The organism is Mycobacterium colombiense (assembly GCF_001672755.1).
GTDB classification, from domain to species: domain Bacteria; phylum Actinomycetota; class Actinomycetes; order Mycobacteriales; family Mycobacteriaceae; genus Mycobacterium; species Mycobacterium colombiense_C.
Genome location: NZ_LZKI01000032.1, coordinates 1 through 46,326, shown reverse-complemented (window position 1 = coordinate 46,326; position 46,326 = coordinate 1). Strand labels below are relative to the sequence as shown.

Annotated in this window: 47 protein-coding genes and 1 pseudogene; 25 read left to right on the top strand and 23 right to left on the bottom strand. The window is 68.6% G+C overall.

All coding sequences use genetic code 11. The annotated features are described in order from the left end of the window. Positions 1-1,103 (bottom strand): MMPL family transporter (locus A5708_RS03655; RefSeq protein WP_331250433.1); only part of this gene is annotated, 1,103 nt, incomplete at its 3' end. A 145-nt stretch (positions 1,104-1,248) separates the two neighbouring features. Between A5708_RS03655 and fni the strand changes: the two genes are divergently transcribed. Together fni and A5708_RS03645 are read left to right on the top strand one after the other, a co-directional pair. Then, a complete protein-coding gene (fni, locus tag A5708_RS03650; protein WP_065027319.1) occupies positions 1,249-2,295 on the top strand; it encodes a type 2 isopentenyl-diphosphate Delta-isomerase in 1,047 nt (348 codons plus the stop codon). Positions 2,296-2,306: 11 nt separating this feature from the next. Beyond that, on the top strand, positions 2,307-3,557 hold the full coding sequence (locus tag A5708_RS03645) for a glycosyltransferase (protein WP_065027318.1): 1,251 nt from the start codon (positions 2,307-2,309) through the stop codon (positions 3,555-3,557). Here the strand turns inward: A5708_RS03645 and A5708_RS03640 are convergent. The 13 genes from A5708_RS03640 to A5708_RS03580 all read right to left on the bottom strand — a co-directional run bounded on the left by A5708_RS03640 (position 3,554) and on the right by A5708_RS03580 (position 13,571). Further along, the gene (locus A5708_RS03640; protein WP_065027317.1) at positions 3,554-4,126 is read right to left on the bottom strand and encodes a MarR family winged helix-turn-helix transcriptional regulator; all 573 of its coding nucleotides are present in this window, start codon (positions 4,124-4,126) and stop codon (positions 3,554-3,556) included. The two genes, A5708_RS03645 and A5708_RS03640, sit on opposite strands and share 4 nt — an antisense overlap. Before the next feature lie 201 nt (positions 4,127-4,327). Beyond that, entirely contained in the window at positions 4,328-4,663 is a 336-nt protein-coding gene (locus tag A5708_RS03635; RefSeq protein WP_065027316.1) for a DUF3140 domain-containing protein, read from the bottom strand. Positions 4,664-4,694: 31 nt separating this feature from the next. Beyond that, positions 4,695-4,910 (bottom strand): DUF2945 domain-containing protein, encoded by a 216-nt coding sequence (locus tag A5708_RS03630; protein WP_064954532.1) that lies wholly within the window; start codon positions 4,908-4,910, stop codon positions 4,695-4,697. Further along, a complete protein-coding gene (locus A5708_RS03625) occupies positions 4,907-5,344 on the bottom strand; it encodes a hypothetical protein (protein ID WP_065027315.1) in 438 nt (145 codons plus the stop codon). Before A5708_RS03625 ends, A5708_RS03630 begins: the two co-directional genes overlap by 4 nt. Positions 5,345-5,657: 313 nt before the next feature. Further along, a complete protein-coding gene (locus A5708_RS03620) occupies positions 5,658-6,047 on the bottom strand; it encodes a DUF2784 domain-containing protein (RefSeq protein ID WP_065027314.1) in 390 nt (129 codons plus the stop codon). 36 nt (positions 6,048-6,083) lie between these two features. Then, entirely contained in the window at positions 6,084-7,094 is a 1,011-nt protein-coding gene (locus A5708_RS03615) for a DUF5914 domain-containing protein (protein WP_065027313.1), read from the bottom strand. Further along, positions 7,091-8,617: a hydroxysqualene dehydroxylase gene (locus tag A5708_RS03610; protein WP_065027312.1), complete on the bottom strand. Its 1,527-nt coding sequence runs from the start codon at positions 8,615-8,617 to the stop codon at positions 7,091-7,093. The genes A5708_RS03615 and A5708_RS03610 overlap by 4 nt, the downstream gene beginning before the upstream one ends. Next, positions 8,614-9,333: a class I SAM-dependent methyltransferase gene (locus tag A5708_RS03605; protein ID WP_065027311.1), complete on the bottom strand. Its 720-nt coding sequence runs from the start codon at positions 9,331-9,333 to the stop codon at positions 8,614-8,616. The genes A5708_RS03610 and A5708_RS03605 overlap by 4 nt, the downstream gene beginning before the upstream one ends. Further along, the gene (locus A5708_RS03600; protein WP_065027310.1) at positions 9,320-9,631 is read right to left on the bottom strand and encodes a lycopene cyclase domain-containing protein; all 312 of its coding nucleotides are present in this window, start codon (positions 9,629-9,631) and stop codon (positions 9,320-9,322) included. Before A5708_RS03600 ends, A5708_RS03605 begins: the two co-directional genes overlap by 14 nt. Next, a complete protein-coding gene (locus A5708_RS03595) occupies positions 9,628-9,951 on the bottom strand; it encodes a lycopene cyclase domain-containing protein (RefSeq protein ID WP_065027309.1) in 324 nt (107 codons plus the stop codon). Before A5708_RS03595 ends, A5708_RS03600 begins: the two co-directional genes overlap by 4 nt. Next, the gene (locus tag A5708_RS03590) at positions 9,948-10,901 is read right to left on the bottom strand and encodes a phytoene/squalene synthase family protein (RefSeq protein WP_065027308.1); all 954 of its coding nucleotides are present in this window, start codon (positions 10,899-10,901) and stop codon (positions 9,948-9,950) included. The genes A5708_RS03595 and A5708_RS03590 overlap by 4 nt, the downstream gene beginning before the upstream one ends. Further along, complete coding sequence (gene crtI, locus A5708_RS03585) at positions 10,898-12,418, bottom strand: phytoene desaturase family protein (protein WP_065027307.1); 1,521 nt, start codon at positions 12,416-12,418, stop codon at positions 10,898-10,900. The genes A5708_RS03590 and crtI overlap by 4 nt, the downstream gene beginning before the upstream one ends. A gap of 28 nt (positions 12,419-12,446) precedes the next feature. Beyond that, a complete protein-coding gene (locus A5708_RS03580; RefSeq protein WP_065027306.1) occupies positions 12,447-13,571 on the bottom strand; it encodes a polyprenyl synthetase family protein in 1,125 nt (374 codons plus the stop codon). Between the two features lie 312 nt (positions 13,572-13,883). On the opposite strand from A5708_RS03580, the gene A5708_RS03575 reads away from it, so the two are divergent. Further along, positions 13,884-14,381, top strand: a complete 498-nt coding sequence (locus A5708_RS03575; RefSeq protein WP_065027305.1) for a MarR family winged helix-turn-helix transcriptional regulator — start codon at positions 13,884-13,886, stop codon at positions 14,379-14,381. Between the two features lie 24 nt (positions 14,382-14,405). Here the strand turns inward: A5708_RS03575 and A5708_RS03570 are convergent, their stop codons facing one another. Then, on the bottom strand, positions 14,406-14,897 hold the full coding sequence (locus tag A5708_RS03570) for an STAS domain-containing protein (protein WP_081292802.1): 492 nt from the start codon (positions 14,895-14,897) through the stop codon (positions 14,406-14,408). Between the two features lie 363 nt (positions 14,898-15,260). Here A5708_RS03570 and A5708_RS03565 point away from each other — a divergent pair, with 363 nt between their 5' ends. After that, on the top strand, positions 15,261-15,995 hold the full coding sequence (locus tag A5708_RS03565) for a hypothetical protein (protein WP_065027304.1): 735 nt from the start codon (positions 15,261-15,263) through the stop codon (positions 15,993-15,995). 75 nt (positions 15,996-16,070) lie between these two features. Then, positions 16,071-16,754, top strand: coding sequence for a phosphodiesterase (locus A5708_RS03560; protein ID WP_065027303.1), 684 nt, complete (start codon positions 16,071-16,073; stop codon positions 16,752-16,754). Positions 16,755-16,766: 12 nt separating this feature from the next. Here A5708_RS03560 and A5708_RS03555 read toward each other — a convergent pair whose 3' ends face one another. Genes A5708_RS03555 through A5708_RS03540 form a run of 4 tightly spaced genes read right to left on the bottom strand, consistent with a single transcriptional unit; the run spans position 16,767 to position 21,816 of the window. Continuing rightward, positions 16,767-18,122 (bottom strand): TIGR01777 family oxidoreductase, encoded by a 1,356-nt coding sequence (locus A5708_RS03555; protein ID WP_065027302.1) that lies wholly within the window; start codon positions 18,120-18,122, stop codon positions 16,767-16,769. A gap of 22 nt (positions 18,123-18,144) precedes the next feature. Further along, positions 18,145-19,389 (bottom strand): glycosyltransferase family 4 protein, encoded by a 1,245-nt coding sequence (locus A5708_RS03550; protein WP_065027301.1) that lies wholly within the window; start codon positions 19,387-19,389, stop codon positions 18,145-18,147. 13 nt (positions 19,390-19,402) lie between these two features. Further along, complete coding sequence (locus A5708_RS03545; protein WP_065027300.1) at positions 19,403-20,995, bottom strand: glycoside hydrolase family 57 protein; 1,593 nt, start codon at positions 20,993-20,995, stop codon at positions 19,403-19,405. Next, positions 20,992-21,816 (bottom strand): class I SAM-dependent methyltransferase, encoded by an 825-nt coding sequence (locus A5708_RS03540; RefSeq protein WP_065027299.1) that lies wholly within the window; start codon positions 21,814-21,816, stop codon positions 20,992-20,994. Before A5708_RS03540 ends, A5708_RS03545 begins: the two co-directional genes overlap by 4 nt. Positions 21,817-22,043: 227 nt before the next feature. Here A5708_RS03540 and A5708_RS03535 point away from each other — a divergent pair, with 227 nt between their 5' ends. Beyond that, positions 22,044-22,835 (top strand): electron transfer flavoprotein subunit beta/FixA family protein, encoded by a 792-nt coding sequence (locus A5708_RS03535; RefSeq protein ID WP_065027298.1) that lies wholly within the window; start codon positions 22,044-22,046, stop codon positions 22,833-22,835. Positions 22,836-22,869: 34 nt separating this feature from the next. Beyond that, positions 22,870-23,826: an electron transfer flavoprotein subunit alpha/FixB family protein gene (locus A5708_RS03530; protein WP_065027297.1), complete on the top strand. Its 957-nt coding sequence runs from the start codon at positions 22,870-22,872 to the stop codon at positions 23,824-23,826. Between the two features lie 167 nt (positions 23,827-23,993). Here the strand turns inward: A5708_RS03530 and A5708_RS03525 are convergent, their stop codons facing one another. Further along, complete coding sequence (locus A5708_RS03525) at positions 23,994-24,425, bottom strand: SRPBCC family protein (protein ID WP_065027296.1); 432 nt, start codon at positions 24,423-24,425, stop codon at positions 23,994-23,996. Between the two features lie 86 nt (positions 24,426-24,511). On the opposite strand from A5708_RS03525, the gene A5708_RS03520 reads away from it, so the two are divergent. The 4 genes from A5708_RS03520 to mnmA are packed head-to-tail and all read left to right on the top strand — an operon-like array spanning position 24,512 to position 28,488. Continuing rightward, the gene (locus A5708_RS03520) at positions 24,512-25,357 is read left to right on the top strand and encodes a GNAT family N-acetyltransferase (protein WP_065027295.1); all 846 of its coding nucleotides are present in this window, start codon (positions 24,512-24,514) and stop codon (positions 25,355-25,357) included. Further along, entirely contained in the window at positions 25,354-26,199 is an 846-nt protein-coding gene (locus A5708_RS03515; protein WP_065027294.1) for a lysophospholipid acyltransferase family protein, read from the top strand. The genes A5708_RS03520 and A5708_RS03515 overlap by 4 nt, the downstream gene beginning before the upstream one ends. A 33-nt stretch (positions 26,200-26,232) precedes the next feature. After that, the gene (locus A5708_RS03510) at positions 26,233-27,411 is read left to right on the top strand and encodes a cysteine desulfurase family protein (protein ID WP_065027293.1); all 1,179 of its coding nucleotides are present in this window, start codon (positions 26,233-26,235) and stop codon (positions 27,409-27,411) included. Further along, a complete protein-coding gene (mnmA, locus tag A5708_RS03505; protein WP_065027292.1) occupies positions 27,412-28,488 on the top strand; it encodes a tRNA 2-thiouridine(34) synthase MnmA in 1,077 nt (358 codons plus the stop codon). 7 nt (positions 28,489-28,495) lie between these two features. Here the strand turns inward: mnmA and A5708_RS03500 are convergent, their stop codons facing one another. Next, positions 28,496-29,140: a sensor domain-containing protein gene (locus tag A5708_RS03500; RefSeq protein ID WP_196772523.1), complete on the bottom strand. Its 645-nt coding sequence runs from the start codon at positions 29,138-29,140 to the stop codon at positions 28,496-28,498. 99 nt (positions 29,141-29,239) lie between these two features. Here A5708_RS03500 and A5708_RS03495 point away from each other — a divergent pair, with 99 nt between their 5' ends. From A5708_RS03495 to A5708_RS03455, 9 genes are all read left to right on the top strand, one after another. Next, positions 29,240-30,268, top strand: coding sequence for a methionine synthase (locus tag A5708_RS03495; RefSeq protein ID WP_065027291.1), 1,029 nt, complete (start codon positions 29,240-29,242; stop codon positions 30,266-30,268). A gap of 64 nt (positions 30,269-30,332) precedes the next feature. Then, positions 30,333-30,815 carry an SRPBCC family protein gene (locus tag A5708_RS03490; protein WP_065027290.1) on the top strand — a complete coding sequence of 161 codons (483 nt, stop codon included), beginning with the start codon at positions 30,333-30,335 and terminating at the stop codon, positions 30,813-30,815. Beyond that, positions 30,812-31,141 carry an ArsR/SmtB family transcription factor gene (locus tag A5708_RS03485; RefSeq protein ID WP_065027289.1) on the top strand — a complete coding sequence of 110 codons (330 nt, stop codon included), beginning with the start codon at positions 30,812-30,814 and terminating at the stop codon, positions 31,139-31,141. Before A5708_RS03490 ends, A5708_RS03485 begins: the two co-directional genes overlap by 4 nt. 43 nt (positions 31,142-31,184) lie before the next feature. Next, positions 31,185-33,266 (top strand): NAD-dependent DNA ligase LigA, encoded by a 2,082-nt coding sequence (gene ligA, locus A5708_RS03480; RefSeq protein WP_065027288.1) that lies wholly within the window; start codon positions 31,185-31,187, stop codon positions 33,264-33,266. A 4-nt stretch (positions 33,267-33,270) separates the two neighbouring features. After that, positions 33,271-34,383: a cystathionine gamma-lyase gene (locus A5708_RS03475; protein ID WP_065027287.1), complete on the top strand. Its 1,113-nt coding sequence runs from the start codon at positions 33,271-33,273 to the stop codon at positions 34,381-34,383. 61 nt (positions 34,384-34,444) lie between these two features. Next, positions 34,445-35,053, top strand: coding sequence for a TetR/AcrR family transcriptional regulator (locus A5708_RS03470; RefSeq protein WP_155765873.1), 609 nt, complete (start codon positions 34,445-34,447; stop codon positions 35,051-35,053). Between the two features lie 211 nt (positions 35,054-35,264). After that, positions 35,265-35,669: an MmpS family transport accessory protein gene (locus tag A5708_RS03465; protein ID WP_065027285.1), complete on the top strand. Its 405-nt coding sequence runs from the start codon at positions 35,265-35,267 to the stop codon at positions 35,667-35,669. Next, positions 35,666-38,584 (top strand): RND family transporter, encoded by a 2,919-nt coding sequence (locus A5708_RS03460; protein ID WP_065027284.1) that lies wholly within the window; start codon positions 35,666-35,668, stop codon positions 38,582-38,584. The genes A5708_RS03465 and A5708_RS03460 overlap by 4 nt, the downstream gene beginning before the upstream one ends. A 74-nt stretch (positions 38,585-38,658) precedes the next feature. Then, positions 38,659-39,093 (top strand): hypothetical protein, encoded by a 435-nt coding sequence (locus A5708_RS03455; RefSeq protein ID WP_081292804.1) that lies wholly within the window; start codon positions 38,659-38,661, stop codon positions 39,091-39,093. Between the two features lie 52 nt (positions 39,094-39,145). Here A5708_RS03455 and A5708_RS03450 read toward each other — a convergent pair whose 3' ends face one another. Further along, positions 39,146-39,802 (bottom strand): amino acid-binding protein, encoded by a 657-nt coding sequence (locus tag A5708_RS03450; protein ID WP_155765871.1) that lies wholly within the window; start codon positions 39,800-39,802, stop codon positions 39,146-39,148. A 108-nt stretch (positions 39,803-39,910) separates the two neighbouring features. On the opposite strand from A5708_RS03450, the gene gatC reads away from it, so the two are divergent. From gatC to gatB, 5 genes are all read left to right on the top strand, one after another. Further along, complete coding sequence (gatC, locus tag A5708_RS03445) at positions 39,911-40,210, top strand: Asp-tRNA(Asn)/Glu-tRNA(Gln) amidotransferase subunit GatC (RefSeq protein ID WP_064950317.1); 300 nt, start codon at positions 39,911-39,913, stop codon at positions 40,208-40,210. Then, on the top strand, positions 40,207-41,688 hold the full coding sequence (gene gatA, locus A5708_RS03440; RefSeq protein WP_065027281.1) for an Asp-tRNA(Asn)/Glu-tRNA(Gln) amidotransferase subunit GatA: 1,482 nt from the start codon (positions 40,207-40,209) through the stop codon (positions 41,686-41,688). Before gatC ends, gatA begins: the two co-directional genes overlap by 4 nt. 78 nt (positions 41,689-41,766) lie before the next feature. Beyond that, positions 41,767-42,798 (top strand): ATP-dependent 6-phosphofructokinase, encoded by a 1,032-nt coding sequence (locus tag A5708_RS03435; protein ID WP_065027280.1) that lies wholly within the window; start codon positions 41,767-41,769, stop codon positions 42,796-42,798. 293 nt (positions 42,799-43,091) lie between these two features. Next, positions 43,092-44,111 (top strand): MinD/ParA family ATP-binding protein, encoded by a 1,020-nt coding sequence (locus A5708_RS03430; RefSeq protein ID WP_231117804.1) that lies wholly within the window; start codon positions 43,092-43,094, stop codon positions 44,109-44,111. A 127-nt stretch (positions 44,112-44,238) separates the two neighbouring features. Beyond that, positions 44,239-45,753 carry an Asp-tRNA(Asn)/Glu-tRNA(Gln) amidotransferase subunit GatB gene (gene gatB / locus A5708_RS03425; protein WP_065027278.1) on the top strand — a complete coding sequence of 505 codons (1,515 nt, stop codon included), beginning with the start codon at positions 44,239-44,241 and terminating at the stop codon, positions 45,751-45,753. A 37-nt stretch (positions 45,754-45,790) separates the two neighbouring features. Here gatB and A5708_RS03420 read toward each other — a convergent pair. Further along, a pseudogene (locus tag A5708_RS03420) lies at positions 45,791-46,326 on the bottom strand (sorbosone dehydrogenase family protein); the annotation flags it as partial.

Genomic DNA, 46,326 nt, shown 5'->3' with positions numbered 1-46,326 from the left:
GTGGTGCTGGCGCTGCTCACCCTGCTGTTCGCGTCCACCCCGAGTACCCGCAGCCTGGGCGCGCTGGCGGCGTGCGGCCTTGTGGTTGCCGCGATTTCGGTGCTGGTGATCCTGCCCCCGCTGCTGGCCGTCTGCGGCCGGAGATTGTTCTGGCCGTTCATCCCGCACGCCGCCAGCGCGCCCAGGCTGCGGGTACTCGGGGTGGACGCGAACAGCAGGGTGAGCAGCGCCAGCACCACGGTGGCGTTGCTGGCGACGATCGCCGGCCCCGCCCTGCGCACGGCATGGTGCAGCGCGGCGCGGTGCGCGGACTGGCGCCGCAGCTCCTGGCGATACCGGGAGATCAGCAACAGCGCGTAGTTGGTGCCGGCGCCGAAGACCAGCACGCTGGTGATCCCGGAGGTGGCACCGTCAAAGCTCAGCCCGGTCAGCGATGCCACCGACGTGCCCACCGCGGCGGCCACCCGATCGGCGAACCCGACCACGAGCAGCGGGACCAGCCACAGCACCGGGGAGCGGTAGGTGGCGATCAGCAGCAGCGCCACCACCGCCGTCGTCACCGCGAGCAGGGTGATGTTCGCGCCCGTGAAGGCGCTGGCGATGTCGGCGCCGAATGCCGGGCCGCCCGTCACGTGCACCTGCAGGTCTGAGGGCAGACCGCTGGCCGCGGCCGTGCGCAGGGTGGCGACGGCGTCGCCCAGGGCGAGGCCGGAGAGGCTGGCGCTGATCGGCACGACGCCGAGGACGGCCTTGGAATCCTTCGAGGGCAGCAGAGGGGCCGCCGCGATGGACCCGGGCTGTGCTGCCGCCTGCACCCGATCGCGTGCCGACTGGGCGGCGCCGACATCGGACGGGTTGAGGACCCGGCCGTCGCTGCGGCTGACCACCACGATCAGCGGGGATTTATCACCGCCGGGAAATTGCTTTGCCAGCGCGTCGACCTGCGCGGATTGCGCTGCAACCGGTACCGACTGCGGTGATTGGCCCGCCGCAGCGTTGCCTCCGACGAGAACCATGAATGCGACACCCAGCAGAGCCGCGACCAGCGCGAGCAGCCACGAACGCCGGCCCGTCACAGCGGCGGCCAGGGAATCCCACACCACGGTTACAACCCTTTCAGTTTGTTAAACATTAATCAACTGAAATGACGCATCGCCACGCGGCAGCGCCGGCGGTACGAAAGAGGGGGCACTATGGACATTATGAACGCCGGGCGGGGGCAGTGTCGGACGCGAGGGGGTAGCTGCGATGGCCGCTGACCGGGGGGAGATGACCGCCCGCAAGCGGCGCCACATCGACGTCTGCCTGAACGAGCCGGTCGGCTACGACGGCGTCACCACCGGGCTTGACCGCTACGCATTGCCGTACAACGCGCTGACTCAGACCAACCTGGGCGACATCGACCTGTCCACCGGCTTTTTCGGCGCCAACCTGCGGTCGCCGATACTCATCGGCGCGATGACCGGGGGCGCCGAGCTGTCCAGGACGATCAATCGCAATCTGGCGGCGGCCGCCCAGCAGCTGGGTCTGGGCATGATGCTCGGCTCGCAGCGCATCATGCTCGACAGTGCGCTGGGGGAGCGCGCCGCGGACAGCTTCACCGTGCGCGACGTCGCCCCGGATGTGTTGCTGTTCGGCAACATCGGCCTGGCGCAACTGACGAAGACCGCCGTGCCGGATCTGACCAAGGCCCTCGACCGGGTGGGCGCCGACGCGCTTGCCGTGCATACCAACCCACTTCAGGAAGCCATGCAGCACAACGGTGACACCGATTTCTCCGGGTCGCTGAGCAGGTTGCGCGAGGCGGCCGACAGCATCGGCTATCCGGTGTTGCTCAAGGAGGTGGGGCACGGGATCGGTGGCGCGGCGGCCGCGGAACTCGTTGGGGGACAGGGCGAATTGCCGGTTGCCGGCATCGACGTCGCGGGCGCCGGTGGCACATCATGGTCGCGGGTCGAGCAGTTCGTGCGGTACGGCGAACTGCGCTATCCGCACCTGGCCGATTGGGGCGTCCCCACCGCCCGCGCCATCGTGGAAGTGCGTGAGGTGCTGCCGGCGATCCCGTTGGTGGCATCCGGCGGAATCCGCACCGGCATGGATGCGGCCAAGGCGATCGCACTGGGCGCCGATGTGGTGGCGGTGGCGCGCCCGCTGCTGCCCGCCGCGATCGAATCGACTGCGGCCGTGGTTGATTGGTTGCAGCCGTTCATCGACGAGCTCAGGGTCTGCCTGCACGGCTGTGGCGCCGCCAAGCTGGCGGACCTGCGTGATGTCGACCTCATCGGCGTGACCTAGGCCCGCGCGACGTGGCTGTCATCTTGGCGTACGGTTCGCCGGCCCTGGGGCATCTGCTGCCGACCGGAGCCCTGCTTGCCGAGCTGGTCCAGCGCGGCCATGACGTTCACCTGCGCACCATGTCGGCCGGCGTCTCGGCGATGCGATCGGTGGGCGTGCACGCCGAGCCGGTCGACCCGGACATCGAGGCGATCGCCGGCAACGACTGGCAGGCGCGAAACGCTTTGGGAGTGCTCAGGTTATCGATCGACGTGCTGTGCCGCCGGGCGGTGCTGGAGGTCGGCGATTTTCGGCGGTCGGTGGACGCGATCCGACCGGATGCGGTCATCGTGGACGCGAATTGCTGGGGCGCATTGTCGGCCGCGGACGCCGGCGACATTCCGTGGCTGCTCTTCTCGCCGTTCACCCCGTACCTGCGCTCCCGCGGCGTGCCGCCGTTCGGTCCCGGGATGCGTCCGCTGCCGGGCATCGCCGGCGACATCCGGGACGCCGGGGTGCGGCCCGTCGTCAGACACGTGTTCGACCGACCAATGTTGCCCCGCATCAACGTGATTCGTGCCGAGCTGGGCGCTCCTCCGGTGACATCGGTGGACGGCTTCATGCGGCGCGCGCCCCTGGTGCTGGCCGTGGGTGGCGAGCCGTTCGAGTACCCGCATCCCGGATGGGCCGGTCTGGTGCACCACATCGGCGCGTGCGTGTTCGAGCCCACACCGACTCCCACACCGGAGTGGATCGACGCCATCGATCGCCCAATGGTGCTGGTGAACACGTCCTCGCTGCGGCAGGCCGACGAGGCCCTGGGGCGAATCGCCTTGCACGCGCTGGCCGACGAGGATGTCCATGTGGTGGCGACGTTCCCGGCCGGTGTGCCCGCCGATCTGCCGCGGCCGGCGAACGCGACCGTATGCCGGTTCGTGCCGCACGCGGCCATCCTCGCCAAGGCCAGCTGCGCCATCACGCACGGCGGCATGGGCACGACGCTGAAGGCCCTCGATCGCGGCGTGCCGGTCTGCGTCGTGCCGTTCGCCCGCGACCAGGCCGAGGTGGCGCGGCGGGTCGAGGTTGCGCGCTGCGGCACCCGCCTGGCCGCGAAGAAGCTCACCGCGGCGCGGCTGCGGACCAAGGTGCGCGAGGCGATGACGATGGCCGCCGGTGCGCACCGGGTGGCGGCGGGATTCGCGGCGACGGGGGGTGTGGCACGCGGTGCCGACCTGATCGAGCAGCGGCTACTGGGCTGCGCCGCCGAGTGGCCGGTTCACTAGACGCCGCGTTTTGCCGGGCTGCGGCGGCCTTTGGCCGTCGCACGTTTCGGTTCGGGCGCGGGCGCTGTGGGACTTGGTGCGACAAGTCGGGATTCGAAGCTCGCCATCGCCTCGATCATTGACGTGAACACCCGGTGCGCGGCCGCCAGGTCGCGATCGGGTAGGTCGGCCAGCGCGGTATGTAGTTCGGCGCCAAGGGGAGTGAAAAACGACCTGGCCAGGGCCATCCCCGGCTTCTCGTAGCGGAGCAGGGTCTTGCGGCGGTCCTGAGGATCGGGCTCGCGCCGGAGGTGGCCGGCGTCGATCATGCGATCGACGAGATAGGTGATAGCGGCCGGTGACACGTCCATGCGCCGTCGCAGCTGTGCCGCGGTCAACGGTTCTCCGGCGGTTTCGGCGACCATGATGTGCAGCAACGCATGGAAGTCGGTGCCGCTGACGTCGTTCTGGCGGGCGAAGTGACGGCCGATGCGGTCGGACTGCGCAGTGATCGCGCGCATGTCGGCCGACATCAATTTCTCGAGTTCGGCCCGGTCTAGTCGCCGGTCAGCGGCGGCGCGCTTGGTCACTTACCCGCATCCTTCTTGCAAGATACGCCGGCCAGCGTATCGGCGACCGCTGATCGTGGCCGGCGAAACGTTCGGGCGTTTCTCCTTTGTAGCCCATTGCGGGGCCAACATTGAGAGCAAACACGCCCCGCAGCGTTCCCGGTGCGATCGGTGGCCATCAGCCTACGGCACCCGCGGCGGCTGAGCCGCGGCCGGCGGGCGCTATCGGGACTTAGCGGGGTCGTGGCCCCAGTTCATCAACGAGTATCGCCATGGGCTGGCGTCGATCTTGCCGTCCGGACGTTGCGCCAGGTGGCGTTTGGCGTAGCCGACCACCTTTCGCATGTGCGCGTAGTCGGCGTCGGTGAGGTCGGCACGTTTGGCCTTGAGTATCTCGACGATGTGCCGGCCACTGGCGTGGCCGGTGGACTCGTCACCGTCCTGCTTTTGGCCGACGCTCTTGGATTCCTCGGTGTCGAGCCACTTTTCCAGCTCGCGTGCGGTCATGTTGACGGTGTCCTGGAATCGATCCCAAATGGCTTGCTGGTCGTCGGTCATGGTCGGTCCTCGCGCATCGGCGTCACGCACATCACTTTGCGCGACGCAGAGCATCCGGCTTGTGCACGGCGTCCGCGCCAGTCTTGTCGCTGCGCACCTTGTACTGCGGCTCGTCCTTGGACGCCCGCACCGTGCGTCCGGCGGCTTCGGTATCGGAGGTGATTTTGCCTTCGACCGTGCCCCGGACCGTGGTGCCGTGGCTTTGCCACTCTACCTTGTCGCCCTTGTTGAATTCGTTGTCGCTCATCGGGAGTCACCTTTCGAGGATTGATCACTGGGAGACGCGGTGTGGGCGGGGTTGCCGGCGGTGCGGCGGCGCTGTTTCAGTGCCATCTCGTGTACGTGGCGGCGGCCGTTGGTGAGTCGGCTCCGCACCAGCTGCTCAATCTCGTTGAAGCAGCGGTAGTAGCCGTCGTCATACTCCTCGACGACCTGAAAGCTCCACCGGTCCGGCAGGACATTGCGTCCGATCAGCTCGCTACTGATGTGTCGCGCCAGGTCGGCCTGGCCGATGGCGTTCAACCGCGCCACCGCCTCGTCGAGCTGCAGGTCGGCGCGACCGGTGAGCTGATGAAAGGAATACAGATGCCCACGAGCGCGCTCGATGGTTTCCAGCGCCTCGGTCACTCGCCCCACCGCCTGCGCAACGGCGTCGACGTCGCTATCCACCCCATCGCTCATCGCATTCCTCCCCGCGTTGGCCTATGGCATTCCCGCCGCGAGGGTGACCGAATCGTCGGCTTCGGCTATTCATGAACTGAAAGGTTTTGGTGCGAGTCGTGTGCGGCGCTGCCAGGCGGTTTGAACGAGTGCGTCCCGGGTATCAGGATTGACGATGACTGTCATCGAGACTTCCCGGCGTCTGGGACGCGCGGAGCGCAAAGTGCTGCGCCTGCAACGACGTTTGTGGTTCGCGCAGCTGGCCATGTGGCCCACCGTGATCGCCCTGGCGGTGGTGCTCGTGGGTGGTGTCCTGTGGGTGTTGCGGCGGAGGTCAACCGGTGGTCGGCACGCCGCGGCTCCCGGGGCCAATGCCCCGGCGGGCGAACACACCCCATGACATCACGGCGGCGGTGAACGCGAGCGCCTGTGCGGCGCCGACGCGGCCGGGCGGCACGAGATATCCGGTGACGTAACGGTCGATGAAACCGGACGCGGGCAGCGGATCCATCTCCGCGCGACGGCGCGCCCACGATTCCACCGACGTCAGCGGGCAGCGCAGCCTGAGCGCCACGACCGCGACGCCCCAGGCCACCGCCGGCACGTGCAGCACGATGGTCCTGGGCCAGCGCAACGCGAGGAAACCGCCGCTCGGCACGTACAGCAGGTACGCCAGGTGAGCGCCGGCGGTCACCGCGACGACAGCGACGTAGGGCTTGCGCACGGTTGAATTCTTCCACGCGCGGCGCCCGGCGCCGGGCTACCCGAGTCCGGCGCGGACCTGGTAGCGGCGTTCGGCGTAGGCGAGGTCGTCGCGCCAGAGCTTGGCGGCCGCATAGCGCATGAATGGTGTGATCAGCGGCGCCACCCGGGAGGCGTGCGCGAAGCCGGGCCGGTCCGAATGCGCGATGGTGGCTTCCAGGACCGCGGTGCGGGGCCGGCCGTCGGGTCCGGAACCCATTGGTGTTGCGTGTGTTTCGACGATGCTGCCGGTTCCCTCGCCGTCCACGATGCGCATGACGATGGTGCGCGCCTCCGGGCAGCTGAATTCAGCGACGACGGGCACCCCCAGGCGTCCCATCCGGAATGTCACCGCCACCAGGAATCGGTCGACCTGTTCGGTGGGCGTCGTGAGTACGTCGAGCCGGGTGAACGAGTAGGGGTGGAACCACGCGCCGTGCCAGGGATCGAGCCGGTTGGCGATGATGTCGCTCGCCTCGCACACACCCTCCATCCGGGCGACCGCGCTCAGGGTGTCGCCGGTCGGGCGTTGCGGAAGCACGGGCCGGTCCAGCGGTTCCTCCTTGCCCACGACGTCGAGCCGCACCCACGCGAGCACCCCGTCGTCGTGACTGGGCAGCGGGCTCCAGCCGAATTCGCGAGCCTGTCCGTCGAGGGTCAGCCCGTGCCAGCGGCAAATCAGCGTGCCGCGGTGCACGGTGCCGGTCGCGAGGTCGGCGCCCAAGTGGGGACACGTGCGCGGCCCCACGCACAGCCGGCCCCGTTCGTCGCGCCAGGCGACGACCTCGACACCGGCGACGCGCGCGCCGACGGGCCGCCCGACGGGCACCCGGTCGCTGGCCGCGAACGCGTACCAGTTGCCGGTGGGCTTGCGCTGTGAGCGTCGCAGCGCTCCCTCGATGATGGCGGGCTGCGCGTCGCGATACGTCGGGCGCTGATCGGCCCATGACGCGCGCGGGATCACTTGCAGCGGCCAGCCTTTGGTCCGGGCAACGGACAGGCGCTGCTGAAGTTGTGCGCGAATCCTCATGATCGGGAAGCTCTTTCGCGGGCGGCAAGCCATCGCAGTAGTGGTGACCGGCCTTGGGTGGGTACCGTGGCCAACGGGTGTCCGGCTAGTCCCCATCGTTGCAGGAGTTGGTTGGCGGCGCACCAGCCGGTGGTGGCGGCTCGCTCCATGAGCGCCACCGGCAGGTCGATGCGGATGGCGTCGCCGGCCAACAGCAATCCCGGTGTGGGCGTGATGATCGGGGGGCGGTGGGGATAGGAGCCGGGCGAGAACAGCGGGCAGTCGTTGCGATGCAACATCTTCTCGTGGACGATCTGTGCCGCGGCGGTTTCGGGATACACCTTGTGCAGCTGTCGTAGCGCGGCGGCGCGCGACGGCACGGAATTTAATGCGTACGAGTGTAATTCGACGATCGAACCGTGATGCGCGGCGGCCCAGTTGCGCGCCTCGCATTCGTAGCGCTCCAGCACGCTGATGTTGTCGAGCGGTTCGTGGCCGGCGGTGCCCAGGAACGCCGGCCGGTGCGCCGCGACCGGGCGGTCGAGCCACAACCGGTGTACGGCGAACGGCGGCGCGGTGCGCAGCCGCGCTATCTGGGTGCGCCAGTCGTCGGTGCCCAGGTCACCGGACGCCGCAACGATCCGCTGCAAACCCGCGATGTCGGTGGCCAATACGACGGCGTCGACGTCGCAGTGGTCATCGGAATCGGTATGCACCCGGAAGGTCTTCGCCGGCCCCGTGTCGACGCGCAGGACCTTGGTGGCGAGCCGGAATCGCACGCCCCGCCCTTCGAGGTAGCCGCGCAACGGCTGCCACAGCGCGCTGTCGTAGTTCGCCGACGGCACGTCGAAGATCAGGCCTTCGGATGACCCCAGGAAGTAGATGTGAAACATGGTCGCCAACTCGGCCGCGGAAAGGTTGGTGGGGTCGGCGAAGAAGCTGCGGGAGAACACCTCGAAGGCGAGATGCCTTGCCGCCGCCGGGAATCGGATGTCCTCGAGGAACGTCGCGGCGTCGGTGCGGTCGAGCCGCTGGTAGGTGCCGGGCACGGATACGGCGGCCAGCGGTGCGGCCGCGCGGGCGTCGATGCGGGTGAAGTCACGAAGCCGGAACGTGGGACTGCGCGCCGCGAAGACCACGGCGTTCCACGGTGGGGTGCGCGGCAAGCCGCGGAAGCTGTCGCGCCGGCCCGCCCCGTCGATCAGCGGGTAATCCTCGACCGGGGTGAGCATCCGCAATTGCGGGTCGATCCGGCCCAGCAGGGCGCGCAGGTTGTAGTACTGCCGGAAGAAGGCGTGGAAGCCGCGGTTCATCGCGAGCTCGACATCGCCGTCCCGCTCGGTCCACCCGCCCACCCGGCCGCCGAGGTAGTGCTCGCTTTCGATGATCTGCACGGCGACGCCGCGCTCGGCCAGCCCGGTGGCGGCGCTCAGCCCGGCGATCCCGCCGCCGACGACGGCCACTCGCGGGCGGCAATGCAGGGCGGTCGCGTCCGGCAATCCCGTTGGCGCGGCGAAGGTTCGGCGACGTCGGTCGGCGCTCATCGCGGCGCATCCGCCAGGAAGGTGTGCACGATGTTGGCTTCCCAGCCGGGCATCGTCTCGCTGTGTACCGCGGTGAAGCCGGCGTCGGCGAGCCGAGCGCGAAATCGCGCGGCGCCGTCGAACGCCAGCACGCTGCGCCACAGGTAGCGGTACAGCCCGGTGTCGCGGGTGCGCCACCATCCGGCGGGGATGATGATGCCCCAGCAGACGGCGTGCCAGATGCGGGTGGCGGCGGGGGAGTCGCGCACCGAGTATTCGTGCACCGCCAGCGTTCCGCCCGGCCGCAACAGCTCGCGGAACCTGCGCAGCTGTGCGTCGCGGTCGACGACGTTGCGGATCAGATAGGCGGCCAGGATGCCGTCGAACGGTCCGGTGATCCCGTGCTCGGCGAGCTGCTCGACCGGGGTGTGGACGAAGCGCACCGAGGCGGGCCAGTCCTTCGCGCGCGCCGCGTCGAGCATGCCCCGTGACGCGTCGACGGCGATGATGTCGGCCTCGGGCGCGACGGCGAGCAGCGCGGCCGTCGACGCACCCGTGCCGCATCCTGCGTCGAGCAACCGTAACCCCTTGCCGCGGTTTGGAATCCGCATCCGTCGGGCCGACAGACAGAGCTGCGCGTGGTAGCCGGGGCTGGCGCCGACCAGGCGATCGTAGGCCGGCGCACCCGCGTCGAACGCGGCCGCCAACTCGCCGGGACCCGCATCATCGACGCGCACGTTGCCGCTCCCACAGCAGCAGCACCGCGGTGACCAACGCGAAGCCGAACAGAAAATCTTCGACCGGGATGTCGAACGGGAAACGCACGCCACTCAGCTGTTTGTCGTCATAGCTGACGATGGGGGAGCTGAGTTTGGTCAGCCAGCCGTCCACCGGGATCTGGAACCCGAGCACGATCAGCATCGACAGCCAGTACGCCGGCCGCCGGAAGAGCCCGGTCCGCAGCACCCCCAATTCCAGTGTGCAGACCAGCAATACCGCCAGCGCGGCCGGCAGGGTGTAGCCGAGGCCCGTCATCGGCGATGCACCTTCGCCAGGATGGTGGTCACGGCGTTGTAGGTCAGTAACGCGCACACCGGGATGACGAGGAAGAACAGCACTTCTTCGATCGGCACCCGGAACGGGATGCTCAGGCCGCACAGATAGGTGCGGTCGTAGGTCCACACGTGCGCGGCCACCGCGATCTCGTCCCAGACCAAAAAGACCGCGGCCACCGGCGCGACCGCCTTGATGACCCGCCGCCACTGCCGGTAGACGCCGGGGCCGAAGATTTCCAGCGGCGCGGTGATCACCAGGCATGCGGCGAGCACCGCCAGGTATTGCCACCGATCGCTCATGCGGCCCCCGATTGACGAACGCCCCGCGCGCTGTTCCGCGCTCGCCACGACCGTAGCAGGCCCGCGCCGGCGACCCGAAGCCGTCGCGCCGTGCCGACGGTGGCCCGGTGATCGAACACCGCGAAGTCGCTTCTTTCGATGCAGTCCAGGATTTCTGAATACAGTGCCGCCGCGGTCGCCACGCAGGGTCGCGATCGGGCGGCCAGTGTGGCGATCCCTTGGGAGGCGAATCGGTAGGTCTGCCGGGCGATTTCATGCTGGGCAATCAGCGCACGGCGTACCCGCGGATCGGTGCGGTGGTGCGCGTGGCACCAGAGCAACATCTCTCGGTCGACGCCCTCGGCGGCCAGTTCGTCTGCCGGCAGATACACCCGGCCGCGTTGCAGGTCCTCGTCGACATCACGCAGGAAATTGGTCAGCTGAAACGCCCGGCCCAGTGCCGCGGCGTACGGCGCGGCCTCCTGCACCGGCGTCACCGTGCCCAGTATCGGAAGCACTTGCAAACCAATGGCTTCCGCGGAACCCCGCATGTAGTGGTTGAGGGCGTTGCGGTCGGGATAGTCGGTGACGGTGAGGTCCATCCGCATCGAGGTCAGGAAGTCCTCGAACAGATCCGCGCTGATGCGGTAGCGCCGCACGGTGTCGGTGACCGCGGCGACCAGCGGATCGTCCAGGTGGGCTCCGTCGGAGAAGAAGCGCTCCGAGAGCTGCTGCAGCCGCCGGGCGCGGGCGTCGGCGCCGACCCGCGGGTCGAGGTCGTCGAGGATGTCGTCGGCGTAACGGGCGAAGCCGTACAGCGCGTGCACGGGCGGCCGCTGGTCGGGCGCGAGCAGCCGGGTGGCCAGAAAGAACGTGCGGCCATGCGCGGCATTGAGTTCGCGGCATCGCCGGTATCCGTCGCGCAACCGTGGATCGTCGATTCCGGCCGCGGTCAACTCGCCGCGCATCACGGCAGCCCCGCTTTCACGTCGATGTGCGCGGAAGATCGCGTGGCGATGCCGGTGATGCGGTCGGCGGCGAGCCGTCCGGAGATCAGCGTGGTCGGCACGCCGACGCCGGGCACCGTGGAGGATCCGGCGAGCACCGCGTTGTCGATGCCGCGCACCATGTTGCCCGGCCGGAAGGGGCCCGTCTGACCGAACGTGTGGGCGAGCGCGAACGGACTGCCCGCCGCCATGCCCTGCCGCGCCCAGTCGGCCGGTGTGACGACATCCAAAACCGTTGCGTCGTGCGGCAAACCGGGCAGCAATCGGTCGGCGACGTGAGCGATCATGTCCTCCACGTAGGCGTCGCCGGTAGCGGCCCAATCGATGGTGCGCCGCTCCAGGTTCGGCGCCGGCGCGAGCACGTAGAGCAGGTCGCGTCCTTCAGGGGCCAGGGTCGGGTCGCTGGCCGTCGGCCGGGTGACCAACAGGGATGGGTCCCGCATCAGCTGCCCGTTGTCGACGATGTCGGTGAAGGTCTGATCCCATGCCTCGCCGAACAGGATGGTGTGGTGGGCCGTCACGGATGCGACGGCGGGACAACCCAAGTGCGCGACGACGGCCGAGGGTGAGGGCCGCAGCCGCACCGCGCGACGCGGGGTGCGGCCCAGCAGGGCATAGGTCTGCGGCAGCTCGGTGGTCAGCACAACCGCGTCGCAGGCGATGCGCCCGGCCTGCTCGGTCACCACCGCGCTGATCCGGCCGCCGGTTCGTTCGAGCGCGGTAACGGTTGCGCCGTAACAGAATCGGACGCCGGCGCCGACGGCGGCCGCGGCCAGTGCGTCGGGCAGCGCGCGCACGCCCCCGCGCGGAAACACCACACCCGAGATGGTGTCCATGTAGGCGATCACCGCGTACACCGCCAGCGCGTCGCGCGGCGCCACGCCGGCGTACAGCGACTGGAAGGTGAAGATCCGCCGCAGCCGTGGGTCGCTGATGTACCGCTTGACCATCCGGTCCCACTTGCGGAAGCCGCCGATCGCCGTCAGCTGCGCCAACTGCGGGGTGAGCAGCGACAACGGGGAATCGAAGTTCGCGGCGATGAAGCCGTCGAATTCGGTGCGGTACAACCGCGTCAACCACTTCCGGAGCCGCCGGTAGCCCGCTGCCTGCCCGAAGCCAGCGAACTCTGCGACGGCGTCGGCCATCCGGTCCTCGTCACTGTGCACGTCCAGCGCACTGCCGTCGGCGAACACGGCGCGGTAGGCCGGGTCGACCGTCATCAGCTCCATGCGGTCGCGCAGTCGCTCGCCCACGGCCGCGAACGTCTCGTCGATGATGTCCGGCATGGTGAGCACCGTCGGCCCGGTGTCGATCCGGTAGCCGTCGATGTCGAGACGACCGGCCCGCCCGCCCGGCCACGGCTCGCGCTCCACCACCGTCACCGCGCGCCCACGGCCGGCAAGGTGCAGCGCCGCGGAAAGTCCGGCCAGCCCGGCGCCGACCACCACCACGTGATCTCCGCGCCCCTCGATGGTCCGCATGATCAACAGGCTCCCCGGTCGGTGCTACTCATTCGGCGCGATCCGTACAGACGGCCGCCATTTCGGCGAGCGCGGTGCGAACGGGCTCGTCGATCGGCAGGTCGCTGAGGTGGTCGCGCGCTGAAGCGACGCGGTCGCCGATCATCTCCTCGATCAGCTGCACCGCTCCCGTCTCGACGATCAGCGCTTTCCACCGGTCGAGCGCGTTGTCGTCGAGGGTTTCACGATCCGCGAGCTCTCTGAGTTCACGCCGGGTCGGCGCATCGGCCAGCTGGTGGGCGGCCACCACGACGCTGGTCGCCTTGCGCTCCAGCAGATCGCCGGCGCTTGGCTTGCCCGTCACCGCCGGCGAGCCGAAAACCCCGAGCACGTCGTCGCGTAGCTGGAATGCCTCACCGACGGCGGCGCCATAGCGACCCAGTTGGGACAGCGTCCGATCGTCGCACTCGCCCATGGCCGCGCCGATTTCCAGCGGACGGCGCACCGTGTAGTTCCCCGACTTGCGCCGCGCCACGTCGAGCACGGCTTCCAGCCCGGGCATCTGACGCGCATCATTGGTCAGGTCGGCGAATTGCCCGACGGCGAGCTCGGTGCGCATGGCGTCATAGCGTGGCCACGCGCGTTGCAGACGCCGGGGTTCGACGCCGCTGTCGCGCAGCATCTGTTCGGCCCAGATGAGGCAAAGGTCGCCCAGCAGAATGGCGGCGGATTCACCGAACCGTCGCGACGAGCCACACAACCCGTGCTCGCGATGCCATTGGCCGAATTGCCGATGCGCCGACGGGCGGCCGCGCCGCTGGTCGGAACCGTCCATGACGTCGTCCTGCAGCAATGCGAAGGCGTGCACCAACTCGAAACTCGCTGCGGCCCGCAGGGCCGCGTCATCGGGCGGCGCGCCGCACAGCCAGCCCAGGTACACGAACGTCGACCGCAGGCATTTGCCGCCGGAGACGAACTGAACCAAGATGTCGCCGGCGGCGTCGATGCGCGCGTCGTCCAGCTCGCCGATACGTCTCGCGACGATGAAATCGGCGACATCGCCCAGCACCATGCGCCGTACGTTTGATCGCCACGCTTCGAAATCGTCGGCGCTCAGCCAACCGATCGCCAGTCGCGGCGACGTCGTGGCCGGTGAAAACGACAAAGCTCCCATAGTGCCCAAGCGCTCCCTCCCGGACGGCTTGGCATGCTCAGCCTGTCCGGCCCGAACACCCGCGTCATACCCGCCGATGGGGCGGGCAAAACCACAGCGCTGACCGTCAGACGCACCCTTGCCTCGACCGGTACCACATACCACCTTGTTCAATAAATTAAACATTAATTTAATGAACTTCACCGGTCTGCGCCAGCCGAGGAGGACCTGTTGTCGTGGTAGCCGCCGGCGCCGGCGCGGCGCTTGCCACTAGCGCGATGAAACATTAAGTAACTGAAATGCCACCCCGATCGGGGATATGCTCGCAGCGTTATGAACGCCGATGCGCAGCGCTACGGCCGTGATGAGCTGGAGTCGCTGATCTCGGCCGATCTGCGGGAGCTGTCAACCGAGTCCGATCAGATCGGCCGGTTGTTCGCGCTGATACATAGCTTGCGGCCCAACGATTTTCGCGCTCTGCTCTACATCATGGTGGCTGAAATCGGCGGCCGCCCGATGACGTCCAGCGACCTCAGCCAGCGGATGGGCCTGTCGGGTTCGGCGATCACCTACCTGGTGGACCGGTTGATCGACGCCGGCCATATCCGCCGCGACAACCACCCGGCCGACCGCCGAAAAGTCGTGTTGCGCAACGATGAATCCGGGCTGGCCACAGCCCGGTCGTTCTTCAGTCCGCTGAATGCGCATACCCGCGTCGCGCTCGCCGGCCTACCCGACGCGGACCTGACCGCTGCGCACCGCGTTTTCGCCGCACTGATCGACGCGCTGCGGTGCTATCAGGACGAATTGGGGGAAGCGCCGAAATCCTGACCACCGCACCGGGTTAGCCGAATATCACGACGCAGCGCTGTGTGTGGTTGGGGCCTGGGCCGGTCGTGGCCGGGCCAAATTGGAGAGGAACTGACGTCGCGCTCGCAGGATGTCGTCCAGGTTCTGGAACGCCTCGGGCACCGAACCGGCAATCGGCAGGCCGTTGTGATGCACGATCCGCAACAGGGGGCGAACCGCCGCGCCGCCGACCACGCAGCAGCACACCCGCGCCTTGCGTAACTCGTCGTTGAGGGACAGCAGCGCACGGAATCCCTCCACGCTGACGAAGTGCAGATGACTGAGGTCAAGGACCAGGGGAGTCTTGAGGCGGGCGAAGTTTCGGATCGCGTGAGTGAGGTCCTTCGCGTTCGAGGCGTCGATCTCGCCGTCGACGCGCAGGACCGTGCCGAGATTGCGCGCATAGACGAACAGGTGTGCTCTGTCGAAGCGAGCCGTGTACCGGCACCGGGTGGGGTCATGTGGGTCCGCGGAATTTGCGGAGCGAATAGCAGCCATGAGAGCGCCTATCGGATGGTGGTGAGAAGGGAGTGAACGGTGTTCTGCACACCGCTCCCGTCAAAGACGCAGCTGTGAACTCAACCTGTCGGCAGCCTACCGCCGAGGTGAGCACCCAGATACCGAAATGCCGAAACGCCCCAGGTCGTGCCGAGATCACGGCGCGAGCGCGACCAGCGATTTCCGACACAGTTCGGTGGGTGTGGATCCGCGAGGTCTTCGTTTTCCGGCCTTCGGCAACCAATGCCTGTTCGCTTGTCGGCCGGTCCGAAGGTGGTTTGGCCCCAGCGGACACGGGTATACGCGTGTTCAACAACGAAACGCGGTGAACCCCCTGATGGACGTGAGGGGTGATGCGTCCCAATGGAAGAGCTCGGACGCCGGTGGTGCCGGCTGGCGATCGCATCCGCAGTCACGGCGATGGTCGTTACCGCACCGGGCCAGGCCGTCGCCGACCCGGGCGCCAAAGTATTTCCCGGAATGGAGATCCGCCAAGGCAATACCGTCTGCATGGTGGGCCTGGTCGAGCCGCGGCTGCGGGTCGCGCTGACCAGCGGCCAATGCGATGGCGGCCAGTCGGTGGTGACCGACCGTGACCGCCATCCGATCGGCAACGTGGTCCTCGGCCGCCGGCAGGTCGACGCGGACTCCACCGCGGACACCTCGATGCTGCCGGTGGAATACGAGGTCATTGCGATCGCGCCGGAGGTGACGCCCACCGATGTGCTGCCGACGGGGCGCCATCTGGGCTCCGCGCCCGGAACGCACGCCCAGACCGGGATGCCCGTGTGCCAGCTGCGCAGCGAAACCGGCCAACGATGCGGTTCGGTCAGCTCGGTGGGCAACGGCCGCTTCGCCATCACCGACATGGCCCCCGACAGCCGGGACTTCGGCGGTCCGGTGTACACGCTGGCCGACGCCAACAATGCCGTGATCGTCGGACTGGTCGAGGGCACGTGGCGATCCTCGCCCCAGATCGAGTCGTGGCAGGCCGTCATGGCACAGGTCTACATCGACAGCCACACCTACAGCCCGCAGCAGCCCCCTCCCACACTGCGAATGATCGGCTGGCGCACAAGCGGTTCTGCGTCGCCGTAATTTCCACGCAGCGCCGCGGCGCGACGATGTCGCACGCCCTGGTTTCCCCTCGCCCAGAATGGGAATCCGCCGCCGGTGAACGTTTTGGAACTTGTGGCATTGCCCTTTCAGTGGGGCTCCCCGATCCGGGGCAAACGGTTCTTCCATCCGACCGGGGTCCTGGCGGGGGGCTACATCGAACGCGTTGCCCCTGCGGCACGGGGCCTGCCGATCGCATCCTCGGAAATTGTTGCGCGCGTGTCGAAGGCCACCGGTACGCCGGGGGCGCTGCCCGACTTCGTCGGGCTGGCCTTCCGGCTGCCCACCCCCCAGCCGGCGGACAAGCCGTGGGACATCCTGCTTGTCTCGTCCGGGTCCGGGGTGCTGTCCCGCGCACTGGCACTACGGCCGGCCACCTCGTGGAACGGCCAGACCCTGACCACCCTGATGCCGTTGCACTACCAGGGCAACAATTGGTGGCTGCGGGCCCGGACCTCGAGCGAAATCGGCGGCCCGGGGTTGTCCGTGGACATTGTCCGGTCGAAGCTCGAGCGCAGCAACATCGAGGTAAAACTCGACCAAGCCTGCGGCAGCGGTGATTTCACACCCCTGGCCCGCATCACGCTGACCACCGTCCTGGATCCCGAACGGGACCACGACGTGTCGTTCGACCCGGTGCTCAACACGGCGCCCGGCCTGAGCTTGCACCCCCGGTGGCTGGCCGATCTGCGCGCCCGCGCCTATCAGCACAGCCGCGACGGCAGAGATGCCGAAGAGTAGCCCTGACATCCGTCAGCCGGTGCGCCCCAACAGGTGGCGCAGCGCCGCGTCGAGGCCCGGCTGACGGAATCGGTGTCCGGCGGCGGCGAGCGCAGCGGGGGCCACGCGCTGGCTCGCGCACGCGAGTTCGCGGGCGCCCTGTTCGCCCAGCAGTAGCCGCGGGCCCAGCGCCGGCACCGGCAGCACGGCCGGCCGGTGCAACACCCGCGCCAGGACGGCGGTGTATTCGCCGTTGCGAACCGGTTGCGGTGCAACGGCATTCACCGGCCCGGAGAGTGTGGCATCCCACAGCGCACGGTGATAGATGTCCACCAGATCATCGATCCCGATCCAGGACAGCCATTGTCGCCCGTCGCCGAGCCGACCGCCCAGTCCGGCGCTGAACAGTGGGCGCATCAACTTCAGCGTGCCGCCGGCCGGCGATTGCACGATGCCGGTGCGCACCTGCACCACGCGCACCCCGGCCTGCTGGGCGGGCGTAGTCGCCTGCTCCCAGTCGGTCACAACGTCGGCCAGGAATCCGTCGCCGCGGTCGCTGTCCTCGGTCAGGGTGTCGTCGCCGCGGTCGTATCCGTAGTAGCCGATCGCCGACGCCGAGATCAGCACCGCCGGCCGGGCGCCGCCGCGGCCCACCAGTTCGGCCAGCCGCCGAGTGGGTCCAATCCTGCTGTCCCGGACGGCCTGCCGGTGTTCATCGGTGAACCGGCCGGCGATCGATGCTCCCGCCAGATGGATCACCGCGTCGACCCCGTCGAACAGATCCGGGTCGGGATCGGCTGTGTTCCAGTGTCGCTCGTCGTCACCGCGTGGCGCGTGCCGGACCAGCTGGATCACCCGATGGCCACCGGTGCGCAGGAAGGCGGTCAGGGCCGAACCGACCAGACCCGAGGATCCGGTGACGGCGATCGTCAAGGGCCGCAACCCGTTCGCGGCGGCCAGCCGGTGTGCGGCCAGATCATCGGCCAGCTGCCGGTGCCGGTAGTCGAACATCGGCCGTAACAGCGCCCCGGGTACCGGGGTGTCGACCCGGTCGATCACCCTGGTGCGGCTGCCGCCGAGGTCCTCGAATTCGTGGGTATGCTTCCACCGCATGGCAATTCGGGTCGGCAGCGTGGCCAGGCCGTCGCCGCCGATGGCGTCGACGAAACGCCGTGGCGGGTCATAGCCGTCGGGCTGATGGACGGCGACCCAGCGCAGGCCCCCGGGCAGCGCCAGCGTGGCCCGCCCGTCCTTCAGCGAGGCGGCCTCCGTGACCAGCCGCATCGGCTGCCACGGCGGTGAGAGCCGGGTGAACGCGCCCGGCCGGGCATGCCAATCGAAAACGTCGGTGATGGGAGCGTCCACGACGCTCGAATAGTCCAGCCCCATCCCTGAAACGTTAGGGAGAGTGCTACCGATCCGGCAAGGCGTGTTCGACGATGGGCAGCCGGGCCTGCGGCTGCCGCACGCCACGCTTGGCCGACAGGTACACCTGCGCGGTCTTGTCGGCCACCGTGTGCCAATCGAAATCGGAGGTGAGTCGCTCGCGGGCGGCGTGGGCACGCTGCTGCGCGGCCTGCGGGTCGTCGAGCACGGTGCGCACCGCCGCGGCCAGCCGGGTCACGTCGCGCGGCGGGCACGATACCCCGGTCTGGCCGTTGATCACCGCCTCGCCCAGGCCGCCGATGTCCGAGGTCACCAGGGGGGTGCCGGCCGCGGCCGCCTCCAGCGCGACGATCCCGAACGGTTCGTAGTGGCTGGGCAGCACCGCGGCGTCGGCGCGATGCAGGACGGCCAGCAGCTCGGCGTGTTCGAGGTGTCCGACGAACCGGATTGCCTTGAGCACCCGGTGTTTACGGGCCTGCTCGATGAGCCAGCCCTGCTGGGTGCCCTCGCCGGCGATGGTCAGTGTGGTGCCGGGGTGGCTGCGCCTGATCCGCGGCAGCGCGGCGATGACGTCGTGCACACCCTTCTCGTATTCCAGCCGGCCCAGGTAGAGCAGCTCGGCCGGCCCGGTGCGCGGCCGGCGCGCCGCGAACGGCCACCGCGCCGTCTCGATACCGTTGCAGATCACCGTGATCTCGGCCAGGCCGGGACCGAACAGTTCGGTGATCTCGTCGGCCATCGACGCCGAACACGTGATCAGCGAGTCGGATTCGCGCACCAGCCAGGATTCGACCGCGTGCACCTGGCGGCTGATCGCGCCGCTGACCCAGCCGGAGTGCCGACCGGCCTCGGTGGCGTGGATCGTGGAAACCATTGGGGCATCGTAGAATTGGGCGAGGGCGATCGCCGGGTGGGCCACCAGCCAGTCGTGGGCGTGCACGACGTCGGGCCGCCACGCGCGATTGGTGCCCGGCTTGGTCAGGGGCAGCCCGGCGCGAATCATGGAGTGGCCCATGGCGAGCGTCCACGCCATCATGTCCGTGCCGAAGGTGAATTCGTGCGGATCCTGCGCGGCCGCGATCACCCGGACGCCCTCGCTGATGTGGTCGGACGACGGATGGCTGCGGGGATCGGTTCCGGTGGGTCGGCGCGACAGGACGACGACGTCGTGACCGGCGGCGGCCAGCGCGGTCGACAGATAATGCACGTGCCGGCCGAGCCCGCCGATCACCACCGGCGGGTATTCCCACGACACCATCAGGATTTTCACGCCGCGGCCCGCCTCATCGGGGCAACCTGCGGGCATCGAGGGCGCCGAAGAGTCCGTCGGCCCGGTTCCATCCCTCCGCCAGCCGCTGCGCGGTGTCGCGCCGGCCCGACGCCAGCGCGTCGGCGATCTCGCGGGTGGCGTGCGCATGCAGGTGGGCGCGGTAGCGGGCGTAGTCGGCGGCCGAATCCTTGCTCACCATGAACGGCCAGTCGCTGGACACGGTGAGCAGCGTTTCGCGCAGGATCTGATCGGCGACGTGGTCGCGGGGGATGGGCCCGTCCAGCGACGAGGTCTGGGACAGCGCCTTGTCGACGGTGCTCAGCGCCATGTCGACGACTTCGCTGTTCAGCGCGACCAGATCGGCGACCTGGTCGCCCGCCCACACCTGCCAGTCCTTGCCCGAACCCCACGAGCTGGGCGGCAGGGCCACCGGGTTGCCGACGAAGCCGTCGGCAATGGCGTCGTTCAGCGTGCCCGCCCGCACGCCGGCCTCGGGCAGGGCGCGCAGCACCCGCTCCAGCCACGTCGGTCCCTCGTACCACCAGTGACCGAAGAGCTCGGTGTCGAAGGCGGCGACCACGTGGGCGGGTCGCCCGATGCGCTCGGACTCCGCGAGCAGGCGGTTGCGGACCACGTCGACGAAGTCGGCGACGTGGGCGTCGACCGCGTGATCGGCGCGCTCGGGGTCATACGGCGCCTTGTCCTCCGAGGGCACGTTGCGGCCCGTCACCCGGGCCGGCTTGAGCCCGGTGAGGTGGTCATAGGTGTGGAAGTCGCGATACGCGGCATGCCCGGGGTAGCCGGACTTCGGCGACCACACCCGGTAGCTGACCTGCAGATCCCGCCCGAACGCCACCACATCGGTGTCGCCGACCGGCCGGCCCAGCGCGGTGTCGCCGTGCAGGGACGGGCCGTCGACCATGAAATGGGTGACGCCGGCGGCCGAATAGTCGTGTTCCATGCCGGGCGCGTAGGCGCATTCGGGCGCCCAGATCCCGCCTGGCCCTCGCCCCTTGCGCACCCCCAGGCGATGCGCGGCGTCGGCCAGGCCCTCGCGCAGCGCGAACTCGCGCAGCCGCGGCGCCAGCAGCGGTTGAAAGGGGTGGGCCAGCGGGCCGCCGAGCAGCTCCACCGTGCCGGCGTCCAGCAGGCTGCGCAGCAGCGGGCTGCCGCCGTGGCGCCACAGGGTGGCGAAGTCGTCCAGCGCCTGCTGCGCCTCGGCGGACTCACGAATCCCCAAGGCGCGCAATGCTTCCGGCGTGCATGACGGGTAGCCGGCCGACTTCGAGCGGGGCGCGGACCGCACGCTGGTGGCCTCCAGGCCGCGCAACCGCCAGTTGGCCAGCCAGTGATGCATGCCGTCCAGGCAGTAGGGGTCGTCGAGCTGGGCGTTCACCACCGGCGTGACGCCCAGCGTGAGCACGCCGCGGCGGTCCTCGCCGGCCAGCGTGTGCAGCACACGCATCAGCGGCAGGTACGCCGCCGCCCAGGATTGATACAGCCATTCCTCGCCGACCGGCCAGCGGCCGTGGTGGGCCAGCCAGGGCAGGTGGGTGTGCAAAACCAGGGTGAAGAGGCCGGGGACCCGGTTCTGCGGCGTGTTCACGGCGCTACCGCGATCGCGATCAGGTCGAGGCTGTCGTCGATGTGCCGGCCGGTGTCCGCACCCACGCTGGCTTCCACAAGGTCGAAGTCCCCGGTGGTGACCGCGGCCACGTCGGCCGTCAGCTCGGGCGGCCACGGAGCGTCGGCCACCGCCCGCGCGATCTGCGCATCGATGATCGAGCCGCCGTGCCGGGCATCCATTTCGCGAAGCCGCGGGCCGTGGAACAGGCCGCTGACCGAAACATCGGTAAAGCCGCCGTCGATGAGCAGCCGGGTCAGCTCGGCGGCGTTGAGTTCCCGGGTGTGGAAGGGGTTGATCGGGGTGTCGCGGCCCGGCGAGAAGGTGATCCGGTTGGGCGTCGACATCAGCAAAAGACCTGACGGACGCAGCACCCGGGCGCACTCGACCACGAACTGTGTTTGGTCCCACAGGTGTTCGATCACCTGGAAGTTCACCACAATGTCCACCGACGCATCAGGCAGCGGCAGCTGCGCGAGGTTGGCCTGCATGACGTCGACCCGCGGATAGCGGCTGCGGACATGGGCCACCGCGGCCTCGTCGTAATCCACCGCGATGACCCGGCGGGCGACACCGGCGATCAGGTCCGCGCCGTAGCCCTCGCCGCAGCCGGCCTCGAGCACGTCGGCGTCCACGCAGCGCTCGGCGAGCCGCTGGTAGACGACCTCGTGGCGGCGGAACCAGTAGTTCTCGATGTCCAGACCCGGGATGGTGCGCTCGCCCGTCAACGTCATCACCGCGTCACCCGCCGATGCGGTGTCGGCGGGGGTGTGCTGCGGGACGTCAGGGACCAGTGCGCTCATTGCATAGGCAGGCTAACGCGAAGTGTCGGATTCGCGAACCGGGGAAGCGAGGCCCCGCTTCTCAAGCGGCGGACGGGCTGCAAGAACGTGCACTACGACCAGCTATGGTGTGAAGGCATACCGCACAAAGTTACCGGGTAGTAACACGGCTGTGCGTTGCGAAAAACGCGTACCGAGGTCTTGCAGTCGATCGCTGCGGACCCCTTCGAGGAGGACGAACCACACTCATGACGAACATCGTGGTCCTGATAAAGCAGGTCCCAGACACCTGGTCGGAGCGCAAGCTGTCTGACGGCGACTGGACGCTCGACCGCGAGGCTGCCGACGCGGTGCTGGATGAGATCAACGAGCGCGCCGTCGAAGAGGCCTTGCAGATCCGCGAGCGGGAGGGCGGCGAAGGCTCGGTGACGGTACTGACCGCGGGCCCCGAGCGCGCCACCGAGGCCATCCGCAAGGCCCTGTCGATGGGCGCCGACAAGGCCGTCCACCTCAAGGACGACGGCCTGCACGGTTCCGACGTGGTCCAGACCGGCTGGGCGCTGGCGCGTGCGCTGGGCACCATCGAGGGCACCGAGCTGGTCATCGCCGGCAACGAGGCCACCGACGGGACCGGCGGCGCGGTGCCGGCCATCATCGCCGAGTACCTGGGCCTTCCGCAGCTCACCCACCTGCGCAAGCTCTCCATCGAGGGCGGCAAGGTCACCGGCGAGCGCGAGACCGACGACGGTGTCTTCAACCTGGAGGCGAGCCTGCCCGCGGTGGTCAGCGTCACCGAGAAGATCAACGAGCCGCGCTTCCCGTCCTTCAAGGGCATCATGGCCGCCAAGAAGAAAGAGGTCACGGTGCTGACCCTGGCGGAGATCGGCGTGGAGAGCGACGAGGTCGGTCTGGCCAACGCCGGGTCGTCCGTGCTGTCGTCCACGCCGAAGCCGCCGAAGACCGCGGGTGAGAAGGTCACCGACGAGGGCGAGGGCGGTAACGACGTCGCCAAGTACCTGGTTGCCCAGAAGATCATCTGACCCGATTCCCAAGACGAGAAGAGCGAGATAACCCATGGCTGAAGTTTTGGTGCTCGTCGAGCACGCCGAAGGAGCGGTGAAGAAGGTCACCGCCGAATTGATCACCGCCGCCCGCGCTTTGGGCGAGCCGTCCGCCGTCGTCGTCGGTGCCCCGGGCACGGCCGCGCCGCTGGTCGACGGGCTGAAGGAGGCCGGCGCCGCCAAGATCTACGTCGCCGAGTCCGACGATGTCGACCAGTACCTGATCACCCCGGTGGTCGACGTGCTGGCCGCGCTGGCCGAGTCCAACGCCCCGGCGGCGGTGCTGCTGGCCGCCAACGCCGACGGCAAGGAAATCGCCGGCCGGCTCGCGGCCCGGATCGGATCCGGTCTGCTGGTCGACGTGGTCGAGGTCAAGGAAGGCCCGAAGGCCATCCACTCGATCTTCGGTGGTGCGTTCACCGTCGAGGCGCAGGCCAACGGAGACACCCCGGTGATCACCCTGCGCGCCGGAGCCGTCGACGCGGAGCCGCAGGCCGGCGCCGGTGAAGAGGTCAAGGTCGAGGTCCCGGCCCCCGCCGAGAACGCCACCAAGATCACCGCCCGCGAGCCTGCGGTCGCCGGTGACCGCCCGGAACTGACCGAGGCCACCATCGTCGTCTCCGGTGGTCGCGGCGTCGGCAGCGCGGAGAACTTCAGCGTCGTCGAGGAGCTGGCCGACTCGCTGGGTGCGGCCGTCGGTGCGTCGCGCGCCGCCGTCGACTCCGGCTACTACCCGGGCCAGTTCCAGGTGGGCCAGACCGGTAAGACGGTCTCGCCGCAGCTCTACATCGCGCTGGGCATCTCCGGTGCCATCCAGCACCGCGCGGGCATGCAGACGTCCAAGACGATCATCGCGGTCAACAAGGACGAAGAGGCACCCATCTTCGAGATCGCCGACTACGGCGTGGTGGGCGACCTGTTCAAGGTCGCTCCGCAGCTGACCGAGGCGATCAAGACGCGCAAGGGCTGAGTCTCTCGGCCGCAAGCCCCCGGTGCTTCGGTGCCGGGGGCTTTTGCGTTCGGGGCGGGTCGGCGCCGTCCTCTGCGCCATGCACCGAACTCCGAATCCGCTAGCCCCCCTGCTAGCGGATTGCGAAGTCACACATCAGTTCTCGGGGCCGGTCGTCCGACGTCCCGCTAGGCGCCGGTCAGCATCGTGTCGATGCGGCGCACGGCGACGGCGCACACCGTCAGGTAGGGCGCGGACCACCACGGCACGCAAATGCTCACCCGCGCGCCGCCGCCCACCGGGTCCACCCGGTGCCGGGTCGCGGGCACACCGGCCACCTTCCACGCCCAATGGCGCCCCGGCTCGAACTCGGTGACCTCGAACGGCACCGCGACCAGCAGGGAGGTCTGCACGGTGCCGGTCGCGCGTAAGCCCAGCTCGGTGTGCGGCGCGTCCAGCCGCGCCCCCCGAATCGTCGGACCCCACTTCGGCCACGCGTCCAGGTCGACCAGTAATTCCCACACCGCGGCCGGGGGTGCGGCGATTTTGCGATCGGCGGTCAGCATCATCCCTGCCGCGTACCCGCGGATGCCGTTGCCCGCACCGGGGGCGGGGCTCATTTTCGCGACAGTTCGTCATCTCACGTGCACCGACACGTCACAGCGTCGATGCCGACTAGCACATCGACTACGCCACGTTGGGGTTCATGAGCATTGCTTCAGTCCTCATACCCAGCGATAAGCCGACCGGTGCGGCCACCAGCTCGTCGGCCGCACCCCGCTACTCCCTGTTGCTGTCCACCGACCCCGCCATGATCGAGGCGGCACAGCGACTCCGATACGACGTGTTCACCAGCACGCCCGGCTTCGCGCTGCCGGCCGCCGACCAGGAAGGACGGGACGTCGACAGGTTCGACGAGTTCTGCGACCACCTGTTGGTGCGCGACGACGACACCGGAGAACTGGTCGGCTGCTACCGCATGCTGGCGCCGGCGGGGGCCATCGCGGCCGGCGGGCTCTACACCGCCACCGAATTCGACATCCGCGCGCTCGACCCGCTGCGGTCTTCGCTGGTGGAGATGGGACGCGCCGTGGTGCGCGACGGGCATCGCAACGGCGGCGTCGTCCTGCTGATGTGGGCCGGCATCCTGGCCTACCTGGACCGCTACGGCTACGACTACGTGACCGGGTGCGTGTCGGTGCCCATCGGGGGCGAATCCGACGTTCCGGGCAGCCAACTGCGCGGCGTCCGCGACTTCATCCTGAGCCGGCACGGGGCCCCGCCGGAATACCGCGTCCACCCGCACCGGCCGGTGGTGGTGGACGGGACGGCGATCGACGACATCGCGCCGCCCGCGCGGCCCTCGGTTCCGGCGCTGCTGCGCGGTTACCTGCGGCTGGGCGCCCAGGTGTGCGGCGAGCCCGCGCACGACCCGGACTTCGGCGTCGGTGATTTCTGCGTCCTGTTGGACAAGGCGCACGCCGACACCCGATATCTCAAGCGGCTCCGATCGGTCTCCGCGGCGTCGGAAATGGCGGGCGGCCAGCGATGAACGCCCCCGCGGGCACCGGGCACTCCTGGCTACCGCGCGCCTCCTGCGACGCCGGTTGTGTGGGCGCGGGCGACATGGTGGCGTCGCCGCCGCTGCGCAGGGCGCTGCGGGTGACGCTTCGCCTCATGCTGGCGCTGCTGCTCGCGCCGGGGCTGCCGCTACTGGCGGTGCCGCTGCCCGGCCGCACCCGCGTGCAGCGCATCTACTGCCGCTTGGTGCTGCGCTGTCTCGGTGTCCGAATTACCGTGACGGGCAACCCGATTCGCAACCTGAGCGGGGTGCTGGTGGTGAGCCCGCACATGTCCTGGCTCGACGTCTTCGCCATCGGTTCGGTGCTGCCCGGGTCGTTCGTCGCGCGGGCCGACATGTTCACCGGCCCGGCGACCGGGATCGTGGCCCGCATCCTGAAGATCATCCCGATCGAGCGGTCCAGTCTGCGGCGCCTGCCCGCCGTGGTGGACGCCGTCGCCCGCCGGCTGCGCGCCGGTCAGACGGTCGTCGCCTTTCCGGAGGGCACCACCTGGTGCGGCCGGGACCGCGGCGCCTTCTACCCGGCGATGTTCCAGGCCGCGATCGACGCCGCCCGTCCGGTGCAGCCGCTGCGGCTGACCTACCACCACGTCGACGGCAGCCCCTCGACGGTGCCGGCCTTCGTCGGCGACGAGACCCTGCTGAGCTCGATCCGTCGGCTGCTCGTCGTGCCACGCACGCTGGCCCGGGTGCACGTCGAGTCTCTGCAGCTCCCCGGGACGGACCGGCGCGCCCTGGCCGGCCGCTGCCAGTCCGCGGTGGGTGCCGGAACCGCCCGGCGCGCTGGTCACGGGCACGTGCTGGTGGCCTGAGCAAACGGGCGGGCCGGTATCGTGGGTCGCGTCATGGTCTACCTGGATCACGCCGCCACCACCCCGATGCACCCCGCCGCCGTCGAGGCGATGACGGCTGTGCTGGGCACGGTCGGCAATGCGTCCTCGCTGCACACCAGCGGCCGCGCGGCGCGGCGCCGCATCGAGGAGTCGCGCGAGCTGATCGCCGACCGGCTGGGCGCACGCCCCTCGGAGGTCATCTTCACCGCCGGCGGCACCGAGAGCGACAACCTGGCGGTCAAGGGCATCTACTGGGCCCGCCGCGACGCCGAGCCGCGACACCGGCGCATCGTCACCACTGAGGTCGAACACCATGCCGTGCTGGACTCGGTGAACTGGCTCGTCGAGCACGAGGGCGCCGAGGTCACCTGGCTTCCGACCGCCGCCGACGGGTCGGTGTCGGCGGCGGCGCTGCGCGAGGTGCTCACAAGCCACGACGACGTCGCGCTGGTCTCGGTGATGTGGGCCAACAACGAGGTCGGCACCGTGATGCCGGCCGCCGAACTCGCGGCCGTCGCGGCCGAATTCGGCGTCCCGATGCACAGCGACGCCGTTCAGGCGGTCGGGCAGCTGCCGGTCGATTTCGCCGCCAGCGGTTTGTCGGCGATGAGCGTGACCGCGCACAAGTTCGGCGGGCCGCCCGCGGTGGGCGCGCTGCTGCTGCGCCGCGACGTCGCCTGCGTGCCGCTCGCGCACGGCGGCGGGCAGGAGCGCGACATCCGCTCGGGCACCGCCGATGTCGCCGGGGCGGTCGGAATGGCGGCGGCGGCCCGGATCTCGGTCGACGGGCTCGAGGTCAACAGCGCCCGGCTGCGGGCGTTGCGTGACCGGCTGGTCGACGGGGTGCTGGGCGGCATCGAGGACGTCACACTCAACGGGGCCCGGGATCCGCTGCGCCTGCCTGGTAACGCGCACTTCACATTCCGCGGCTGCGAGGGCGATGCGCTGCTGATGCTGTTGGACGCCAACGGAATCGAGTGCTCGACGGGGTCGGCGTGCACCGCCGGCGTTGCGCAGCCCTCGCATGTGCTGATCGCGATGGGCGCCGACGCGACCAGCGCCCGGGGGTCTTTGCGACTCTCGTTGGGACACACCAGTGTCGACGCCGACGTCGATGCGGTGCTGCGGGTACTGCCCGGGGCGGTGGACCGCGCCCGTCGCGCCGCACTGGCCGCCGCGGGGGCGTCGTAAGTGAGGGTGCTTGCTGCGATGAGCGGTGGCGTCGACTCGTCGGTCGCCGCCGCCCGGATGGTCGACGCCGGGCACGACGTCGTCGGCGTGCACCTGGCGCTGTCCAGCGCGCCCGGCACGCTGCGCACCGGCTCGCGCGGGTGCTGCTCGAAGGAAGACGCCTCCGACGCGCGCCGCGTCGCGGATGTGCTCGGAATCCCGTTCTACGTCTGGGATTTCGCGGAGAGGTTCAAGGCAGACGTCATCGACGAATTCGTGTCGTCATACGCGCGCGGCGAAACCCCCAACCCGTGCGTGGTGTGCAATCAGAAGATCAAGTTCTCGGCGCTGTCCGCGAAAGCCGTCGCGCTCGGGTTCGACACGGTGGCCACCGGCCACTACGCCCGGCTCTCGAATGGCCGGCTGCGCCGCGCCGTCGATCACGACAAGGACCAGTCCTACGTGCTGGCGGTCCTGAGCGCCGAGCAGCTGCGCCACGCGGCCTTCCCGATCGGGGACACCCCCAAGCCGCAGATTCGGGCCGAAGCCGCCCGGCGTGGCCTGACCGTCGCGGAAAAGCCGGACAGCCATGACATCTGCTTCATCCCGTCGGGCAACACCCGTGCCTTCTTGGGCGAGCGCATCGGGGTGCGCCGCGGTGCCGTGGTCAACGCGGACGGCACCGTGCTGGCCGAGCATGACGGCGTGCACGGGTTCACCGTCGGGCAGCGCAAGGGGCTCGGCATCGCCGGGCCGGGACCGGATGGCCGCCCGCGTTACGTGACCGCGATCGACGCCGAGACTTCGACCGTGCACGTCGGCGAGGCGGCCGACCTCGAGATACGCGAAATGATCGGGCGAACACCGATTTTCACCTCGGGTGTCACGCCGTCCGGCCCGATGGAGTGCGCGGTTCAGGTGCGCGCGCACGGCGAAACAGCCGACGCGATAGCCGAACTGGTCAACGACGAGCTCGTGGTGCGGCTGCGCGCGCCGATGCGCGGCGTGGCCCGCGGCCAGACGCTGGTGCTGTACCGGCCCGATCCCGACGGTGACGAGGTGCTCGGCAGCGCCACCATCGCCGGCACCGCCCGCTGAAGCCGGGCTACCGCGGCATGTTCGCGGAGATATTCGTCATCACGATGTCGGACACCGATTGCGCGAAGCCGCAGAAGGTGACCTCCAGCATCGCCACCGACAGGATCCGGTAGTCGCGGCCGCACCCACCCGGCCGCAGGTGCAGCGAGGTGGCGTCGGCATTCCAGTCGCCGACGTAGAGCTGGCCGCTTGAGCCGTTCGCGCAGTCGCCGACGGTGCCGACCAGGGTGCCGAAGGCGCGCCGGGCGGTGTCGGCGTCGCGGTAGGCCGCGGCGCCTTCGGAGATCAGCGCGCCGTCGGGCGGGTCCTGAAACGTCGTCTTGTGAAACGCCTCGAGGTCGAGCCCGAAGGTCGCGGTCTCGGCGTAGATGAACCGGCACTCGCGCGGCGCGGTCTCGGCCAGCGCGTCGATGTCCACCGGGCTGGTGCCGTCCATCGACGGGATGATGGTCAGATGATCGCCGGCGCCGGTGATCGCGCGCATCCGCGACTGGTCCAGCAGGATCGTGTCGACGTCGACGCCGTGCACCACCCTGCGGTTGGCGCCCGATCCCGCCACGGCCGCCCCGTCCACCACCCGGGTGCACGCCGCCACCAGCGCCACCACCGCGCACACCACCGGTAGCCACGCCGATTTCGCCTTCTGCGACACGATTTCGCACCCCTTTGGCGTTGAACCTACCCGCGCCGTCCCGCGGCACACAGACCCCTGCCGACCGGCGGGTGGTGCGACGTCGAATACGGTTGCCCGGTGAGTGTTTTCACCCATCCCTTTGCCAACGCCAGCGGTGTCGGATCGTGGCCCGGCATCGCCGCGCGCCAAGCCGCCGAAGTCGTCGTGGGTGAACTCGCGGGCGCGCTGGCGCACATCGTCGAGCTGCCCGCGCGCGGAGTGGGTGCCGACATGCTCGGGCGGGCCGGCGCGCTACTGATCGACGTGGCCATCGACACGGTGCCGCGCGGCTACCGGCTGGCTGCGCGGCCCGGTGCGGTCACCCGCCGCGCCGTCAGCCTGCTCGACGAGGATATGGACGCGCTGGAGGAGGCCTGGGAGGCCGCCGGCCTGCGCAACCAGGGCCGGGTGGTCAAGGTGCAGGCGCCGGGCCCGATCACGCTGGCCGCCGAGGTCGAGCTGTCCAACGGCCACCGGGCGATCACCGACCCCGGGGCGCTGCGCGACCTGGCGGCGTCGCTGGCCGAGGGCGTCTCCGCGCATCGTGCGGGACTGGCGCGCCGGCTCGAGGCGGAGGTGGTGGTGCAGTTCGACGAGCCGTCGCTGGTAAAGGCCCTGGGCGGCGGCCTGAGCGGGGTGACCGCGCTGAGCCCGGTGGCGCCGATCGACGAGGAGGTGGCCGCGGGCCTGCTCGACGCCTGCGCCCGAACGGTGGACGGTGAGGTGCTGGTGCACTGCTGTGCCCCCGGCCTGCCGTGGGATCTGTTGCAGCGCAGTGCTTTTCGAGCAATCTCGGTGGATGCGGGGTCGCTGAGCGCGGCCGACCTGGATGGTGTCGCCGAGTTCGTGGAGTCCGGCCGCACCGTCGCGCTGGGGGTGGTCGCCGGCAACGCCCCGCCGCGCCGGCCGTCGGCGGAGGAGGTGGCCGCCGCGGTGGTCGCGGTGACCGATCGCCTCGGCTTCGCCCGTTCGGCGCTGCGCGACCGCATCGGCGTCACGCCCGCGTGTGGTCTGGCCGGTGCGACGCCGGCGTGGGCGCGGACCGCGATCGAGCTGGCCCGCAAGGCGGCCGAGATGTTCGCCGAGGATCCCGACGCCATCGGATAGGCAACCGAAAGGTTGCGCTTCCGGGCGCGCTGTGCTGAAGTGATAGGCAACCAGGAGGTTGCATATGAAGATCGAGAAGCACGTGGTGCTGCGCGCGCCGCTGGAGCGGGTGTGGCGGGCCATCAGCGACGCCGAGGAGTTCGGCCGCTGGTTCGGGGTGCGCTTCGACGGGCCGTTCGTCGCCGGGGCGTCGGTGACGGCGGCGATCAGCCCGACCGTCGTCGACGGTGAGGTCGCCAAGCGTCAGGAGGCGCACGCCGGGGTGCGCAGCACCTGGCAGATCGTCGCCCTCGAGCCGCGGCGCCGGTTCGCCTATCGCTGGCATCCGTTCGCGATCGACCCGGACGTCGACTACGACCACGAGCCGACCACGCTCGTCGAGTTCATCCTGTCCGAGCAGCCCGACGGCGTGCTGCTGACCATCACCGAATCCGGTTTCGAGGCCATTCCCGAGGCGCGCCGCGGGGGAGCGTTCGAGGCCAACGGCGAGGGCTGGGCGATCCAGACCACGCTGGTGCGCAAGTACATCGAAGGCGTCCGGGTATGAACGTCGCCGTCGACGCGCCGCTCTTCGACGCGCTGGGCGATCCCAACCGGCTGCGCATCATCGTGCGGCTCTGCGACGAGGGGCCCAGTTCCACATCGCAGGTCACCAGCGTCATCCCGGTCACCCGGCAGGCGGCCAGCAAGCATCTGCAGCTGCTGGAGTCCGTCGGGCTGGTGACCAGCAGCCGGCGGGGTCGCGAGCGGGTCTGGACGGTGCAGACCCAGCCCCTGGCGTCGGCCAGCGACTACCTGAGCCAGCTGTCCCGGCGGTGGGATGCCGCGGTGGATCGGTTGCGCGCCTTCGTGGAGGACGAAGCCGAGGACTGAGCGCGCCCGGTTTCGCGTCGGTGTCCTCGGATAGCCTGCCAAGGTGAGCGCAGCAGAAGCTGATTCGGTATCGCCCGAGGTTCGCCGGCGGTGGCAGGACCTCGCCGAAGAGGTCCGTGAACACCAGTTCCGCTACTACATCAAGGACGCCCCGATCATCTCGGACGCGGACTTCGACGCGATGTTCAACGAGCTTCTCGCGCTGGAGGAACGTCACCCCGAGCTGCGGGTGGCCGATTCCCCGAGCCAGCTGGTCGGCGGGGCGGGTTTTGCCACCGAGTTCGCCGAGGCGCAGCACCTGGAACGGATGCTGAGTCTCGACGATGTCTTCGATCGCGACGAGCTGGTGGCCTGGAGCAACCGCGTCGAGAACGAGGTCGGCAAGGAGCCGTACTACCTGTGCGAACTCAAGATCGACGGGGTCGCACTGGCGCTGGTGTACCGCGACGGCCGGCTGGAGCGCGCCGCGACCCGGGGCGACGGCCGGGTCGGCGAGGACGTGACGCTCAACGCGCGCACCATCGACGACGTCCCCGAGCGGTTGTCCGCCAGCAAGGACTTCCCGATTCCCGCCCTGCTCGAGGTGCGCGGCGAGGCGTTCTTTCTGCTCTCCGATTTCGAGGCTCTCAATGCCAGCCTGGTCGAAGACGGCAAGGCGCCGTTCGCCAACCCGCGCAACAGCGCCGCGGGGTCGCTGCGTCAGAAGAACCCGGCCGTCACCGCCCGGCGCAAGCTGCGGATGATCTGCCACGGCATCGGCCGCACCGAGGGGTTCGCACCCAAGACCCAGCACGAGGCCTACACCGCACTGAACGCCTGGGGGCTGCCCGTGGCCGAACAGACCGCGCGGGTGCGCGGCCTCGACGCCGTGGAGGAACGGATCGGCTACTGGGGTGAGCACCGCTACGATCTCGAGCACGAAATCGATGGCGTGGTAGTCAAAGTCGACGACGTCGCGCTGCAGCGCCGGCTCGGCACCACCTCCCGCGCGCCGCGCTGGGCCGTCGCCTACAAGTACCCGCCGCAGGAGGCGCAGACCAAGCTGCTCGACATCCGCGTCAACGTCGGGCGCACCGGACGCGTCACCCCGTTCGCCTTCATGACGCCGGTGAAGGTGGCCGGGTCGACGGTGGGGCTGGCCACGCTGCACAACGCCGCCGAGGTGAAACGCAAGGGCGTGCTGATCGGCGACACCGTGATGATCCGCAAGGCCGGCGACGTGATCCCGGAGGTGCTCGGTCCCGTCGTCGACCTGCGCGACGGCTCCGAACGCGAATTCGTCATGCCCACCGCGTGTCCCGAGTGCGGCACCACGCTGGCGCCGGCCAAGGAGGGTGACGCCGACATCCGCTGCCCCAATGCCCGGTCGTGTCCGGCGCAGTTGCGGGAGCGGGTGTTTCACGTCGCCGGGCGCGGCGCGTTCGACATCGAGGGTCTCGGTTACGAAGCGGCCATCGCCCTGCTCAAGGCCGAGGTGATCGCCGACGAGGGCGACCTGTTCACGCTCACCGAGGACGACCTGTTGCGCACCGAGCTGTTCCGGACGAAGGCCGGCGCCCTGTCCGCCAACGGCAAACGGTTGCTCGACAACTTGGACAAGGCCAAGAAGGTGGCGCTGTGGCGGGTCCTGGTCGCGTTGTCGATCCGGCACGTCGGGCCGACGGCCGCGCGCGCCCTGGCGACCGAGTTCGGCGATCTGGACTCGATCATGTCGGCATCGACCGAGCGGCTGGCCGCGGTGGAGGGCGTGGGACCGACGATCGCGGCGGCGCTCACCGAATGGTTCACCGTCGACTGGCATTGCGCCATCGTCGAGAAGTGGCGCGCGGCCGGTGTGCGGATGGCTGACGAGCGCGACACCAGTGTGCAGCGGACGCTGGAGGGGCTGACGGTGGTGGTCACCGGGTCGCTCGGCGGTTTTTCTCGCGACGAAGCCAAGGAGGCGATCCTGACGCGCGGGGGCAAGGCCGCCGGCTCGGTGTCGAAGAAGACCGACTACGTCGTGGCCGGCGATTCGCCGGGGTCCAAGTACGACAAGGCGATCGAGCTGGGGGTGCCCGTCCTCGATGAGGACGGCTTCCGGAGGCTGCTGGACGAGGGCCCGCCCGAAACCCCGGCGCAGTGAGCCGATGAGCAGCCGGTGCGGTGACTCCACCCGGAGCCTCAAAGCCATTGATATCAAGGCGATTTCGGGTCAACCGGTGGCGCCGCAAGCGGTGCTTGCCGCCACCTATCACCTGGCCGCCGACGAGACGAGTTCCTTGGACAACTACGGCCGCGGCTCCAATCCGACCTGGCGGCAACTGGAGTCGGCGCTCGCCGAACTGGAGGGAGCCACCGGCGCGCGGGTGTTCGGCTCGGGGATGGCGGCCATCAGCGCAGTGCTGCGCGCGCTGGCGACGCCCGGATCGACGGTGGTGGTGCCGGCCGACGGCTACTACCAGGTGCGCCGCTACGCTCGCGAAGACCTGGTGACCGTTGGCGTGACGGTCGTCGAGGCGTCGAGCGCGCAGATCTACGACGCCGCCGCGCACGCCGACGTGGTGCTGGCCGAAACGCCCACCAACCCGGCGTTGGACGTGATCGACGTGCACCGGCTGGCCGGCATCTGCCGGGACCGCAACGCGCGCTTGGTCGTCGACAACACCGCCGCGACGCCCCTGGGTCAGCAACCGCTGTCGTTGGGCGCCGACGCGGTGGTGGCCAGTGCGACCAAGGCCCTGTCCGGTCACGGTGACCTGCTGGCCGGCTACGTCGCCACCAGCCAGCCCGAGTTGCTGGCCGCGGTGGAGCGACACCGCCTGCTCGCCGGCGCGATCCTGGGCGGGTTCGAGGCGTGGCTTCTGTTGCGCAGCATGGCAACTGCCGGACTGCGCTTCGAACGGCAATGCCAGAACGCTCGGGCGCTGGCGACCATGCTGGCCCGCCACCCGGCGGTGCGGTCGGTGCGCTACCCGGGATTGGTCGATGACCCGGCGCATCCGGTGGCCATGGCCCAGATGCGCCGATTCGGGGCGCTGGTCTCCATCGAACTGGCCGACGCGGCCGCGGTGCACGCGCTGGTGGACCGCAGCGAACTGCTGATCGCATCCACGAGTTTCGGGGGCCTGCACACCTCGGTGGACCGCCGTGCCCGCTGGGGAGACCCGGTCCCCGACGGATTCGCGCGCATCTCGCTGGGCATCGAAGACACCGACGACCTGCTCGCCGATGTCGAACGCGCGCTGATGTCCTCGCACTGACGAATTCACATTCGTGGGGCCCGACTGCACCGAAACTGGTCCGCACCGCCCCACCGGCTCTATCGTGGGCTCTATGACCCAGACGGCCGACCGGTGCGAGCACGCGTCGCCGTGGTCGCCGCGCGAGGCCGAGATATTGGCCGTGACCCTGTCGCTGCTGCAGGAACACGGCTATGACCAGCTGACGGTGGACGCGGTGGCCAACGCCGCGCGCGCCAGCAAGGCCACGGTCTACCGACGCTGGCCGTCCAAAGCCGAACTGGTGCTGGCGGCCTTCATCGAAGGCGTCCGCCAGGTGGCGGTCCCGCCGAACACCGGCACGTTGCGTGGCGACCTGCTGAGTTTGGGGGAGGCGATCTGCCAGGAGGGTGGCAAGCACGCCAGCACCATCCGTGCGGTGATGGTCGAGGTCTCGCGCCACCGTGGGCTCCACGACGCCCTGCAGCATCAGTTCCTCGACCAGCGCAAAGCCCTTATCCAGTACGTTCTGCGGCAGGCGGTCGACCGCGGCGAGATCGCCAAAGACGCTCTCAGCGACGAGCTTTGGGACCTGTTGCCCGGCTACCTCATCTTCCGGTGCATCATCCCCGAACGGCCACCCACCCGCCGCACCGTGCAAGCGCTTGTCGATGGGTTCCTCATCCCGGGTCTGACCAGGTCCGCCGGGTAACGACGCCGCATGTCCGGGCCGGCTTCCGGCCGGAAATATATATCTGCGCGCCTCTTGTAGAGTACGGTCCCGTACCGTACTGTCAATACCTGTCGATCATGCTTATGATGTTGACAGCCGCGCTCGCCCCGAGCGTGAACCTGTCGCCCGAAATTCGAAAGGCTAACGGGTGAAAGGCTTTTCGATAGCGTCCCTGGTCAGGCGGGGATGGATGGTGCTGGTCGCTGTCGTCGTGGTGGCCGTCGCGGGGTTCTGCGTGTACCGACTTCACGGCGTCTTCGGCTCTCATAACAACACGTCGGCGGCCAGTGGCGTCTCCGAACAGACCGAACCGTTCAGTCCCAAGCACATCACCCTCGAGGTCTTCGGCGACCCCGGAGCGGTAGCGACCATCAACTACGTGGACATCAATGTGCAGCCGCGTCAAGTGTTGGACGCGGCCCTGCCGTGGTCGCTGACCATGGTGACGACACAGCCCGGAGCCTTCAGCAACCTTGTGGCGCAGGGCGACAGCAATTCCCTTGGCTGCCGCATCACGGTGGATGGTGACGTCAAGGACGAAAGGATCGTCAACCAAGTGAATGCCTATACCTTTTGCCTGGTGAAGTCCGCATGAGTGACGATCAATCCCCGAAACCCGCTCTGGCGCAAGCTATTCGTCGATTTTCCGTGCCGATCCTGTTGCTGTGGGTCGCGCTGGCAGCCGTCTCGAATATCGCCGTACCGAATCTGGAGGACGTGGCCAAAGCGCACAACGTGTCTCTGAATACCCCAGCCGCGCCGTCGTTTCAGGCGATGCAACACATCGGCAAAGTGTTTCACGAATTCGATTCCGACAGTGCGGCCATGATCGTTTTAGAAGGCGATAAGCCGCTGGGCGATGATGCCCATCGGTTTTACGACGCTCTGGTCCGCAAGCTAGAGCACGACACCAAACACGTGGAGCACGTGCAGGACTTCTGGGGGGATCCGCTGACGGCGGCGGGCTCACAGAGCAAAGACGGCAAGGCCGCATACGTTCAGGTGTACCTTGCCGGCAACCAGGGCGATGCACTGGCCAACGCGTCCGTCGACGCTATCCGCGAGATCGTGGCGCATACGCCCGCACCGCCCGGGGTGAAGGCCTACGTGACCGGCGCGGCCCCGCTGGTCACGGATCAATTCGAAGTGGGCAGCAAAGGTATCTTCAAGGTGACCGTGATCACCGTGCTGGTGATCCTGGCGATGTTGTTTTGGGTTTACCGTTCCGTCACAGCGGTTTTCGTGCTGGTCACAGTCATCGTTGAAATGGCTGCGGCCCGGGGAATTGTCGCGTTTCTGGGAAGCGTCGGATTGATCGGGCTCTCGACCTATGCGACGAATCTGCTCACGCTGCTCGTCATCGCAGCCGGCACCGACTATGCGATCTTTTTCGTCGGCCGCTATCACGAGGCGCGGCATGACGGGCAGGACCGCGAAACAGCTTTTTACACCATGTATCGCGGGACGACACACGTGGTATTGGGTTCGGGTCTGACCGTCGCCGGCGCGGTGCTCTGCCTGCGATTCACGAGGCTGAATTATTTTCAAAGCCTGGGCATTCCGGCCGCAATAGGCATCGGGGTCGCACTGATGGCCGCCCTCAGCCTGGCCCCGGCGGTGATCACCGTGGGCAGTCTTTTCGGGCTGTTCGACCCGAAGCGCCAGATGGCGACTCGGGGCTGGCGGCGCATCGGCACCGCGATCGTCCGCTGGCCCGGCCCCATCCTGGTGGTGGCGACCGGGGTGGCCCTCATCGGTCTGCTCGCTTTGCCCGGGTACAAGACGAATTACGATGCTCGGCCTTACATGCCGGCCAGTGCCCCGGCCAATACCGGGTACGCGGCGGCGGAGCGGCATTTTTCCCAAGCCCGGCTCAATCCCGAACTGTTGATGATCGAAACCGATCACGATATGCGGAACCCGGCCGACATGATCAACCTGGAAAGGGTGGCCAAAGCGATCGCCCACCTCCCGGGTATCTCCCAGGTCCAATCCATGACCAGGCCTTTGGGGACCCCGATTGAACACACCTCGTTGGCTTTTCAGATCAGCGCAGGCAGCATCGGCAACATCGAAAACCTGCATTATCAGAAAGAACGGGCGCAGGATTTGCTCAAGCAGGCCGACAATCTGAGAGATACGATCAACATCTTGCACCAGCAGTACGCGCTGCAGAAACAGCTCGCCGCCTCGACGCACGACGAGACCCAAAGCTTTCACGATACGATCGCCATCATCAACGACCTGCGGGATAAGATCGCGAATTTCGACGACTTCTTGCGGCCGGTTCGCAGTTACTTCTATTGGGAAAAGCACTGTTTCGACATCCCGGCCTGCTTCGCGTTCAGGTCCGTCTTCGACGCGCTCGACGGCATTGATCAGCTCAGCGCGCAGTTCGAAAAGCTCACCGCGAGCCTGGACAAGTTGGATGCGGGCCAGCAGAAGTTGGTGACTCTGTTGCCACCGCAGATCCTCGACCAGGAGAAGAACCTCGGCCTGACGCTGTCCAACTACGCCACGAATTTCGGGATCAACGCTGCCACGCAGGCGAATACCGACACCGCGACCGCCCTGGGGCAGGCTTATGACGCGGCCAAGAACGACGATTCCTTCTACCTGCCCCCTGAGGCTTTCAACAATCCCGAGTTCAAAAGGGGTCTGAAGTTATTCCTCTCGCCGGACGGCAAGGCCGCACGCATGATCATCTCCCACGAGGGTGATCCCGCGACCCCCGAGGGCATCTCGCACATCGACCCGATCAGGAACGCGGCCAAACAGGCCGTGAAGAACACCCCTTTGGGGGACTCCAACATTTATCTCGCCGGCACGGCCGCAACCTACAAGGACATCGCCGACGGCGCCAAATACGATCTCATGATCGCGGGCATAGCCGCGCTGAGCCTGATTCTGCTCATCATGGTGATCATCACCCGGAGTCTGGTCGCCGCGATCGTCATCGTTGGCACGGTGGCGCTTTCGCTGGGCGCCTCTTTCGGGCTTTCCGTACTGCTGTGGCAGGACATCCTGGGTATCAAGTTGTACTGGATTTGCCTGGCGCTGTCCGTCATCATCCTGCTGGCGGTGGGATCCGACTACAACCTGCTGTTGATCTCCCGGTTCAGGGAGGAAATTCACGCCGGCTTGAAGACGGGCATCATTCGCGCCATGGCAGGCAGCGGGGCGGTGGTGACCTCTGCGGGCCTGGTGTTCGCCTTCACCATGGCCTCGTTCGTGTCCGCCTCCTTATTGGTACTCGGTCAGATCGGAACGACGATCGCCTTGGGGCTGCTGTTCGACACCCTGATCGTGCGGTCATTCATGACACCGTCCGTCGCCGTGTTACTGGGGCGCTGGTTCTGGTGGCCCCAACGCGTGCGCCCACGCCCGGCCAGCACGATGCTTCGCCCGTATGGTTCGCGTCAAGCGGTTCGTCAACTGTTGCTCTGGGAGGACGGAGATCCCGCGGTGGCGCCCGAATCGCCTTCGGCTGCAAGCCGATCGCGTGCCTGACAGGGAGCCGACACGCACTCGCATCCGGTCCGTCGGCAACGCAACGGGTCTTGTTCGTAAAGGAGTGAATGGACTTGGGCCTGTTTGGTTATTTGGCGGTGCTCGCCGGTGTGGCCGAATTGGTGTTCGCCGCCTTTGTCTTTGGTTACGTAAGGCGGCTTCTGGGGCGTGCGCCCACGCCGGTCAGCGAAGAAATCGGGGCCGCCAGAAAGGTCCTGGGTAAATTGCGCAGGGGCGAACCGATGTCGAAGGATGAATTGGATTTTGCGGCGCAAACGATCGCTGATCGTCGATCCTTGATGGCCTACTCGATCCCGGCCGCCGTTTTCACCATCGGATGCTTCATTGTTTTCAGTACCATTGAACTGCATGGAATCAGATCCCTGCGGATCTATATCGGGTTGTTCCCCATGTTGGGTGCCACGAACTTGACCATTCAGCTGCTCAGGATTGCTGCCTTGAAAGGGCGTCTGCCCGACGCCACAGCGCGACTCTCTGATCGCCGTTAATCACAGCAAAATTCGTTGTAGCCCAACATAACTCGATGCAGTTACTGCCGCGCTAACGCAGCATGGTGGCGACGATGCCGGCGAGGTAGCCCAACCGGGCGACCTCCGAGGGCCGGAATTCTGGGCCGGGCCGGCCGAGCACCACCGCGGTGTGCGGGTCGCCCAACGGGGCCGCGACCATCGTCACGTCCATATCGCGCCATGCCTTCGGCACCCACTCGGCGGTGCTGTCCAGCGTCGCGGCCCGCTCCAGCGGAAGCCACGGGGCCGAGTCCGCCTTGGTCTCCGGCGCGCCCGGACTGCCGGCCAGGCGCTGTAGCTCGCCGCCCGAGCTGCGCAGCACCGTGCACCAACTGACGCGCAGCACCTTGGGCGCCCCGTTGGCGAGGACCTGCAGTCGCGCCGCCTTGCCCTCGGCCGCGGCGACGTGGTCGAGGAGCTCGAGCTCGCGGTGCGCCTCCAGTAGACCGGTGTGCGGGCGCACGCTGTCCACCCGGACACCGGACAGGGACTCCGCGGCGGTGATCAGCGTGTCCGGCATGGCCCCCGGCGGCAGTTCGATCACCAGGTCGTCGGTCGCGTAACCCGCGCTGCGGTCCACGACGTCGAGCGACAAGATGTCGGCTCCCACCGAACCGAGCGCGACGGCCAGCGACCCCAGGCTGCCCGGCCGGTCGACGAGCTCGATGCGCAACAGATAGGAGGGCACGGCCAACACTGTTGCACAGGGATGCGTCAGCGGCATTTCGGATCGGCCCGGCGGGCGATGGCCAACGGCGTGTAGCGGCCCGCACCTTCGCGGCTAGGCTTTCCAGTCGTGTCCCAGATCTCCCGTGACGAGGTAGCGCACCTGGCCCGGCTGTCCCGGCTGGCGCTGACCGACAGCGAACTCGACAGCTTCGCCGGCCAGCTCGGCGCAATCCTGACCCACGTCAGTCAGGTGCAGGCGGTCGATGTCACCGGCGTCGAAGCGACCGACAACCCGCTCAAGGACGTCAACGTCACCCGGCCGGACGAGTCGACACCGTGCCTGACCCAGGCCGAGGCGCTGGCCGAGGCGCCCGCCGCCGTCGATGGCCGCTTCGCGGTTCCGCAGATCCTCGGGGACAGCGAGTGAACGAGATCATCCGGTCCGACGCCGCCGCGCTGGCCGCCCGGATCGCCGCCAAGGAGGTGTCGTCGGTCGAGGTCACCCAGGCGTGCTTGGACCAGATCCAGGCGACCGACGACCGCTACCACGCCTTCCTGCACGTGGCGGCCGACGAGGCGCTGGGCGCGGCCGCCGTCGTCGACGAGGCGGTGGCGGCCGGGGAGCGGCTGCCGTCGCCGCTGGCCGGGGTGCCGCTGGCGCTCAAGGACGTCTTCACCACGGTCGATATGCCCACCACCTGCGGGTCCAAGATCCTGGAGGGCTGGCGTTCGCCGTACGACGCCACCGTCACCTCGCGGCTGCGCGCCGCCGGAATTCCGATCCTGGGCAAGACCAACATGGACGAGTTCGCGATGGGCAGCTCGACCGAGAACTCCGCCTACGGCCCGACCCGTAATCCGTGGGACGTCGACCGGGTGCCCGGCGGCTCCGGGGGCGGCAGCGCCGCCGCGCTTGCCGCGTTCCAGGCGCCGCTGGCGATCGGGTCCGACACCGGCGGCTCCATCCGCCAGCCCGCGGCACTCACGTCGACCGTCGGCGTCAAGCCCACCTACGGCACGGTGTCGCGCTACGGCCTGGTGGCGTGCGCGTCGTCGCTGGATCAGGGGGGCCCGTGCGCGCGCACGGTGCTGGACACCGCGCTGTTGCATCACGTGATCGCCGGACACGACACCCTGGACTCCACGTCGGTGAAGGCGGCGGTCCCCGACGTCGTCGCCGCCGCGAAGGCCGGCGCGACCGGTGACCTCAAGGGTGTGCGCGTCGGAGTGGTCAAGCAGCTGCGCGGCGAGGGCTACCAGCCCGGGGTGCTGACCGCGTTCGAGGCCGCCGTCGAGCAGCTGACCGCCCTGGGCGCCGAGGTGAGCCAGGTCGACTGCCCGCACTTCGAGTACGCGCTGGCCGCCTACTACCTGATCCTGCCGTCGGAGGTGTCGAGCAACCTGGCCCGCTTCGACGCGATGCGCTACGGGCTGCGGGTCGGTGACGACGGCAGCCACAGCGCCGAGGAAGTGATGGCGATGACGCGCGCCGCCGGTTTCGGGCCGGAGGTCAAGCGACGCATCATGATCGGCACCTACGCGCTGTCGGCCGGTTATTACGACGCGTATTACAACCAGGCCCAGAAGGTGCGCACCCTGATCGCCCGCGACCTGGACGAGGCGTATCGCTCCGTGGATGTGGTGGTGTCGCCCGCGACCCCGACGACGGCGTTCCGGCTGGGCGAGAAGGTCGACGATCCGCTGGCGATGTATCTGTTCGACCTGTGCACGCTGCCGCTGAATCTGGCCGGGCACTGCGGCATGTCGGTGCCGGCCGGTCTGTCGCCGGACGACGGCCTTCCGGTCGGCCTGCAGATCATGGCGCCCGCCCTGGCCGACGACCGGCTGTATCGGGTCGGTGCCGCCTACGAGGCGGCCCGCGGATCCCTGCCGTCGGCGATCTAGGACACCCCACGCCCGGGTTCCCGGGCGATTTTGCGCTTGCTCGCGCCATGAAGCCGCCGCCGCGGGCAAGATGAGGGGATGCGGATCGGAGTGCTCACCGGAGGCGGCGACTGCCCCGGCCTCAACGCGGTCATCCGGGCAGTGGTGCGAACGTGCGACTCCCGGTACGGCTCGTCGGTGGTCGGGTTCCAGGACGGGTGGCGCGGACTGCTGGAGAACCGGCGCGTCCAGCTGCAGAACGACGACCGCAACGATCGCCTGCTGGCCAAGGGCGGAACCATGCTGGGCACCGCCCGCGTACACCCGGAAAAGCTGCGGGCCGGCCTGAACCAGATCAAGCAGACCCTGGACGACAACGGGATCGACGTGCTGATCCCGATCGGAGGGGAAGGCACGTTGACGGCCGCGCACTGGCTCTCGGAGGAGAACGTGCCCGTGGTCGGTGTGCCGAAGACCATCGACAACGACATCGATTGCACCGACGTGACTTTCGGCCACGACACCGCCTTGACCGTCGCCACCGATGCCATCGACCGGCTGCACAGCACCGCCGAATCGCACCAGCGGGTGATGCTGGTCGAGGTGATGGGCCGCCACGCCGGCTGGATCGCGTTGAACGCGGGCCTCGCTTCCGGCGCGCACATGACCCTGATCCCCGAGCAGCCCTTCGACGTCGAAGAGGTCTGCCGGCTGGTCAAAAGGCGCTTCCAGCGCGGAGATTCGCATTTCATCTGCGTAGTCGCCGAGGGCGCCAAGCCCATTCCCGGATCGATTGCGTTGCGGGAAGGCGGGATCGACGAGTTCGGCCACGAGAAGTTCACCGGGGTGGCGGCCCAGCTCGGCGCCGAAGTGGAGAAGCGGATCAACAAGGACGTCCGGGTGACCGTGCTGGGCCACGTCCAGCGAGGTGGCACTCCGACGGCCTACGATCGGGTGCTTGCCACCCGGTTCGGGGTGAATGCGGCCGACGCCGCGCATGCCGGCGAATACGGCCAGATGGTGTCGCTGCGCGGGCAGGACATCGGCCGGGTGCCGTTGGCGGACGCGGTGCGCCAGCTCAAGCTGGTGCCGGAAAGTCGCTACGACGACGCCGCGGCATTCTTCGGTTAGCAAGCGCCGCCGGGCAAACAACCGGTGGATCTGAGTGAACCGCGGCTTGAATTTGCCCGCAAATGATCCAGGTGGTTCGCAATTGCGGCACTTTGGTGGTTTCCGGACCGGTCCTTCGGGGTTATACCGGGAGTATGAGCAACCGCGGCGCGATTCGCGGATTCGTTCAGCAATCCGCAACAGCGGCGAGACCACCGGGCCCGCCGAATCCGATGCCCGGGCCGCGCGGGCGGCGCGCGAACGGCGACCCCGCAGCCACCACCGTCCCGCAGTCCCACGGCCCGAATCAGCCCGTGGCCGGCCCGCCCCAACCTCCGCCGGCCGCGCCGCCGCCACCCCCACGGGTGCCACCCCCGCCTCGGCCCGAGCCGATGCTGGGCGCGACGGCACTGGACCGCTTCGACGCGCACGACACGGACACCGCCGGGTTCAACTGGCGACAGCTGCTCCATCGCGTCACCGGGATCGAGATCGGCCCGGGCAAAAACACGGCCTACGAGAACGAGCTGCGGCAGCGCATCCGCGCGACGGTGGGCGGCGCCTTTCCGATCGCCGTGCTCAACCTCAAGGGTGGGGTCGGCAAGACGACGGTGGTGGAGGCACTGGGCTCGACGTTCGCCGCAGTGCGCCGCGACCGGGTGCTTGCCCTCGATATCGACGCCGGAGACTTGGCGGAGCGCCACGGCCGGCGCAACCCGCATAGCATGGCCGACCTGCTGCGCGGCGAGCCGGCGGCGCAATACGAGGACATCCGCGCGCTGACGTATATGAACGGCTTCGGGCTGGAAGTGCTCGGGTTGCCGGACTCCGACTGGCGTCTGGAGCGCCACGACATGCTGCGGGCCTTCTCGATGCTGCGAAACCAGTACTCGTTGGTTTTGGTCGACTGTGTCAAAACGCTCAATTCCGGTGTGATGGACGCCGTTCTACCGGAATCCCGCGCCCTGGTGGTGGTCACCAGCACCGCCATCGATGCGGTACGCAAGACACGTGCGACGCTGGAGTGGTTGTGCCACAACGGGTACGAATCGTTGATGCAGTGGACAGTGCTCGCCGTCAACCACGTCGAGCCGGCCAAGGTCGACGGCGTCGCCGTCACCGAACTCGACCGGCTGTCCGCCCGCGTCGGCGCCACCGTGGTGCTGCCGTTCGACCGGCACGTGCACGATGGGCGAAAGATCGCGCTGGACCGGCTGAGCAAAAAGAGCAGGCGCAGTTATCTGGAGATGGCGGCCGTGCTGGCCGACATGTTCCCGGGCCGGGGAGGGCAGCGCGACCAATTCCCGGTAGCGCGATCACCGCGCACCGGCTGAGACAGCCGCCGCGGTGGTGACCCGCTTCGCCCGGCTCCGCCGCGCTCGCGATCACCACGGTGTTGATCGGTGGTGACCCGCTTCGCCCGGCTCCGCCGCGCTCGCGATCACCACTAGGATCGAGCGCATGAGTGTTGCCGCCAGCGCCGATCTGATGGACTACGACGACGTCATCGCGCGCTTCGATCCGGTACTCGGCCTCGAGGTGCACGTCGAACTGTCCACCGTCACCAAGATGTTCTGCGGCTGCACGACCGCATTCGGCGCCGAACCCAACACCCAGGTCTGCCCGGTGTGCCTCGGCCTGCCCGGCTCGCTGCCGGTCCTCAACCAGAACGCGGTCGAGTCGGCCATTCGCATTGGTTTGGCACTGAACTGCGAGATCGTGCCCTGGTGCCGCTTCGCCCGGAAGAACTACTTCTACCCGGACCAACCGAAGAACTACCAGATTTCGCAATACGACGAGCCCATCGCCATCAACGGTTACCTCGAGGCACCGCTGGAGGACGGCACCACCTGGCGGGTCGAGATCGAGCGCGCGCACATGGAGGAGGACACCGGCAAGCTCACCCACATCGGCAGCGAGACCGGCCGTATCCACGGCGCGACCACATCGTTGATCGACTACAACCGCGCCGGCGTGCCGCTGATCGAAATCGTCACCAAGCCCATCGAGGGCGCCGGGGCCCGGGCGCCACAGATCGCCCGCGCCTACGTGACGGCGTTACGAGACCTGTTGCGCGCGCTGGACGTATCCGACGTCCGGATGGACCAGGGCTCGATGCGGTGTGATTCCAACGTGTCGCTCAAACCGGCCGGTGCCACGGAGTTCGGCACCCGGACCGAAACCAAGAACGTCAACTCGCTGAAAAGCGTTGAAGTCGCGGTGCGTTACGAAATGCAACGCCAAGCCGCGGTCTTGGCATCCGGCGGTCGAATCATTCAGGAAACCAGGCACTTTCACGAGGCCGGCGGTTACACCAGCCCGGGCCGCACCAAAGAGACGGCCGAGGACTACCGGTATTTCCCCGAGCCTGACCTGGAGCCCGTCGCGCCCAGCCGCGAGCTGGTCGAGCGACTGCGTCAGACCATCCCCGAGCTGCCGTGGTTGAGCCGCAAGCGTATTCAGGACGAGTGGGGCATCTCCGACGAGGTGATGCGTGACCTGGTCAACGCCGGTGCGATCGAACTGGTCACCGCGACCATCGAGCACGGCGCGTCCAGCGAGCAGGCGCGCGCCTGGTGGGGAAACTTCCTGATGCAGAAGGCCAACGAGGCCAACGTGGCGCTGGACGAGCTGACCATCACGCCCGCCCAGGTCGCCGCGGTGGTGGCGCTGGTCGACGAAGGCAAGCTGTCCACCAAGCTGGCCCGTCAGGTCGTCGAGGGTGTGCTGGCCGGCGAGGGAGAGCCCGAGCAGGTGATGACCGCCCGCGGTTTGGCGCTGGTGCGCGACGACTCGGTGACGCAGGCCGCCGTCGACGAGGCGCTGGCCGCCAATCCCGATGTGGCGGAAAAGATTCGCGGCGGCAAGGTGGCCGCAGCCGGCGCGATCGTCGGCGCGGTGATGAAGGCTACCCGCGGCCAGGCCGACGCCGCCCGGGTGCGCGAATTGGTGTTGGCCGCCTGCGGCCAGGGCTAGCCGGGGTTAGTCGACCGTCATCACGACGGCGCGCCCGTCAGCTCTTGTCGTCGCTGTTGCGCGGGAATCCGCCGCCCTGCGGGAAGAGCGGGAACACCACGTCGTCCAGCTTCTCGGCGTCCCCAGCCGTCTTGTTAACCGTTGCGCCCCAGACGTTTCCATCCGGCGACATGCGCAGCGCCCACGCATGCGCGTGGGTGTCCTTGCGGACGACGTCGGGCTCGCCGGTGACCGCGCCGGTGGCCGGCGCCAGCCGGACCGCCACAGTCAGCTTGGTGTTGATCAGGTTGACCAGCACGGTCCCGTCCATCGCCGCGCATCCGGCCACGCCCGGCTTGTCCGGCCACGTCCACACCGTGGACACATCCGACGTTTTGGTGATGCGCTGCAACCGATCTGCCGTCGGGGTGCGGTCGGCGACATACAGTGAGCCGTCCACCGGGTCGGTGCACAGGCCGCCGCCGGCGCCCACCCCGGACAGCGCCGTCGTCGGCGGCGCCTGACCCACGGTGGTCGGCTGCTCGATCCGCAGCACCTTGCCTGCCAGCGATTTGGGGTCGGCGGCCAGCGCCG

Coding starts and splice junctions, on each gene's coding strand:
- A5708_RS03615 (WP_065027313.1), bottom strand. CDS start 7,094: ATGAGGATTCGCGCACAACTTCAGCAGCGCCTGTCCGTTGCCCGGACC.
- A5708_RS03515 (WP_065027294.1), top strand. CDS start 25,354: ATGAACGCCCCCGCGGGCACCGGGCACTCCTGGCTACCGCGCGCCTCC.
- A5708_RS03555 (WP_065027302.1), bottom strand. CDS start 18,122: ATGGGGCTGGACTATTCGAGCGTCGTGGACGCTCCCATCACCGACGTT.
- A5708_RS03465 (WP_065027285.1), top strand. CDS start 35,265: ATGGTGCTGGTCGCTGTCGTCGTGGTGGCCGTCGCGGGGTTCTGCGTG.
- A5708_RS03630 (WP_064954532.1), bottom strand. CDS start 4,910: ATGAGCGACAACGAATTCAACAAGGGCGACAAGGTAGAGTGGCAAAGC.
- A5708_RS03540 (WP_065027299.1), bottom strand. CDS start 21,816: ATGAGCGCACTGGTCCCTGACGTCCCGCAGCACACCCCCGCCGACACC.
- fni (WP_065027319.1), top strand. CDS start 1,249: ATGGCCGCTGACCGGGGGGAGATGACCGCCCGCAAGCGGCGCCACATC.
- A5708_RS03600 (WP_065027310.1), bottom strand. CDS start 9,631: ATGACGGGCCTCGGCTACACCCTGCCGGCCGCGCTGGCGGTATTGCTG.
- A5708_RS03530 (WP_065027297.1), top strand. CDS start 22,870: ATGGCTGAAGTTTTGGTGCTCGTCGAGCACGCCGAAGGAGCGGTGAAG.
- A5708_RS03535 (WP_065027298.1), top strand. CDS start 22,044: ATGACGAACATCGTGGTCCTGATAAAGCAGGTCCCAGACACCTGGTCG.
- A5708_RS03575 (WP_065027305.1), top strand. CDS start 13,884: ATGAACGCCGATGCGCAGCGCTACGGCCGTGATGAGCTGGAGTCGCTG.
- gatB (WP_065027278.1), top strand. CDS start 44,239: ATGAGTGTTGCCGCCAGCGCCGATCTGATGGACTACGACGACGTCATC.
- A5708_RS03570 (WP_081292802.1), bottom strand. CDS start 14,897: ATGGCTGCTATTCGCTCCGCAAATTCCGCGGACCCACATGACCCCACC.
- A5708_RS03610 (WP_065027312.1), bottom strand. CDS start 8,617: ATGAGCGCCGACCGACGTCGCCGAACCTTCGCCGCGCCAACGGGATTG.
- A5708_RS03490 (WP_065027290.1), top strand. CDS start 30,333: ATGAAGATCGAGAAGCACGTGGTGCTGCGCGCGCCGCTGGAGCGGGTG.
- A5708_RS03565 (WP_065027304.1), top strand. CDS start 15,261: ATGGAAGAGCTCGGACGCCGGTGGTGCCGGCTGGCGATCGCATCCGCA.
- A5708_RS03580 (WP_065027306.1), bottom strand. CDS start 13,571: ATGGGAGCTTTGTCGTTTTCACCGGCCACGACGTCGCCGCGACTGGCG.
- A5708_RS03625 (WP_065027315.1), bottom strand. CDS start 5,344: ATGAGCGATGGGGTGGATAGCGACGTCGACGCCGTTGCGCAGGCGGTG.
- A5708_RS03435 (WP_065027280.1), top strand. CDS start 41,767: ATGCGGATCGGAGTGCTCACCGGAGGCGGCGACTGCCCCGGCCTCAAC.
- A5708_RS03525 (WP_065027296.1), bottom strand. CDS start 24,425: ATGAGCCCCGCCCCCGGTGCGGGCAACGGCATCCGCGGGTACGCGGCA.
- crtI (WP_065027307.1), bottom strand. CDS start 12,418: ATGCGGACCATCGAGGGGCGCGGAGATCACGTGGTGGTGGTCGGCGCC.
- A5708_RS03635 (WP_065027316.1), bottom strand. CDS start 4,663: ATGACCGACGACCAGCAAGCCATTTGGGATCGATTCCAGGACACCGTC.
- A5708_RS03485 (WP_065027289.1), top strand. CDS start 30,812: ATGAACGTCGCCGTCGACGCGCCGCTCTTCGACGCGCTGGGCGATCCC.
- A5708_RS03510 (WP_065027293.1), top strand. CDS start 26,233: ATGGTCTACCTGGATCACGCCGCCACCACCCCGATGCACCCCGCCGCC.
- A5708_RS03520 (WP_065027295.1), top strand. CDS start 24,512: ATGAGCATTGCTTCAGTCCTCATACCCAGCGATAAGCCGACCGGTGCG.
- A5708_RS03475 (WP_065027287.1), top strand. CDS start 33,271: ATGAGCAGCCGGTGCGGTGACTCCACCCGGAGCCTCAAAGCCATTGAT.
- A5708_RS03460 (WP_065027284.1), top strand. CDS start 35,666: ATGAGTGACGATCAATCCCCGAAACCCGCTCTGGCGCAAGCTATTCGT.
- A5708_RS03595 (WP_065027309.1), bottom strand. CDS start 9,951: ATGAGCGATCGGTGGCAATACCTGGCGGTGCTCGCCGCATGCCTGGTG.